The following is a 57,155-nucleotide window of genomic DNA, read 5'->3' on the forward strand; positions in this document are numbered from 1 at the left end:
GCGCGCCGGCGCGACGACCTCCGGCGATCCTACGAGGCGGAGCTGGCCCTGCTGCCCGAGGCGCTCGACCTCTCCCCGGAGGAGCGCCTGATCCTGGGGCAGGCCCTCCAAGCGATCGACGCCATGCTCGCCCGGCTCTCGCCCAAGGCCCGCCGGGCCTTCCTGATGAGCCAGATCGACGGCATGGCCTACGCCGACATCGCGGCCACCCTGAAGGTCTCGGTGAGCATGGTGCGCAAGTACGTGGCGCAGGGCCTGCGCGCCGCCTGCGAGGCGCGGCTGCGCCAGGAATGACCAGGCGGAGACCTGCGGCGGCCTCGCCTGCGCGCGACGACCTGCCGGTCGATGCGGCGATCGGCTGGATGGTGGAACTGTCCTCCGGGGCGGTGACGGACCAGCAGCGGCGCGCCTTCGAGCGCTGGATCGGGGCGGATCCGCGCCACGAGGCGGCGTGGCTGCAGCTGCAGGAGGGCCTGATGCCCTTGGGCGTGGCGGCCCGGCAGGACCTGCCGCGCGGGGCGCTGACGGCGCACCTGGCCGGGCGGCGCATGGACCGCCGATCCGTCGTCGCGGGCCTGGCGGCGGCGCTGGGGCTGGGCCCGGCGGGGGCGCTGGTGGCGGACCGGTTCGTGCCGCTGGGCCATCTGCTGGCGGACCACGTGACGCGCACCGGCGAGCAGGAGAGCGTGCGGTTCGCGGACGGAAGCGAGGCGGTGCTGGGTCCGCGGACGGCGCTGGACGTGGACTACGCCGCCGGCCGGCGCGCCCTCCGGCTGATCGAGGGCGAGGTCCTCCTGCGCGTGGCGGCCGGCTCCGCCCCGCTCCGCCTCGACGCGGGTCCGCTGAGCCTCGCGGCCGAGAGCGGCCGCTTCATGGTCGAGCGGCGCACCGACATCCTGGCGGCGACGGGGCTCGACGGGGTGGCCCAGATCGCCTTCGACGCCGCCGGCCCGATGCCGCTCGGCCGCGGGGAGCGGGTCGAACGGGAGGGCGGCCGGCCGCTGCGCCAGCGGGTCGACCTCGACGGCGCCACCGCGTGGCTCGACGGTCTGCTGGTGGCGAAGAACCGCCCGGTCGCCGCGATCGTGCGCTCGCTGCGCCCCTACTTCCCCGGGATGATCCGCCTCGACCCGGCCGTGGCGGAGATCCGCGCCACGGGCGTGTTCCCGCTGCGCCGCCCGCACGAGGCGCTGGAGGTCCTCGCCGCCTCCCTCAACCTGTCGATGACCAGCGTCGCGCATTACTGGGTGACGATCGGGCCGGGCCGGGCGACCCGGACCGGCTGATCGGTTCAGAACGCGATCCGGGCCTGGGCCAGGACCGTGCGTCCCAGCCCGACCGGGATGAAGTACGGCACCTGTGTCGGTTCGTAATAGTAGCGGTCGAGCAGGTTCTTGACGTTCAGCGACACCGTGACGGCGTCCCGCGTGTAGGAGAGCATCGCGTCGTAGAGGACGTAGCCCGGGATCGTGGAATTGCCGGCTTTCGGCCCGAAGCTGGTGTAGGTGCCGGCGATGGCGCGGGTGCCCGCGCCGACTTGAAACCCCTTCAGCGCACCCTCGGTGAAGGTGTAGACCCCGAAGAGGGTGCCCGTGTAGGTCGGCACGCCCGGGTAGGCGTCGCCGGGCTTGGCATTGGTGTTCCTGTACAAGGTGCGGCCCAGCCCGCCGATCACGCTGATATTGTCGGTAATCTGCCCTTGAAAATCGAGTTCGACCCCGCTGGCTCGATCGCCGGGTCCCAGGTAGTTTCCTCCCGGTCCATAATTATAAATAATGGTGTTGCTGAATTCGTTATCAAAGCGTGCGACCGTGATGCGGAACTTGTCGTTGAAAAGGTTGAATTTGCAACCGTACTCGCTCAGGTTGCTGAAGCGCGGCGGCGCCGGCTGCCCGTCGCCGAGGATGCCCTGGTTCGGGAGGAAGCCGGTCGCCATCGTGCCGTAGATGCTCATCCACTTGGTGACGTCGTAAACCGCGCCGCCGCTGTAAGTGAGTGCCCTCTGATCGGTTCTCGTGATCCTCTTGCTCGTGCTGTAGGTATCAACTTCATTGTAGTAATCTTGTCTCACCGTCCCGAGAATATGCAGCCGGTCGAACAGATCGATCTTATCCTGAAAGGCGAAGCCGAGATCGTCGTCATCCGTGTAGGTCTTGCGGCGAAGGCCGGTGCGGCTCGGCAAAGGCAGGGTGGAAGGCGGCGCCAGCACATCGAACTTCAGGCTCGGATAGGTCAAAGCGCTCAATGTGGATTGAAAATCTGACGTATAATCGACTCCTAATCGCATAGTATTTTCGTAGTCACCTAAATAATGAGAGACAATCAAGTCGGATTGCGTAACAATTTGTCTCTCTGTTTTTGATAAAATACCCCCCGCAGGCGCCACCGTCGTCGGAGAGTCGGATGCTGAAACGGCGATATATCCAATAGATGTGTAGTTGCTGGAGATGTATCCCGTACGATTTCTCGCGGTAAAATCGAAGGATCCGAGATCCCCGGCATCGACACTGCCGAACTTGTGCTCGATGTCGATTTGGGGATTGAACACGCGGAACGAGGCTCCGGCATCGGGCGTCCCGATCGGCGCGTCGCGGGACACGTGAACCGGGCGGAAGTGGAGGGCGGAGTTGCCGATCGTCATCGGCGGCAGGCCCGAGATCTGGTCGAAGTAGCGGGTGCCGGCCGTCACCGTGGTCGCGCCGTCGCTCCAGCGGACCTTGGGTGAGATCAGACCCTCGTGGGGCGAGCGGTCGCCGCCCGGCGCCGTGTCGGCCGTGTTGCCCGAGAGGTTGACCCGGTAGAGCAGGCCCTCGGTGCCCTCGACCGGCCCGCCGAGATCGAAGGCGAGGGTGCGGTAGAAGCGGCTGCCGAGCAACACCTCCGCCTGCCGGATGGGGTCCGGGCCGGGCACCTTGGGGATGACGTTGATGCCGCCTCCGGCGAAGCTGACGCCGGTGAGATCCGAGGTCGGTCCCTTGATCACGTCGACGCGCTCGACGTCCTGGATCGGGATGTTGACCCCGCGCGGCGCCAACCGCCCGCCGACCATCACGTTCTGCACGTTGAAGCCGCGGATGGTGTAGCTCGGGATGCCCTGGCCCTGGGCCGCGCCGTTATTGACCGTGACGTTGCTGGCGTTGCGGGCCGCGTCGAGGATCGAGGTCTGGGCCTGCGCCTGGATCACCTCCCGGGTGACGCCGACGACGGAGCGCGGATCCTCCTTGAGGGGGATGTTGAGGCGGTCCGAGGTGCTGGTGGTCCCGGCCGCGAAGCCGCGGTCGCCGGTGCCGCCCACGAGGTCGGCCACGTCGATGACGGCGAGCGCGATCTCGTCGGGCTGCGGGAGCGCGTCCGCGTCCCGCGCCTGCCCGGCGGCCTGCGCCCGCCGGATGGTGAGGGCCCCGTGCGCGCCCGGCACGGCCGCGAGGCCCGTCCCGGCCAGCGCCCGGGCGACCGCCTCCTCGACGCTCATGCGCCCGGCGATCGGCCCCGCGACGCGCCCGCGGGTCAGTTCGGCCGGGAACGCGATCACGCGCCCGCCGGCCAGACCGATCTGGGCCAGCACGTCCCCGAGGTCTCCCGCCGGGATGGCGAAGGCGGGCGGGCTCTGAGCGCGTGCCGGGGGGGCGGCCGCGACCACCGCCCCCGCGCAGGCGAGCAGCGCGGCGGCCAGCGGCCCGCACCCGGCTCGCCGGAGCGACCGGATCCGCCACCTGACCTCGCTGATTCTCGCTGCCCTCACCATCTTTGTCGCGCCGATATCAGTGGCGCCTTCTCACTTTCATCTAATCTGTCAATCAAACGGAGACAGGGCAGCCCAAGGGTGGGCTGATTTTCGACGATAGATTACTGTTTGCAGAACCACAATAGAAGGGAAGGGCCTGTCGGTCCGATACAACTTTGCGCTACTGGGCGAATCGGGACGGCACGCCTCTACGCAGGACGACGGATCGCCGCACGCCCCCGGCACAACTGTCCCGCCTTGCTCAGTCATCTCAGGATTGCAGAGGGCCGCGGCGAGGGCGTCACAGACGGAGCCGCGCGCGCCGACGCGCGGCAGGCCTCGCCAAGCGAGATGACCCAAGGATGACGAAACAATGGTCTCTTATCTGGGCCTTCAGGGCACGATTCCTGCTAGTCACTGCCGAAAGGTTAGGATTGCCAAGCGCTGCCCCCCTTCATAAACTCTCGGCGTAGAGGGTTCTGACGCTGCGGCAGAGCACACAAGGGGACCGGGAGTTGGGCACGATCTTTGGCGCCGCAGCATCAGTGTCGGTTCGGAATGCACCTGTGCTCGACGGCCTGTTCCGCGAGCACAGCTCGTGGCTGACGCGCTGGTTGGGCCGGCAGCGCTGGACCGTGACCGCGTCCGAGGACCTCGCCTCCGACGTCTTCCTCGCCCTGCTGCAGGTGCCCGACCTCGCCGCGGTCCGCCAGCCGCGCGCGATGATGACCACCATCGCCCGCCGCCTGATCTACGATGCGCGCCGGCGCGACGACCTCCGGCGATCCTACGAGGCGGAGCTGGCCCTGCTGCCCGAGGCGCTCGACCTCTCCCCGGAGGAGCGCCTGATCCTGGGGCAGGCCCTCCAAGCGATCGACGCCATGCTCGCCCGGCTCTCGCCCAAGGCCCGCCGGGCCTTCCTGATGAGCCAGATCGACGGCATGGCCTACGCCGACATCGCGGCCACCCTGAAGGTCTCGGTGAGCATGGTGCGCAAGTACGTGGCGCAGGGCCTGCGCGCCGCCTGCGAGGCGCGGCTGCGCCAGGAATGACCAGGCGGAGACCTGCGGCGGCCTCGCCTGCGCGCGACGACCTGCCGGTCGAGGCGGCGATCGGCTGGATGGTGGAGCTGTCCTCCGGGGCGGTGACGGACCAGCAGCGGCGCGCCTTCGAGGGCTGGATCGGGGCGGATCCGCGCCACGAGGCGGCGTGGCTGCAGCTGCAGGAGGGCCTGATGCCCTTGGGCGTGGCGGCCCGGCAGGACCTGCCGCGCGGGGCGCTGACGGCGCACCTGGCCGGCCGTCGGCGGCCCGACCGGCGGTCGGTGCTGGCGGGCCTGGCGGCGGCGCTGGGGCTGGGCACGGCGGGGGCGCTGGTGGCGGACCGGTTCGTGCCGCTGGGCCATCTGCTGGCGGACCACGTGACGCGCACCGGCGAGCAGGAGAGCGTGCGGCTGGCGGATGGGAGCGAGGCGGTGCTGGGTCCGCGGACGGCGCTGGACGTGGACTACGCCGCCGGCCGGCGCGCCCTCCGGCTGATCGAGGGCGAGGTTCTCCTGCGCGTGGCGGCGCGGTCCGCCCCGTTCCGGCTCGACGCCGGGCCTCTGAGCCTTGAGGCGGGGTCGGGGCGCTTCCTGGTGGAGCGGCGTGCCGACCTCCTGGCGGCGACGGGGCTCGATGGGGTGGCCGAGATCGCCCTCGACGCCGGCGGCCGGGTGCCGCTCGGGCGGGGTGAGCGCGTCGCGCTGGAGCGCGGAGGATTCCGCCGCCAAGCCGTCGACCCCGACGACGCCACGGCCTGGCTCGACGGCCTCCTGGTGGCGAAGAACCGCTCGGTCGCCTCGATCGTGCGGGCGCTGCGGCCCTACTTCCCCGGGATGATCCGACTCGATCCCGCCGTGGCGGAGATCCGCGTCACCGGCGTATTGCCGCTGCGGCGCCCGCACGAGGCGCTGGAGATCCTCGCGGCCTCGCAGAACCTGTCGATGACCAGCGTCGCGCATTACTGGGTCGCGATCGGACCGGGCGAGGGCGCGGACGCGCCGCCGGCCTGATCGCGCGGCGACCTGCCCCGGGTTCGCCCGGCACAGGTCGCCGCGGTGGCGCGGCCTCAAATCTGCGCCGGCTCCGACACGTAGCAGAGCATCGTCCTGTTCAGCTTCAGTTCCTCCGGCGTCGTCCAGAATTCGTAGCCGGGCCCGGAGCCCCAGGGATTCTTCAGTTCGACCCTGTGGGACTCGTCGTCGTAACCGACCACCGAGAACATGTGGTCGGAAACGTAGTTTTCCGTCAGTTCCTTCTCCGGCGCAGCCAGCACTTCTTCCCCTGTCCGCAACGCCGCGAGCAGATCGGAGTTCTCTGGGTCGTATGAGTAGCTCATGTGTTTGTCTGTGATGTAGTGTATCAGCTCAGTTGATCCGCCATTGATCGCGATGTACGAATTCTCTTGATGACGATCGATGCCGTCGGCGGCATGAGGGCCGAATTCCCTCTTGGTTTGCTCGATGATGTCCCTGTCGAACTCCGTTCCGGACTCATTCAGCTGGGCGAAGGCCTTCTCGACGAGGGGAGCCCATTTCGAGTGATCGGCGGTGCCGTCCTCGGGGCCAGCGAAGGTCAGCCAGGGGGAGGGGCCGGCCAGTTCGGGCGGGGCGTACGGCAGCTGACTGTCGACCGTGACGTAGACCGGCGTGTCGTTCCAGTCGTAGAAGCGCACGCCGTAGGTCCCGTCGTGGTTGTCGGTGAACATCGACGCGATCGCCTCGGGCTCGCGCAGCGCGATCTCCTCCAGGCTTGAGACGAGCCAGCAATCCCCGACGTTGCCCTGGCGGACGTCCCGCCAGCCGGCCTCGCCGCTCGCGCCGAAGAGCGGGTCTGCGTCGAGGGCGTAATGCGATGTGGCGCCGAGGCTGTCCTTCAGGCCGGGATGGTCGGTGCCCAGGAACCACTTGCCGATCAGTCGATCCGCCTGCAGCTCGGTGGAGCCCGCCGCGAGATCACCGAGTGGCACCGGCGCGTCGGCGGATCCGCCGGTCCAGTGGGCGTTGGCCGCGTTGCCCGCGATTAGCGCGTGGGTGATGTAGGCGTCGTATTCGCTGGTGTGGAAGCCGCCGGGCTTGCTGACCAGCCCGTCGAGCGTCTTGAGGGTGCGGAACTCCGCCGCGGTGACGCCCCCGGCCGCCGCGTCCTGGAGGAGGTGGATCAGCGCGACGTGGTCGAGGTGGAACGGGTCGCGGGAGGCGTCGAGGGCCTTGGCGACGTCGGCGCGGATCCCGGCATCCTCCAACTGGCGGAGCAGGAAGTCGGCCGGCCGGGCAATGGCCGCGTCGGGAATCCTCGGCGCGTGGAATGTCGCGGCATCCGCGCCCAGCCCGTGGGCTCCGCCGCTCTCGTAGCGATGCGGTGCCAGAAAGGAGAATGGCGCGGCCCAGGGCTGCGCATCGGCCCCCGTCCGGGTGTCGGCGGCGTCGGGCGCGGTCCCGTCCTCCTCGTCCTTCCGGTTGCGCGATGCCCCGGGCCCGAACGGATCGGAGATCCAGGACCGGGCAACGGACAACGTGGACGTCATGGTTCTACCCTCGCGGCATGAGAGGGCGCGCTCCGACGAGGCGACCCCGGGATCATCGTAGAAAGTGCTGAAACATCAGAAGGCGGGTGCTCGGGCGCGCGGTCGGTGCGCTCCCGAGGTCATCGGCCTCAGGCCTCGGCGGCGAAGTGTGTCGCTCCGGATGCGTAGAAGATCTCCGGCTTTTGCGCCGTGATCTTCTCGGGTGTCGCCCAGAACACGCAATAATCGTTGCTTCCCCACGGATTTCTCAGCTCAAAGGCATGCGTATCCTCGCGATAGTCGAGAACTTGATACATATGCTGACTGAGGAAGCGGTCGGAATCTTCACCGTTGAACGAGAGAATCACTTCCTGATTGCCGCGTAGCGCGTTGAGAATGTTAGGATCCTCTATATTTTCAGTTTCTGTGACATGCTTTCCAGTCACATAATGGATAAGTTCACTATATCCCGCTTGGATATCAATATAGTGATTCCCTCTTTCTTCGCCGAGATAGGGTATGGCATTGGGGCCGTATTTCTTCGCGTATTGAGCGAGAACGTCATGATCGTATTCGGTTCCGCTGTCGTTCAGCTGCACGTAGGCCTTCTCGATCAGCGCGCCCCATTTCGCGCGATCGGTGGCGCCGATCTCGGGCCCGCCGAACGGCGTGACCCGCTCCCCGGTGACCGGATCGGGCGTCTTGAAGTACGGGATCTGACTGTCGACGGTGACGTAGACCGGCTTGTCGTTCCAGTCGTAGAACCGCACCCCGTAGGTCCCGTCGTGATTGTCGGTGAACATCGAGGTGATCGCCCCCGGCTCCCGCAGCGCGATCTGGCCCACCGCCGCCACGAGGTAGCAGTCCCCGAGGCCGGCCTGGTGGAAGTCCTGCCAGCGCGGCGTCCCGCTCGAGCCGTAGAGCGGGTCCGGATCGAGCGCGTACTCCGCCGTGGCGCCGGAGCTGTCCTTCAGGCCGGGATGGTCGGTGCCGAGGAACCACTTGCCGATCAGTCGGTCCGCCTGCAGCTCGGACGAGCCCGCCGCGAGATTGCCGAGCGGCACCGAGTTGCCGGCACTTCCGCCGGTCCAGTCGACATTCGCCGGGTCCCCGGCGATCAGCGCGTGGGTGATGTAGGCGTCGTAGGCGCTGGTGCGGAAGCCGCCGGGCTTGCTGACCAGCCCGTCGAGCGTCTTGAGGGTGCGGAATTCCGCCGCGGTGACGCCCCCGGCCGCCGCGTCCTGGAGGACGTGGATCAGCGCGGCGTGGTCGAGGCGGAACGGGTCGCGGGAGGCGTCGAGGGCCTTGGCGACGTCGGCGCGGATCCCGGCATCCTCCAGCTGACGAAGCAGGAAGTCGGCCGCCCACGGGGCTTCGGGATGCGCGAACCCGCTCGGCCAGGACGGCCGGGCCGGCGCGTGCCAGCCGGGACCGGTGTGATCGGTCAGGGCCGGCGGGCGAAGCGCCGGGAAGGACGCGGTCCCGGAGTCGAACCCGGCCGCGTGCCCATCGCCCACACCGAGAGGATCGCCGAAGGACAGCAGGCGTATGGCGGGCAGGTCGGACCAGGGCCACGCATCGGTGCCGTCGAACGCGTCGGCGGTGGCGCTCTCGCCCCCCGCAGCGCGGTTTCCCCGATCCCGTTGCGATGCACGCGAGTCAGGCACGCCCGACCCAGGGATCGCGGCACCGTACGCTGGATACGTCATCTGTGATGATCTCCACGGTTGATTGACCTAAGGTAAACACTTTCTCACGACGCGCCCTGACACACAACAGTATATAGTAAGATTAATTTTCTCAAATTCGACGGTTTGAAGCAGAAAATTCTCCTCGATAGATCATCAATACGGTGCTGTAACGTGAAAGTACGACATTCGAAGAACGCTCCCGGTCATCGAGTCGGTCGTTCTCTTTCGTGAACATCGTCCCACCGAGCGCCACCGGGTGCCGGCGCGGTCCGATCGACTCCGGGAGGCCCACTCCCTCTGTCGAACGAGCGGACCAAAGCGACAGCGCCGAGGGCGACGATCCCGGACGCCGACGGTCATGGTGAGGCCGCTTCCGCCGCGAGCGCGGCGACCCTTCCGGACGGATGCGGGCCGAGACGGTGGGCGCGCTCCGCCTCCGCCGCGGGAGACGCGTCCAGGGCGAGGCGCCCGTCGTCGTCGATCCCGGCGCGGAGCCGCCGGGTGTGGAAGGCCGCGAGGCTCTCGCGGTGCCCGATCGAGATGATCGTCGTCTCCGGCAGCATCCGGATGAGCGCCCCGTAGACCTGGGCTTCCGCCGCGGCGTCGAGGGCCGAGGTGGCCTCGTCGACAAGCAGCCAGTCCGGGCGGGCGAGGAGGGCGCGGGCGGCGGCCAACCGCTGCTGCTCGCCCCCGGAGAGGCGCTGCGCCCAGCCCTCGTCGGCATCGAGGCTCGGGATCAGGTGCGCGAGGCCGACCGCCGCCAGGGCCTCCGCGGCCGTCTCCCGCGGCCCGGGCTCGGGATGCGGATAGGCGAGCGCCGCGCGCAGGGTCCCGACCGGCAGGTAGGGCTTCTGCGGGAGGGTGAGCAGGCGGGCACCCGCCGGCACCGCGACCCGGCCCGTCCAGAAGGGCCAGATCCCGGCGAGCACGCGCAGCAGCGTCGTCTTGCCCGATCCGGACGGGCCGGTGACGAGCACGCTCTCCCCGGGCCGGAAGCGCAGGGTCAGGGGAGCGGACAGGGCGCGGCCGTCCGGGAGCCGGATCGTCAGGTCGTCGAGCGCGATCCCGCTGCCCGCCGGCCCCTCCGCCCGCTCGCCGCGCGCCGGCGCGTCCGCGCGCGCGAGGGCGTCGTCGAAGGAGATGAGCCGGTCGAGCACCGAGCGGAGTTCCGCCAGCGCCGGGAAGGACCGCGAGGCGAAGGTCAGGCACTCGGCGACGCTCGCGAAGGCGGCGCCCATCTGGACCATGTCGCCGAGCGTCACCTCGTGCCGGAAGTAGAAGGCCCCGAGGATGAAGTAGTGGCTGCGGTCGCTCAGCACCGTCGTCGTCTTCGAGATCATGCCGAGCAGGCCGTGGATGGCCGCGATCCGATAGGCGTTGTGCCGGATGGGGCGAAACAGGCGGCCGAGGATCGCCACCTCGGCCGGCCCGCCGCCCATCAGGGCGACCTGCTCGCCGTGCTCGCGCAGCCGCGCCAGCGCGTAGCGGTAATCCGCCTCCAGGTGCTGGCGCGCGAAGGACAGCGGGACGAGCCTCCGGCCGATCGCCGCCGTCACGGCCGTGAAGAGACCCGAATAGGCGATCGCCAGCCAGAGCAGGAGGCCCGGGATCGCGAAGGGCAGGCCGAAATCGACCCGGGCCGACAGGGTCCAGAGCACGACCGCGTAGGTGAGGAACGAGTTTAGCTGCGAGACGAGCGCCACCATGAACGTGTAGACGCCGTACCGGTCGCCCTCGCCGCCGATGAAGGCGGCCAAGTCCTCCTGGATGCGCTGGTCCGGATTGTCGGTGTCCGACCGGGTCAGGACCATCCGGTAATGGGCCGGGGTGCCGATCCAGCGACGGGCATAGTGGGCCGAGAGGTCGCTGCGCCAGCGGATCCCGAGCAGGCGCATCAGGACGTCCTGCAGGGCGCTGGCGGCGAAGTACGGCCCGATCGACAGAGGCAGGCCGATCACGGCCGGCCAGTAGCGCTCCGCGTCGTAGGCCTGCAGCGCGTCGGAGAGGTCGCTGAAGACGAGGACGAAGCGCAGCTCGAAGACCACGACCAGCTGGCCGAGCAGGATCACGCCGCCCGCGAGGAGCCGGGCGAGTGCGGCTTCGCGCATCCGCAGGATCGGGCGCCCGCCCGGCAGCGTCGCGGTCAGGCGCCGCGTCCCGTCGAGGTAGATGTCCGCGATCGCCATCGCCCGGGCGATAGCCGGGACCAGGGCGGCCGCCCGGAACAGAACGACGAAGCCCGCCAAGGTCACCACGATCGGGACCGGGACCTCGGGCGCGGGCAGCCCGGCGGGCCAGAGCCCGCATGGGACGAGGCTGCGCGCGAGGCCCGCGAGCACGGCCTCCCAGCCGAACAGGCCGATCGGCACGCGCAGGAAGGTGGAGACCCGCCGCGACAGTGCGGCGCCGACGGCGGCGAGCGCCAGGGCGCCCGCGACCAGGGCGAGGTCGGGATCCGCCTGCCGGACGGCGACCGTCGCGGCCAGGGCGACGACGGCCGACAGTGCGGCGCTGAGCCAGGACATGTCTCGTGCTCTCGGATCGGTGAGGCGCCTGGGCCGCGCCGCGCGCCGCGTCAGAACTTGTAGGTCATCTGCAGCAGCGCATTCCGCCCGCGCAGCAGGGGAATGTAGTAGGCGTATCGGCTCGGCAGGTAGGCGTACTCATTCAGGATGTTGTTGAGCTTGAAGTCGACCCGAACGTCACCCTTCTCGAAGCCGATCATCGCGTCGGCCGTGACGTAGCCGGGCAGCCGGTACAGGTTGGTGGAATCGAACGAGCCGACGCGCGAGCTGCCGACGTACTGGAAGCCCGCCCCGACCGTCAGGCCCGAGAGCGCCGGGTCCTGGAAGCTGTAGGTCGCCCACAGGCTCGCCATCTGCTTGGGGATGCCGTTGAGAGCCGCCGCCGTGGTGGTGCGCGCGCGCTCGTCGAGGAGCTGGGGCGTCAGCGCCGTGAAGGCGGCGATCAGGTTCAGGCCGGTCACGATCTCGCCCTGCGCCTCGACCTCGACGCCGCGGGTGCGCAGGCCGTTGACCGTGAAGGTCCGGCGTTGATCGATCGGATCCGCGATCGTGACGTTGTTCCGCACCAGGTCGTAGAGCGACGTCGTGAGGGTCAGGCGCTTGTCGAACAGGTAGGTGCGGGCGCCGATCTCGGCGAGGTCGCGCTCCTCCGGCTTGTAGATGGCGCCCGTGACGGTGTTGAAGGTCGGGTCCGCCGCGACGCCGTCGCTCCGGTTGCCGTAGACGGTCAGCCACGGGGCGACGTCGAACGCCCCGCCGGCCACCCAGGAAATGCCCGCGCCGCTTCCCTTGTTGAGCCCCGCCGACGACACGACATCCTGCGGCGCGGCCACGAGCGAGGACGCCTCGTAGCTGTCGCGCCGCACGCTGCCGAGGATGTGCAGCCGGTTGTCGAGCATGTCGATCTTGTCGATCACGTAGATCCCGTGGGCCTCGGTCCAGTCGCGCTCGCTGATGTCCAGGAACGGCTTGACGCGCGGCAGCCGCGCTCCGTCCTCGGTCAGGCCGGTGAGCAGATCCAGGTTCCCGGGGAATGCCAGCGCGAAATTCAAGCTCGCCCTGTCGTATTTCTTAACGTAATCATAACCCAACTTCATTGTGTTATTAAAGATATCGCTTCTGTAATTCGCCGTGATGTCGAACCTGTCGGTGATGTTTCTTGAATACACACTGTAGGACTGTAGTCCTAGAGGTTGGATGAATCCCGGTATCGTGAGGGTGTCTTCGTAGATCGCCGCCAGGGCGCTGCCGCGGCTCTTGGCATATTGCAGGCTGTTGTTGAGGGTCACGTCCATGTCGAGGACGCGGCCGACCTCGTAGGATTGCTTGGTCCAGGCGGTGAGATCCTGCGACAGGGTGCCGTAGCCGGGATTGCCCCGCGGGACGCCGCGCGGCACCCTCAGGATCTCGCCCGGCACGCCGGCCCCCAGATAGGGAATCAGGGTGGCGGACGGCCGGCCGAAGCGCTGGTTCGAGTAGCTCACGCCGCCCGAGACGGACAGGCCGTCCCCCTGCCAGCGGAGCGAGGGGGCGAAGAGCAGTTCGTGCGGGTCGCGGTAGCCGCCCTCGTTCTGGGCGGCGTGGTTGGCCGAGCCGACGAACCGGAAAGTCGTCCCCTCCAGGCCCTCGACGACCCCTCCGAGATCCGTGGCGATGGTCTTGTAGGCGTAGCTGCCGTAGCGGACCGTGAGGTCGCGGATCCGCTCCGCCGTGGGCTCCTTCAGGGCGAAATTGACGAGGCCGCCGCCGGTCGCGACCGCCCCGGACAGGATCGAGGTCGGCCCCTTCAGCACCTCGACGCGCTCGACGTTGTCGATCGGCACGCCCCCGTAGCCGCCGCGGGACTGGCCGTTCACCGTGAGGGTGCCGACCGCGTCGCCGATGCCGCGGATCGTGAAGGCCGGCTGCCCGCCCCATTGCGGGCTGGAATCGATGGTGACGCCCGCGACGTTGCGGGTCGCGTCGCTCGGATCCGTCACGCCCTGCGAGCGGATCACCTTGTTGGTCACGGCGGTGACCGCGATCGGGATCTCGCGCAAGGGCGCGCCCGCGAGGCGCACGGTCTCGCCGGCGTTGCCGGCCTGGAAGCCGTCGTCACCGAAGCGCCCGCCGCCGCTGTCGACCACGTCGATCGCCGCAAGGTCGGCCCCGCCCGGCACGGTCGCCGTCGCCGACGCGTCGGCGGCCCGGATGCTCAGGCTGCCACCGGGGCCCGGCACCGCGCGCAGGCCCGTCCCGGCGAGCGCGCGCGACAGCGCTCCGTCGGGGCTCTCGCGTCCCCGGATCGGCCCGGCGACCCGGCCCGCCGCGAGCCCCGCCGGGAAGGCGATCGGCCGGCCCGAGGTCCGGGCGATCTGCGTCACGACCGTGGCCAGATCGCCCCGCGGGATGTCGTAGTCGAAGACCTGCTGCGCCAGCGCGGGCCGCGCCTGCGCGAGCACAGCGAACCCCATCGCGGCCGCGGACCCTGCGGCAACGCGCCGTGACAACCACCGATGCATTCCAGTCTTCATCGTTCAAGCCCCGTTGTTGTTGGGCTTGTCCATCGAGCCGTGCGAAGCGTCAGCGTCCGGCGCAAATTTTTTTTCAGCGCGGCGTGTCCCGGTTGATCGCGTCGCGAGGCGGGTCCGGGTGTCGCACGGGCGTGCGGCGCGGAGGTTCGCCGCGCGGGCCCCGAGAGAGACCCGAGACGCGATGGGTCCCGCTCCGACCGGACCGCTCCCGCAGCGGGCCCCCCTGACGTCCCGCCACGTCCTCCACCAGAGACCGCCGCCGTCCGGGGCGCCGGTGCGAGACTTTTTTCGGGGCCGGCGCTGTCGCTTCGCGCGCCTCGATCGACAGAGGAGGCAGAACCCCTGTCCGGACGACGTGTGATGGAGATCGTGGCGTCATGGTCGTGAAATCTTGCGGTGGCGTCCGTCGCCGCCACTTTGGTCTCGGGCACGGTCTGGCCGCCGCCGGGCTGCTCGTCATCCTCGCCGCGGGCGGCCCGACGGGCGCCGTCCTCGCCCAGGAGGAAGCCCCGCGGGCCGAGGCTGTGGGGCAGCCCGCCCAAGCGGCGGAACCGGCGGCGGCGCCCGTCGCCACGGAAGCCCGGCTGCCCGCGCCGGCCAAGTCCGAGAAGCCGCACGCGCCGCTCTCGCCGCTCGGCATGTTCCTGGGCGCCGACCCGGTCGTGCAGGGCGTGATGGTCCTGCTCGCGCTGGCGTCAGTGGCGACCTGGACGGTGCTGCTCGTGCGCGCCCTCGCCCTGTTCCTCGCCAAGGCCCGCATGCGTCGGGCGATCACGCGGATCCGCGCCGCGGAGAGCCTGGCGGCGGCCGCGGAGGCGATCAGCGGGGGCGTCCCGGCCCGTCTCCTGGAGGCGGCGGAGGAGGAGGTCGACCGCTCGCCCGGCCTGCCGAGCGAGGGCATCAAGGAGCGCGCCCAGGCCGTCCTCGGCCGGATCGAGGCCGCCGCGGCCAAGCGCGCGGCCTCGGGTACCGGCCTCCTCGCGACGATCGGCTCGACCGGCCCCTTCGTGGGGCTGTTCGGCACGGTCTGGGGCATCATGCACAGCTTCATCGGCATCGCCGAATCCCACACCACCAACCTTGCCGTGGTGGCGCCAGGCATCGCCGAGGCGCTGCTCGCCACCGGGATCGGCCTCGTCGCGGCGATCCCGGCGGTGGTGATCTACAACGCGCTCACCCGGTCCGTGGCGGCCTATCGGGCGCTGATGAGCGACGCCGTGGCGCTGATCCTGTGCCACCTCTCGCGCGACCTCGACCGGCGCGCCTTCGGGCGCGGCCTACGCCAGCCCCACCTGAGCGTCGCGGCGGAGTGAGGCCATGGCGATCCGCATCGGGACCGACGCCGCCGACGACCTGGCCGAGACTGCCGACATCAACATCACGCCGTTCATCGACGTGATCCTGGTGCTGCTCATCATCTTCATGGTGGCCGCACCGCTCTCCACAGTGGACGTCCCGGTCGAACTGCCGACCTCGGCGGCGCCGGTGCAGCCGCGGCCCGACAACCCGGTCTTCGTGAGCGTGAAGGCCGACCTCGCGATCGTGGTCGGGGAAGAGACCGTGGCGCGGGAGGGCCTGGGGACCGCCCTCGACCAGGCCGCGAAGGGCAACAAGGACGAGCGGATCTTCCTGCGCGCCGACAGGGGCGTGTCCTACGGCGACCTCATGCAGGTGATGAACCTGCTGCGCGGGGCCGGCTACCTGAAGGTCGGTCTGGTGGGACTTGAGGAGACCGGGGCGGCGCAGCCATGATCCACCCGCCCCCCGACGCCTTCGTCGCGGCGATCCCGGCACGCCGGCCGCCGGTGCGGGACGAGCGGTCGCCCGCTCTCCGCGCCCTGACCTGGGCGCTCGCCACCGCGCTCACCGCGGGGCTCCATGTCGGCCTCTACCGCGCCCTGACCCGCGACGAGCCGGCCGCCGCGCCGCGCCCGGCGGAGGCCCCGGCCGCAATCATGGTGAACCTCGCGCCGATCCCGGTGACCGCGCGCTCCGAGGTCGACAACCAGGCGGATGGACCGGCCTCCGCGGCGAACGAGGCCGCGGCCGAGACGCCCGAGCCACCGCCGCCGCCGGCCGAGGAGGCGGTCGTCGCGGCCCCGCCCCCGCCGCCGGAGGTGAAGCCCCAGGCCGTGCTGCCCGCGCCGGCCCCCAAGCCGAAGCCGCGGGCGGAGACGCCGCCCGAGAAGCCCGCCGAGAAGCCGAAGCCGCGCAAGGAGTCTGAGACGCCGCGGAAGCCCAAGCCGCGGGAGCAGGCGAAGACGGCCTCTCGGGCCGGCGGCGGCTCCCGCTCCGACCGGCAGACGGCGGCGCGCACCGCGGCTCCCGTGGCCGGCGAGGCGGTGAGCGAGGCCTCCCGCGCGAGCTGGCAGAACGAGGTGCGCAGCCGCATCGTGCGCGCCAAGCGCTTCCCCTCCGAGGCCCACGGCGCCACTGGGGTTGCGGTGGTGAGCGTCACCTTCACGGCGAGCGGTGGGGCGGGCGGCGCCCGGCTGGTCGCGTCGTCCGGCAACGCCGCCCTCGACGCCGAGGCGGTGGCCGTGATGTCCCGGGCCGCGCCCTATCCGCCGCCGCCGAGCGGCCGCGCCACGGTTCTGACCGTCCCGCTGAACTTCCGGCGTTGACGCCTCGGGCGGTGCTGCGCGCCCGCGCCGCCGCACCCCGCGGCGACCTCGACGGGCGCCGCGGGTGGTCGACGGCGCCCGGGGCCGCCTGCCCGCCGCGCGGGGCGAAGCCCGGGATGGGGCCCGGCCCGGCATCCGCCCGCCGCACCGCCCCGTCCGCCACGCCCCATCATACAATGTCCGGCTGATGGCTCGGCGATGCTGCGCATCTGGCGATGCTGCGCATCTGGCGATGCTGTGCATCGCGCGCCCATGCGAACATCGGCTTCGCTCGGGTGCGCAGAGCCAAGCTCCCGGGCGGAGCGAAGCTCCCGGGCGGAGCGAAGCTCTCGGGCGGAGCGAAGCTCTCGGGCGGAGCGAAGCTCTCGGGCGGAGCGAAGCTCCGCCGCATGGGCTTGGTGAGAGCCGCGTGAGCCGGGATCGCGCCAAGCACCGGCGCTGATGCGCCCGGCAGGACCGGCCGGACCGCTCCATTCCCCCGGCCTGGACTGCTATAGATCCGCCGACCTCCACCTATCGCCAGATATGTTGCGCAGGGTGTTCTGTTAATCTCGTATTAGCGACCTCAAAGCAACGTTGGATTGCTCGCCTCTCGGCGCGCCATTTTGCTCCGAGCTAAAGAAGATTGGATACAATGGATCGCAGGTGCTTCATCCTGGGGGCGATCTCAGGGCTATCCTTCGGAGCTGCGGCCCGGAGCCGGGCCGAGGCGAGCCCGCGGGCGCGGGTCTTCCGGCTCGCGGTGACCAACGCGACCCCGTCGGCGACCGGGCAGTTCGCGACCGCCTTCGCGTCCGAGATCGCCGCGAGCACCGGCGGGCGGCTGCGGATCGAGACTTATCCGTCGGGGACGCTGGGTGGGGAGTTCGAGACGACGCAGGACGCCGCCAAGGGGGCGATGGACCTCGTGATCACGTCGAGCGCCGGCTACGCCAACCTCGTGCCGAAGCTCGGCGTCTTCGACATCCCGTTCCTGTTCCGCGACGTCGGCCATGCCCGCGCCGTCCTCGACGGGCCGATCGGCCAGAAGGCGCTGGGCGAGGTCGAGCCCGCCGGCCTCGTCGGCCTCGCCTGGGGCGAGAACGGCCTGCGCCACCTCACCACCACCGACGTGCCGGTGCGTAGCCCCCGGGACCTTGCCGGGCTGAAGATCCGCGTGCCGCAATCGGAGGTGATGATCGCCGGCTTCAAGGCCTTCGGCGCCGATCCCCGGCCGCTGGCCTTCCCGGACCTCTACGGGGCGCTGAGCGCCGGCGAGTTCCAGGGCCAGGAGAACCCGCTCGCCAACATCGCGAGCGCCAATTTCGACCGGGTGCAGAAGTACCTGTCGCTGACCGGCCACATCTACTCGCCCGCCATGCTGCTGATGGCGCGGGGCCTCCACGAGACCCTGTCGGAGGAGGAGCGGGCGCTGTTCCGAAGGGCCGGGCGCAAGGCCGCGCAGGTCTGCCGCCGGTTCAGCGACGAGAGCGAGACGAAGCTGCTGGCTGACCTGAAGGGGCGGGGCATGACGGTGATCCCCGACATCGACCGGGCCGCCTTCGCGGCCGCGGCGGCGAGCGCCGCCGGCCCGTTCGAGGCGCAGTTCGGCAAGGCGGTGCTCGACGCCATCCGGGCCTAGAGCATTTTCCGACGAACTGGATACCGGCTCGTCGCAGAAAATACTGAATAATCAAAGACCCAGAGCGGCTCCCGACCGCAGCGCGATCGGGCGCCGCCGCGCGGGCGCGCGCCGAAGCGCGCGCCGAGACGACCGACCGCCCTCCCCTGCTCCAGAGCCTCCTGCCATGACCTCCCTCCTCGCCCGCCTCACCGACCGGTCGATCGGCGCCCGCATCACCCTCGGTTTCGGCCTCATCCTGCTGCTGCTCTTCGGCATCGCCGCCTTCGGGAGCCTCAGCCTGCACCGGGTCGGGGGCACCGTCGCGGCGATCGAGGCCGCCGCCCTGCGCTCGGACCAATTGTCGGACTTCGCCAACGGCGTCACCGACGCGGACCTTCAGGTTACCCGCTACCTGCGCGCGCCCGGCGGGGGCGAACTCGTCGCCGCGCAGGCCGCGCAGAAGGGCGTGCGCGCCCGCCTGACCCGGATCGAGGCCCTGATCGGACCCGACGCGGCCCCTCTCTGGACCGACCTCGACGCGTTGGACGCCGCCGTCGCGCGCATCGTCGCCGACACCAAGGCGCGCGACGGGGCGCTGGGCACGATCGTGGCGCTCACCGCGCGGGTCACGAATTACGGCGGCACCCTGACGGCGCGCCTCGCCGCCGAGGCCGATCCGGCCGCGGAGACCGCCCTGCGCCTCGGCCAGGCCGTGCTGGCGCTGCGGGATTCCGCCCGCCGCACGGTGGCGCGGCCGACCTCGAGCGAGACCGAGATCCTCACCACCGAGCAGGAGCGCGTCCGGCGCGAACTCGCCGACCTCAAGGCCAATCCGCCCATCGCCGAGGAGGCCCGCGCCCTCGCGGCGGGCGTCGCCGCCCCGGCCGAGAAGCTCGCCGCCACCGTGGAGCCCCTTGTCGCCGCCAGCATCGCCTTCGAGAAGGACGTCGCCGGCTGGAAGGCCGTCTCCGGCCGGCTCGCCGCGGCCGCCGCGGCGCTGCGCGAGCGCCTGCTCGCCGCCCGCAACGCCAGCATCGCGGAGGCCGGCGGCACGGCGAGCGCCATGATGGCGACCGCGCTCGCGGTCTCGCTCGCCGCGCTCCTCGTGGGCATCGCCTCGGCGGTCGCGCTCGGCCGCTCGATCAGCCGCCCGCTCCTGCGCCTCGACCGCTCCGTCCAGGCCATCGCGGCCGGCGACCTCACCGTCGCGGTCGCCGGCGCCGAGCGCCGCGACGAGGTCGGCGCCCTCGCCCGGGCCGTGACGGGGTTCAAGGCCGACGCGATCGCCCGCCGGGAGCTGGAGGCCCGCCAGGTCGAGGAGCAGTCGGCGCGCCAGCGCCGCGCCGACCGGGTCGACCAGCTGGTGCGCGGCTTCCAGCGCAGCATCGCGGGCGCTCTCGACGTCGTGACGTCGGCGGCGAGCGAGCTCGACGGCACCTCGCGGGCCATGACCGGGATCGCCGACGCCACCAACCGGCAGGCAGTGGCGTCGAGCGCGGCGGCCGAGGAGACGGCGGTGAACGTCCAGACCGTCGCGGCCGCCGCCGAGGAGATGGTGGCCTCCCTGCAGGAGATCGAGCGCCAGGTGCTGCGCTCGCGCGAGGTGGCGACCCACGCCGCGGGCGAGGCGGAGGCGACGAACGCCGCCATGACCGGGCTCGGCTCGGCCGCCGAGCGGATCGGCGCGGCGGTGACGATCATCTCGACCATCGCCAGCCAGACGAACCTGCTGGCGCTGAACGCCACGATCGAGGCGGCGCGGGCCGGCGAGGCGGGGCGCGGCTTCGCGGTGGTGGCCGCGGAGGTTAAGGACCTCGCCGGCCAGACCGCCCGGGCCACCGAGGAGATCGGCGGCCAGATCGCGGCGATCCAGGCGGAGGCGCAGCGCGCCGCCGCGGCGATGCGCCAGATCGGCCAGACCGTCGCCTCGGTCAACGCCATCACGGCGGCCATCGCCGAGACGGTGGTGCAGCAGAACGCGGCGACGAGCGAGATCGCCCGCAACGCCGCGGAGGCCGCGAGCGGCACCCAGGACGTCTCGGCCACCATCGCCCGGGTGCTCGCGGCCTCGGGCGAGACCGGGGGCGCCGCCGGACGGGTGCTCGCGGCGGCGGCCGACCTCGCTTCGCAGTCGCTGGCGGTCAAGCAGGAGGTGGACCGCTTCCTCGGCGAGATCCAGGCGGCGTGAGCGACGCGGCCGGCGGCCCCGCCGCCGGCCTCACAGCGCGTCCTCGTCGCGCGCCGCGAGGGCGGCTTCGACGAAGAGCTCCGGATCGGCGCAGAAGTCGCGGTAGATTCGGAAATGCGCCGTGTCCTCCAGCCGCACCGGCGCGAGGCCCGCCGGAGTGATCTGGAGGAGCGCGGCGCCCGGCGAGGCCATCAGGAGCGGCGCGTGGGTGACGATGATCGCCTGCGCGTTGCCGGCCCGCTCCATCGCCCGCAGGAGCGCCAGGAACGCGACCTGCCGCCGGGGCGAGAGCGCCGCCTCGGGCTCGTCGAACAGGAAGATCCCCTGGCGCAGGCAGCGCTCGCGGAAGACCCGCAGGAAGCCCTCGCCGTGCGAGTGCGAGAGGTAGTCGGGCGGCGCGGCGCCGACATCGAGCGCCGCCGCATCGACGTAGCGGGCCACCGCGAACAGGCTCTCGGCGCGGAAGAACCAGCCGTCCGTCACCCGCGGGAGCCAGCTCGCGCGCAGCGCGGCGGCCAGCCGGTCCCCCTCCTCGGCGAGCGCGCCCTCGCGGTCGAGCCGGTGATCCCGGCTGCCGCCCGCCCCATCGAAGCCGCACAGGGCGGCGATCCCTTCGAGCAGCGTCGACTTGCCCGACCCGTTCTCGCCCACGATCACGGTGACCGGCCGCTCGAAGGCGACCTCGAAATCCGGGCCGCGGAAGACCGGCAGGCAGAACGGGTAGGCGTCGGGCGTCGCGATCCGGTCCTGGTCGAGCCAGATCCGCCTGAGGAAGGGCGGGGGCAGGCGTGTCTTGAGCGTGCGTCGTGCCATGCGCCCCCCGCCAATCTCCCTGCGTCAGGGCGATCCTGGCCGAAACGCGGGCGCGCGTCTGCCCCAACAACGCTCCCGGCTTCGCGCGGCGGGCGACCTGCGCTACATGCGGGCATCCGGCGCCGCCGCCGGACGTCCCGGGAGACCCGCGCCATGGCCGCTCGCCGCTTCGTGACCCTCGACGTCTTCACCGAGCGGCCGCTCGCCGGCAACCCGCTCGCCGTGGTGCTCGACGCGGAGGGCCTGGACGGGGCCGCCATGCAGGCCATCGCCCGCGAGTTCAACCTGTCCGAGACGGTCTTCGTGCTGCCGCCGGACGAGCCCCGCCACCGGGCGCGGCTGCGCATCTTCACCCCCACCCAGGAACTGCCCTTCGCGGGGCACCCGACCGTCGGCACGGCGGTGCTGCTCGGCCTGCAGGACCGCCGCGCCGAGGCCGCCGATGCCCTCGCCTTCGGGCTGGAGGAGGCGGTCGGGATCGTGCCCTGCGTGGTCGAACCCGGGGACGGGCGGGGCCGGGCGCGCTTCCGGCTGCCGCGGCTGCCGGAGATCTGGGGGGATGCGGAGGGGCTGGGGCCCGACGCCGCCACCGTCGCGGCCGGGCTCGGCCTCGCCGCGCAGGACATCGGCTACGCCCGCCACCGGCCGAGCCGGCACAGCGCCGGCACGCCCTTCGAACTGGTGCCCCTGCGCTCCCTCGACGCCCTCGGCCGCGCGCGGCCGAACGCGGAGGCGCTGGAGCGGGCCTTCGGCGGCCACCCGAAGGTGCTGCTCTATACCGGCGAGACCCAGGATCCCGCCCACACCTTCCGGGCGCGGATGTTCGCCCCGAGCCTCGGCATCGCGGAGGATCCGGCGACGGGGTCGGCCGCCGCGGCCTTCGCCGGGGCGCTGATGCAGTTCGAGCCGCTGGGCGAGGGCACGCACGACGTGGTGATCGCCCAGGGCTACGAGATGGGCCGGCCGAGCGAGATCGCCTTGCAACTGGTGATCGAGGCGGGCGTCCTGCGCGCGGCCGAGATCGGCGGCAGCGCCGTCGTGGTGAGCGAGGGCACCCTGCGCGCATGACCGGCGACGTGACGCTGGCGCGGGCCGCCCGCCTGGCCGCCGCGATGGCGCCCTACGATTGGGCCTGGCCGCGGGAGAACCGGGCGGAGATCGCCGCCCATTGGGAGCGGCGCCGCGCCGAGCAGCCGGCGCTGTTCAACGGCCGCGTGCTGCTCGCGAGCGCCGTGACGCTGCGCGACGGGGTGCTGGAGGCGCGGCTGTTCGAGACCGACTTCGCCAGCTTCACGACCTTTCGGGATCGCGGCTACCCCGACCCGGCGGTGACCAACATCTTCGCCGCGGTGGCGCCCCGCAGCCGCGACGGCGCCTACCTGCTCGGGCGCATGAACAGGCACACCGCCAATGCGGGCCAGGTCTACTTCGCCTGCGGCACGCCGGACCCCACCGATATCGGCCCCGACGGCCGCGTCGACCTCGGGGCGAGCGCCCTGCGCGAATTGAAGGAGGAGACCGGCCTCGTCCCGCCGCCCGACGCGGCGGAGGAGTGGTTCCTGATCCGCCGAGGCGGCCACCTCGCCTGCCTGCGGGTCGTGGTGATGGACGAGGACGCCGCGCCGCTGGTGGCACGGGCCGAGGCGCATCTCGCCGCCGAGGCGGAGCCGGAGCTCTCCGGGATCGTCACGGTGCGCCGGCCGGAGGAGATCGATCCGGCCGCGATGCCGGCCTTCGTTCAGGTCTTCCTGCGCGAGGTGTTCCGGGCCGGCTGAGCCCGCGCTCGGATCTCGTCCATCGGCCTCGCCTCGGCGCGGCGGGACGCGAGGCCGGCCGACCCCTGCCTCCGCCCGTGGGCGGCGAAGCGTCCGGTCATGCGCGCGTGGAGCCGCTTGACGATGCCGCTCGCCGTCGGCGTGAACAGGAACGGCACACCGCGTGCACGAAGGTGGCCGCCGCCGCGCCGGCGAGCGGCACGGCGTCGCTCAGCGAGGCCCGCATGTGCTGCAGGTCGCTCTCGCAGAGGGCGGCGGGATGGCCGTGAAGGGATCGGTCAGGCGCATGGCGATGGTCAGGCGGGCGGGCGCCCGACGTATCGGGCGCCCGGGCGACCCGACCGGACCCAAGAGCCGCGCCAACCGCGGGCATCACCCGGCGATGAGCACCAAGCGGACCGCCTCTCGATCGGGCTTGGGTCGAATCGCAACGTGAAGCCGGCTCCAGGTCTCTGATTTGACCGCATCTTCTGCGACGAACCGGCCTCCACGTCGTCGGACAATGCTCTAGCGGGTCCACTGCTCGCCGCCGAGCGTCCGGCCGCCCGCGTAGGTCCAGACCACGTTGACGCGGTCGCCGTCCTCGGTCACGAGCAGGCAGATGCCGGTGTCGCTGCCGCCCGCCTTGTAGGCCACGGCGATGAACCCGTCCTTGCCGATCCCGGTGCCCACGTACTTCGTGCCGCCGATGGACCAGGTGACGCGGTAGGTCTCGCCGGTCTTCGTGACCTCCGCGGTTCCCGTATAGCTGGAATTGTCGGGCGTGGCGCCCTTGACCTGGTAGCGGCCGGAAATGTCGAGGGCCGCCGCGGGGCTGGCTGCGACGAGCAGGGCGATGACGAGGGCCGCGAGACCGCGCATGAGGGATTCTCCGAGTTGTTCAGCGACCGCTCGGTAAGCGATCGTCCGAGTTCCCGATACCCGGTCGTTCTGCCTAAACCTTGGGGAATGCGGCGCCGCGCGACCGCCGAGGACGGGGATGTCTCGACGGTAGCAGGCGAGGCCGCCCCGCCCTACGGGTAGCCGTAGCGGGCGCGGGCGGCGGCGTGGAGGCGCAGGGCCTCGGCCTCGTGGCCGGCGGCGCAGGCCTGGGCGGCGTGGGCCAGATCGGCCGAGAAGCGCTTGCCGACGGGCTCGTTGAGGTTGCCGGTGGCGACGTCGCTGTCGACGATGGCCTGGGTGCGGGCGATGGCCGGGCCGCAGCCGGGGCCGCCGGCCGGGATGGGCGCGGCGACGGGCGCGAGGGCGGCGGCCGGCGGCGGCGCGGTCGGCTTGCAGGCCGCGAGGCCGAGGGCGGCGGCGAGGGCGGCGGCGAGTCCGGAACGGGGCGACATGGGCGCTCTCCTGGCGACGGGACGGGCGCGGCGGCGATCCCGCACGGCGCGGCCCCGCCGATGGCGACGATGCGGCCGAGCTTGTCGCAAGGCGGGCCCCGGGGGTCAATCCGGGCTGCCGGCGCGGCGTCGTCGGGCCGCCGGGGCGGCCTCTTGGGGGCCACCGGGGCCGGCATCGTGGGGCCGCGCCGGCTTGCCAGCCCCGCCCGCGCCCGGTAGAGAGGCCCGGTCAGGCGTTCCGCCTCGAGGAGACCCGAGCCGTGGCCCATGCCGGCTCCCTGCCGCTGCCGATGACGACCGCCCTCCCGGCGGCGACGGCGCGCGCGCTCCTCCTCACCGGCCTCCTCCTTAGCCGCCCCTGAGGGCCGTCCGGGCGCGCGCCTGGGCCTTCAGGGGAGCGCGACGAACCCGAGACCTTCCTCATCGCGACCGCGCCGCCGTGAGCGCCGCGCCGGGCGATCCCTCCCAAGGACGGATTCCATGACCCAGACCGCCTCCTCCTCCGAGCGCGTCCTGATCTTCGACACCACGCTGCGCGACGGCGAGCAATGCCCCGGCGCCACCATGACCTTCGAGGAGAAGCTCGCGGTGGCCGAGATGCTCGACGGCATGGGTGTCGACATCATCGAGGCCGGCTTCCCGATCGCCTCGAACGGCGATTTCGAGGCAGTGGCCGAGATCGCCCGGCGCACCAAGCGCGCGGTGGTGGCGGGCCTCGCCCGCGCCATCCCGGCGGACATCGCGCGGGCCGGCGAGGCGGTGCGCCACGCCCAGCGCGGGCGCATCCACACCTTCGTGTCGACCTCGCCGATCCACCTCGCGCACCAGATGCGCAAGAGCGAGGAGGAGGTGCTGGAGATCATCCAGAAGACCGTGGCCCAGGCCCGCGACCTCGTCGAGGACGTGGAGTGGTCGGCCATGGACGCGACCCGCACGCCGATCGATTATCTCTGCCGCTGCGTCGAGATGGCGATCCGGATGGGCGCCACGACGATCAACCTGCCCGACACGGTGGGCTACGCGACGCCCGACGAGTACCGGGCGATGTTCCGCGCCGTGCGCGAGCGGGTGCCGGGCGCCGATAAGGCGGTGTTCTCGGTGCATTGCCACAACGATCTGGGGCTCGCCATCGCCAACTCGCTCGCCGGCCTCGAGGGCGGCGCCCGCCAAGTCGAGTGCACGATCAACGGCATCGGCGAGCGGGCCGGCAACGCGGCGCTGGAGGAGGTGGTGATGGCGATCCGCACCCGCGGCGACGTCCTGCCCTACGCGACCGGCATCGACACGACGCAGATCATGCGCGCCTCGAAGCTGGTGGCGGCGGCCACCCATTTCCCGGTGCAGTACAACAAGGCGATCGTCGGCCGGAACGCCTTCGCGCACGAGAGCGGCATCCACCAGGACGGGATGCTCAAGAACCAGTCCACCTACGAGATCATGACGCCGGGATCGGTCGGCGTTCAGAAGACCTCGCTGGTGATGGGCAAGCACTCGGGGCGCGCCGCCTTCCGGGCGAAGCTGGAGGACATGGGCTACCGCCTGTCCGACAACCAGTTCCAGGACGCGTTCGAGCGGTTCAAGGCGCTCGCGGACCGCAAGAAGAACGTCTACGATGAGGACATCGAGGCGCTGGTCGACGAGAACCTGGCGACGGCGCACGACCGCATCCGGCTCGTCTCGCTGACCGTGATCGCGGGCACGCGCGGCCCGCAGCGGGCGACGATGCGCCTCGACATCGACGGGCGCGCGGCGACCGAGGAGGCGGACGGCAACGGCCCGGTGGACGCGGTCTTCAACGCCATCCACGCGCTCGTGCCCCACGAGGCCAAGCTCGAACTCTACGACGTGCACGCGGTGACCGAGGGCACCGACGCGCAGGCCGAGGTGTCGGTGCGGCTGCGCCAGGGCGAGCGCAGCGTGACGGCCCGCGGCGCCGACCCGGACACGCTGGTGGCTTCGGCCAAGGCCTACCTGGCGGCGCTCAACAAGCTGCTCGCCGGCGCGAACCGCCTGCATGCCCAGCATGCGGCGGCCGAATAGCCGTCGAAAAATCGCCCGGCGGGGCGGTTTCGGGGCTGGACTCTCCGGATCCGACCCGCTAAATCCCCGCTCGCAGTCGGGACGGTTGGTGGCCGCCCCGACCCCGCTCCTACGGAGCGATGGGTGCATAGCTCAGTTGGTAGAGCAGCTGACTCTTAATCAGCGGGTCCTAGGTTCGAGCCCTAGTGCACCCACCAAATTTTCCAGGCCCTGTGACTCAACGCTCGGCTGCTGAAGACGGCAGTGGCGGCCGGGACTGGACACATGGTGCCCGTCGATCGGCGGCCACGCGCGCGTTCACCGGTCCCGGCGAGTCACACCAAGTTTGAGAGCGGCGACCTGCCTCCTGATGAGCAGGCGTGTTTCGTGCACCCGGCGCCTGAGCTCGGCAGCCTCCCGAATGGCGGCGTCAGCACGATCGAGCAGCTGGTCGGGATGCGGCTTGCGCACGGCCGTGGACGTTGGGGTCGGAACGCCGATCCGAGCTTCTGTCACATGGTGGATCAGGGCGATCGCCGATCTCGCGTCGTCTACGATCGCCCAATTCAACGGCTGCCAGTAGCGGACCTCCCAGGGACGACCCTCAGGTTGGATGTCGTACCGCTGTAGCCGCATGACATCCGGCTGCTGGCTCCGAAGGACGGTCTCGAACGAGGCCCGGAGATTGCGGACGCCGTCTGCGGCGAGATCATGAGGGCTGTCGGGAAACGCGTCGAACATGTCCAGGCCCGCGAGTGCGTCGCGCCGCCGACCCGTCGCGCTCAGATAGGCGTCATTGGCGTTCACGATCCGCAGGTCGGGCGTCACGGCGAGCAGCGGCAGCGGAGCGTGCTCGAACAGACCGCGGTACAGGCCCTCGGCCTGCCGCATCTGCGCCGCCGCAGATCGAAAGTTCGGCGATTGGGATGCGTCGGCCACACTCCTTCTCCCGACAGTTCATTTCGAACTGAACGCCTTGCTCGGGCACGGGTTCGGTCGTCGTCAGGCGCCCCGGCGTCCGAGACCGCTCGCCTTGGCGAGTTCAGAGCGCTGGGCTGCATAGTTCGCCGCCACCATCGGGTAGTCGGGCGGGAGGCCCCATTTTGCTCGGTACGCCTCGGGCGTGAGCCCGCGTGTGCTCAAGTGTCGCTTCAGCGACCTGTAGGGCCTTCCGTCCTCCAAGCTGACGATATGGTCCGGGGTGACCGTCTTCTTGATCGGAACCGGTGGAATCGGCTTCTCCACCACGGGTTCCGGCGGAACAAGAAGGCCACTCAGCGTACTGTGCACACCCTGGATGAGACCGGGGAGATCGTTGCGCGGCACGGAGTTGTGCGAGACATATGCGATCACGAGTTCGACGGTGAGATCGACAAAATCTTGGGCGTCGGACGGCTCCTTGATCATATAGAACTCCGTTGAAGAAGGACTGCTTCGAGCAGTCATCGGGTGAAATCGACGCAATTTGGTTGTAATTATGGAGCAATCGCAATCATAGGATCTCGTATCCTCGCCGATCATGCGTGAATTGAGCGGTCAGGACGCACAGCGCCGCTACAGCTGGTCTGATGGGGAGCGGGGGCGCGGAGCCGAACACGGCCTGGGTCGCCGTTCCAGACCCTCCCAGAACGGCACATCCAGCAAAAGGCGGTCCTGCGTGTCCCGAATCTCGACCGTGTCGCGCAAGAGCGGACCCGCACCCTCCCGTTGAAACGCGTCGGCGACGTTGGGTACCGCTTGGATGGCCTCCAGATGAGCGGCCTCGATGCCGATCAAGTCCAGGCCGATTTCGTCGCGCTCGCAGCCCGCCGGGGTTCGAAGGTGGAAGGAGAAGTGACGCATCGCGTGTGCCCCTATCCAGATCAGCGCAGGCGAAAAATCACATACGTAAACGAAGCGCGGCCGCGGCGCTGGATCGCCGTTCCGTCGAAGAACGCGACGACGTCGCGGGCTGTTCACCTTGGGCCGGCCCGCGACCTGAAAAGCAGGCCTGCCGTCTCATGTTTCACCGATCTGGCACTCCGTTTGCCCGCTTCATCCAACGGCAGCGTCGCAGCGATCTGATCGGGGGTGATCGCCCGCTGACGGCGGCTCTCGTGTGGACGTCCGCCACGGATCGAAGGCAGCCGATCGCCTGGTCAAAGTGATCGAGTTTTGACTTCAAGGGCATGCTCGACGAATTCATCGGCTCGCGCTGCGTAACGGCGCGCCCGGCACCGACGCGATGAACGCGGCCGATTGCTGAGCGGCGTCAGGTCGCCCCCCCCCGCGTTGGCGGAGCGCCCCGCACACCGACCTGATGAATCGCTCCCCGGGGTCATCTCCGGCGCGGCTTGCCCGCCCGGCATCTCACTTAGGATGGATCCGGGTACCGCGCCGGCCCGCGGACGCCATCTGAACTCGCCTCGGAGTCGCGCGGAGGCGACGCAGGAGGGCGGATCTGGTCGGCCGAGCACGACGGACGACACAGGCGTGCCTCGGCGCCGGGCTGCGGAGCCTGCGGGAGGCGACCGGCGGGGGATGTCGGCGATGCTGTCGGAGATCGCGCGTGAGATCCTGGCGTATCTGCGCAGCACGCACCGGCTGCCCGGAGCACGTCTGCGCATCGCGACGCTGGACGAACGGTTCGGGACCGACCCTGCGGTTGCGGTGGCGATCTCCGAACTCGCACGCGCCGGATATGTCGTTACGCCGGACGCCGGCACGATCGAACTGACCCCGAGGGGGTATGCGACGATGACGGCGAGACAGACCTGATCTCATCCCTCAAGCGATTGTTCATGCAGATGGAGAGCGGAACATGTCGAGGAACGCAGGTGATGGAGAGGAAGGACGTCCTCTGCTCGATCTGATCACCGAAGGCATGGTGGTCGTCGATCGCGATGGAACTCGGATCGGATCCGTCGACAAGGTCGAAGGTGGTCACCTCAAGATCTCCCGTGCCGACCAGGAGCCTCGAAATCAGCACCAGTATGTCGCCCCGGATTGGATCGCTGTCGTCGATGATCGTGTCACACTGAACCGGACATTCGACGAGGCAAGGCGCCTGTGGGCGCGCGAGCCCTACGCGCGACGACATCATCTCCAGCGCGCGATCTGAAGCCGCGGTTGGGCGATGTCGTCCGTGCCTCGCGAGCCCGCCACGTTGTGAGAGGGGCGCGACGGTCACGCGTGAGCCAGATCACGCCCGTTCTGCCAGCGCTGTTCGGCGACGCGGATCGGGCTGCAGCGAGGTCTCTCAAGCTTCGGCCGAACGCTCAGGGAGCGCCGCATGACCGGCGGAACCGGCCAGGGCCCGCTGGGACGGTGGGCCGCAGACGGTGGTGCTGGAGCCCCGACCTGGGGTGGCCGAGGGTCTGTCCGATCCCACCGGCGAGCGCTCACGCCGTCAGCGCGGCGGGACCGAAGCGGCGAGGAACCCGAATCCTGCCGAAACACCTGCTGCGGCGGAGGAGCAGCCGACTCCGCGCAGCGTCCCGCAACAGTGCCGTCCCCGGATGATCATCCGCACCGGACGACATGATCCTGGAGAGCGCCATGAGCTTCGACATCTTGTTCCGCCCGTTCGAGCACAAGTCGCTCCGGCTGCAGAACCGGATCGTCATGGCGCCGATGACGCGCTCGTTCTCCCCCGGCGGCGTTCCCACACCTGAAGTCGCCGCCTATTACCGCCGTCGCGCTCCCGAGGTGGGGCTCATCATCTCGGAAGGCACCGTGGTCGACCGGCCGGCGTCGTCGAACGATCCGGCGATCCCTCATTTCCATGGCGACCGCGCGCTCGCCGGCTGGAAGCAGGTCATCGACGAGGTTCACGCCGCCGGTGGCGCGATGGCGCCGCAGATCTGGCACATGGGGATCGTGGCGCCGCATGCGTCCGGGTGGAAGCCGCCCGCCCCCATGGAAGGCCCGTCCGGGCTCGCTGTCCCGGGCGAGGCCGGCGGGGCCGCGATGTCCGAGACCGACATCGCCGAGACGGTCGCGGCGTTCGGCCGTGCCGCCGCGGAGAGCAAGCGGCTCGGCTTCGACGCGGTCGAGATTCACGGCGCACACGGCTACCTGATCGATCAGTTCTTCTGGGCCGGAGTGAACAAGCGCCAGGACCGCTACGGCGGCGCGACCTTGCCCGAGCGCAGCCGGTTCGCCGTCGAGGTGGTGCGCGCGGTTCGCTCTGCGGTCGGCGAGGACTTCGCCGTGATCCTGCGCCTCTCGCAGTGGAAGCAGCAGGACTTCGCGGTGAAACTCGCGCGGACACCCGACGAGATGGCGGCGTGGCTCAACCCTCTCGCCGAAGCGGGAGTCGACATCTTCCACTGCTCGCAGCGGCGTTTCTGGCAGCCGGAATTCGAAGGCTCGGACCTGAACTTCGCGGGTTGGGCGAAGAAGCTGACGGGCAAGCCGACGATCACGGTCGGTTCGGTCGGCCTCTCGGGGGAGTTCATCGCCGCCTTCCAGGGCGAGAGCTCGCGTCCTGATCCGCTCGACGAACTCATTCGCCGTCTCACACGCGGCGACTTCGACCTCGTGGCCGTCGGCCGGGCCGTTCTGTCCGATCCGCACTGGGTCAGCAAGATCCGCGAGGGGCGGCACGAGCAGTTGAAGGACTTCACCCGCGAGGCACTCGCCTCCCTCTTCTAAGGCCGGTGCCCGCACCGGAGCGGAACGCCGGGATGGGCGCCCTCCGTTCGGCCGGAAGCCTGACGAAGGGCCTCAGCTTTCGCGCCGGCCGGTTCATCACGGTCCGCTGACGGTTGCGGAGGATCCGCCACCGGCACCGACGTCTCGGCCGGGCGCCTGCGCGCCGCCTCTCAGCGGTTGGGGCGCGCCGCCTCGCCCTGCCCCCCGGCAGCACCCTGGAGATGAGTGACGATGATCTCTTCAGAGAACATCGTCGGTGCCCTCGGTGCTCGGTTCCCGCATACATGCGTGGTCCGGGGCGACGGTCGAGCGGATTTGGCGCTGGAGCCGTGGATTGCAACGGTCGTGTCCGCGCTCAGCATCCATCCTCCGCGACTGGAATTCGCTGATCGGCCCATGGGGCCGGAGCCGCTCAGATTGAGAGGTGGTGGATGAGGAGGCCTCCGCGTTGCTTCAACGAGGATGATGGCCGGGGCGATGCCCCGCGGTCTGCGGCACGCGCTCCAACGGGCTTATTCGGCGGCACTCCCAAGGGGCCATCCTCAACCAGATTGTGCGGCCACGCTGGTAGGTATCAACGTGCAGCCGGATGGAATAAGGTCTCAGTTTGGGAGATCTTTCTGAGAAATATTACCTAATATTCTATAAGCGGCCAGCGATGCGCGTGTTTCCGACATCCAGCGGCTGCGGTTTGAACCGCCGCTCGCGATCCTTCTTGGACATTTGGAAAGGCTGCCTGCTGGCTTACTGACCGGCGTCGCGCGTCTGGATCCGCCCGGACGCTGCCTGGCCGCTGCGGGTCGCAGGCGGGGAGCGCGCGGCCGTTCGCGCGGCACGGGCTGAACGGCAGCGAGCGACCCGAGGCAGCCCCGCAGCGGTGTGCCGATGAGGACCGGCTGGCGGTATGCGAGCAGACGGTATGGCGACCGGGCTTTGTCGTTGCAGCACGGAAGCAGATTAACATGTGTTATTACGAAGCGTCCGGCTTTCAGAAAGACTGTTGTTGCTGGAATCTTTCCCGTCTTTCATGCCAGCTGTGACCTTGATCGCCCCTCTGTACGATTGGCGTGATCGTTTCTCCTGCGATGGAGTTGTGATGATGCAAGCCCATATATCGGCGCAGCTTCGGGAGTTCTGGGGTGCGATCGCCAAGCACGTAAATGCTAAAGTTCAGCCTGTGCTGCGGGGGGAACAGCGCGAACGTGAGCCGGTGATCGCCTGTTTGCGCAATCCGGAGGTTCTGACCCGGACCGAAAACGAAGGTTGAGAAACAATCCAAATGGTCGCGTCGGGACGTCACGTTTTGGGAGTGCGATAGAACATCGGCTATGGCCTGTAAGCTACATTTTATTTTTGGATGATTCCCAAACTTACATAGAATTCTGCCTTAGAATAAATAATTATCATTTAACGATTTTGCGAAAACTGCCCGGGCCCTGTTATGCGAAGTGTAGTCATGGTATTTGACACCTATGGTGCGGTGGAAGGAGCCATGATTTCTGATACGTCGGCTTTAACCACAGATGTTCCCCTCGCTTTCCTGAGCGGCGGCGGCGAGCTCGGTGAGTTGATGCGCTCGAAGGACTGGTCGGCCACGCCACTCGGGCCGGCAGAATTTTGGTCGCGGAACGTCAAGACGGCCGTCAGCATCTGCCTGAATTCTCATTTTCCAATTCTTCTGTGGATCGGTGATGAATTAAGGATTATCTATAACGATGCCTACATTTCCTTTCTAGGAGAGGCCAAGCACCCGGCAATGCTCGGCCAACCCGGTTTGACAGCCTGGAGCGAGATCTGGCCGGCAATCGCTCCGATGCACGACGAGGTGCAGGCCAGGCGGGCAACTTGGGTCGAACACTACCAGATGTTCTTCGCCCGAAGGGTGCCGCATGAGGAGGTCTACGTCACATTCGGGTATAGCCCGATTCTCGATGAGAGTGGCCGCAGCATCGAGGGTGTCTTTTGCGCCTGCTACGAGACGACCGAGGAAGTCATTCGAGAAAGGCGGCTTTCAACCTTGCACCATCTTGGAGCGAGAAGCGCCGAACATCCGACCGTCGAAGCCGCTTGCCGCGATGCCGCCGAGGTTCTGAACGGCAATCCTTTAGATATCTCCTTTGCTGCGTTTTATCTCGTGGACGAAGAGGGTTCAACAGCGCAGCGGGTCGCCGGCACACGACTGGCCGGCGATCGTACCGCATTTCCGACGGTTCACGCGATCAGCCGTGCCGGAGCGGGGGACGGTCCCTGGCCACTCGGCCTGGTTGCCGAGACCGCTCAGGCTGCGCAGGTGTCGGATCTTCCGAGCCGGGGCTGCCAATTCACAACGCCCCTCTGGTCGGACCCGGTGGAAATGGCGTTCGTCCTGCCGCTCAAGAGCGCCAACCACCAGAAACCGGCGGGCTTCCTCATCGTCGGAGTCAGTCCGCGGCGGGTCCTCGACGTGGACTACCGCAGCTTTCTCGACCTGGTGGCCGGGCAGATTGCGACGACCATTGCGGAGGCACGCGCCCTCGAGGATGAACGCCGGCGGGCCACGGCGCTGGCGGAACTCGATCGGGCCAAGACGGCGTTTTTCTCGAACATCAGCCATGAGTTCCGCACCCCTCTCGCGCTGATGCTCGGTCCGCTCGAGGAACTCCTGGCCAAGCCCGACGGTGCGCTCGCCCCCGATGCCCGCGCTCTGGCGACGGTCGCGCACCGCAACAGCCTCCGCCTGCTCAAGCTCGTCAACACCCTGCTCGACTTCTCGCGCATCGAGGCGGGTCGGGCCCAAGCCTGCTACGAGCCCTGTGACCTCGCACGGCACACGGCAGAGCTGGCCTCGAGCTTCAGCTCGGCTTGCGACCGCGCCGGCCTGCGGCTCGACATCGCCTGCGATCCGCTCCCCGAGCCGGTCTGCGTGGATCACGACATGTGGGAGAAGATTGTCCTCAATCTTCTCTCGAACGCCTTCAAGTTCACCTTCGACGGCTGCATCGCCGTTCGCTTGGCCGCCAGTCCAGGCGGCGCCGAGTTGCGGGTCAGCGACACCGGGGTCGGGATCCCGGCTGCGGACCTGCCGCACGTGTTCGAGCGCTTCCATCGTGCCGACAGCCCGAAAAGCCGATCCCACGAGGGAAGCGGCATCGGCCTCGCCCTGGTGCAGGAACTGGTTCGCCTGCACGGCGGCACCATCACGGTTGAGAGCAGAGAGGGTCACGGCACGACCTTCACGGTCCTGGTGCCGTTCGGGACAGACCATCTCCCCGCTGAGCGGATCGGCGGAATGCGCCGCCTGCCCTCGACGGCGAGCCAAGCCCCCATTTTCGTCGAGGAAGTGCTGCGCTGGCTTCCAGGGTTAGCCGAGGAGCGGGGAGAGGAGAGGTCGCGCGTGTTGGAGGAGGCGGAGCCCGCCGCCCCGCCGACCGACGCGCCGGACGCACGCATTCTGCTGGCCGATGACAATGCCGACATGCGGAGCTACCTCGTCCGCTTGCTGACGGGGCGGGGTTGGGTGGTTGAGGCGGTGGCCGACGGCGAGGCGGTGCTGGCGGCGGCAAGGCGGCAACGGCCCGATCTCGTCCTGTCCGACGTCATGATGCCCGGGCTGAACGGGCTTGAGCTCGCGGCCGCGCTGCGGCGGGATCCGGACTTCACCGACGTGCCGATCATCCTGCTGTCCGCACGGGCGGCCGAGGATGCGCGCGTCGAGGGCCTCGGGACGGGAGTCGACGACTACCTCGTCAAACCCTTCTCCGCGCGCGAGCTTCTGGCACGGGTGAACACCCATCTCGTCCTGGCGCGGTTGCGCCGCGCAGCCGCCGCGGGGCTGCGTCGGAGCGAGGCGCGCCTGCAGGCTGCCGTCGATCTCGTTGGTCTCTCGCCCTACAGCTGGGTTCCGGCGACGGGCGCCCTGGAATGGGATGCGCGGCTCAAGGCCGTGTGGGGCCTGTCGCCGGACAAACATGTCGATTACGACCTGTGGCTGTCCGCCATCCATCCCGACGACCGGTCGCCGGTCGAGGAAGCCGTTGCCCGATGCACCGACCCTGCCGGGGACGGCGTCTACCACGTTGAGTATCGCGTGATCGGGATCGAGGACTCGGTCGAGCGCTGGGTCTCCACCTACGGACGAACCACGTTCGAGAACGGCCGTCCCGTCGGTTTCACCGGCGCTGCGCTGGAGGTCACCGAGCGCAAGCGCGCCGAGGCGGCCCTGCGCGAAAGCGAGGAGCGCTTCCGGCGCTTCGCCGAGCATACGGCCAACGTTCTCTGGCTCGCCGACCTGCAGAGCGGACAGCTGGATTACCTCAGCCCGGCCTTCGCGCAGGTCTGGGGCATGCTTCCCGAGGACATGCCGGATATCGCGAGCTGGCTCGTCAGCGTCCACCCGGACGACCGCGTTGCCGCCGCGCGGGCGCTGGAATGCGTCGGCGGCGGCGAGACCCTCGTGTTGGAGTACCGGATCCAGCGCGCCTCCGACCGCGCCGTGCGCCGCATCCGGGACACGTTCTTCCCGATTCCAGCGGCCGACGGGCACGTCCGACTGGTGGGTGGGATCGCGCAGGACGTCACCACCGACAGCGGCCTGCGCGCCTACGTGGTCTCAGTCAGAGATGACGTGCGGCGTGGCCTCGTCGAGGCCCTGCAAGCCGGCGGGTACGAGGTCAAGGCCTTTGCGAGCGGCCGGGCCCTTCTCGCGATCGCCGGCTCGCTGATGCCGGGCTGTGTCGTGCTCGATCTGGCGGAGACCGGCGGCTTGGTCGTGGCAAGTGAGCTGAAGGCGGCGCGCGCGCACCTTCCCGTCGTGGCGCTCGCCGCGAGTGCGGGCGACGTTGGGTTCGGGGTCCGCGCCATGAAGGCGGGAGTGGTTGATTTTCTCGATGAGCCCTGGACCCCGGAGGGGCTGCTGTTCGCGGTCAGAACAGCGCTGGCTGAGATCCGCGACGCGGTGGAGCGCTCGCGCACGCGCGACGATCTCCATCACCGGATCGGAGCCCTGTCGGCACGCGAGCGCGCGGTGCTGGAGGGCTTGCTCGCGGGCGGCACCAACAAGACCATCGCCCGCGCGCTGGGCCTGAGCCCGCGCACCGTGGAGATCCACCGCGCCCGGGTCATGGAGACGCTCGGTGCCCACAACTTGCCGGAGGCGGTTCTGATCGCGACCGCGGCCGGTGTGCGCCCGGCCGAGCAGCGCGGTGATTAGAGCATTGTCCGACGAAATGGATACCGGTTCGTCGCAGAAAATGCGTAAAAATCGAAGACCGAGAGCAGTGTCCGATTGCGCCATGATCGGACACTGCTCTCGGTCGCGCAACCCGGCGTCTTGGCCATGAGCTGGACGCCAGAGCCTCGGTGGTCCCCATGGGGGCGCCGATCACACGGCGGGCGGCCGCGCGCGATGCGGGGCCGGGGCGCGCCCGGGCCGGCGCGGTCGCCCTCGGCGCAAACCGGATGGACGAAGAATTGACCATCCGAATGTTGGCGAGCGAGGTGCTTGCCGGTCTGGGCTGCTTGCCGGTCTGGGCCGCTTGGCGATCGAAGCAGAAGGCGGGCCACCACCCGACATGCCGCCGCGGGTGCGCGTTACCCGCGTATGGTCGTCACTGACGACGAGACTGTCACGGTTGCTTACCTGGCCGACTTTTCCGCGACAATGCTCAGCTTATGAATTTCTGGTGTCTTGGCGAACATGTCGCCTGCCGCGATCTTCTCCATCAACGCGGCTGCGACCTTTCCATTCAGATGCGCGTCGCGTCCAGCCTCGTCGTCGAAGGTGTCGAATATCGCGAAAGATGAAGGTCCTTCCTGAATCGCATACCATGAGATCGTTCCGGGCTCGGCGTTCACCGCATCGAGCGCCGACCGCAAGAAGTCCGCGACTTCGTTCTCCTTGCCGGGCTTTGCTTCAAGCGGAACGTACAACGCGAACTTTGTCATGCTTCTCTCCTGTTCTAATCTCCGTGAATGTTTGTCAGTTTTCACTTGGCTTGGTGTCGTGCAGCGCCCCGGCTGCTGTTGTCATCCTCCTCATCTTGAAACGCTCACCGCGGCGCCCCACCGGCTGTCGCCACGAAGGGCCTCAGCGGTTCTCCGCTTTGCCGGACGGCGTCCTTGGCGCAGTGTTGAAGAGGTCGGCTGGCGGCGGGCCATGAAGGGGATTTTGTCGCCGGCATGGAGTCGATATTGCCGGGAGGTGAGCCGTCGGTTTGACGCTCGGTCGACCGGAGCCGCAGGCCGCGTCCATCTCCTCCTTGCCGTTCCAATCGAACTCAATGACTGCGTGTTCCCCTTCATCGACGATGCGGGCGGGGCTGGCGCCGTGCGCGCCCTCATCGACGCGCTGGCTGGAGCCGTCCCTGAGTGTCTCTCACAAAACTCCCGATCACCGTCGTGGCTCGCTGTGTCACCTCCAGCGCGGCGGGAGTTTTGTGAGGTGCACCACGCTGTGGGAGCCGGGGTGCAGGCGGCTCGTATCGCCCGCTCGATGACGCGCCCTGTCCAGGAGAGCCGTGCACCCCTGCTCTGTGGGCGTCCCAGTGTATCTGGAGACCTCGGCGGGGCCGGATCGAAGGGCGCCACGCGAGGAACTGGCGCGCGCTGGCAGTGAGGCCGCCGCGACGGGGTCGCCCTCCGTGATCAGAACTGACGCCCGTCAGGGCACGGGTTCCGCGCCGGGCGCATTGTCACGTCTGCTCCAGAGGGCGGGGCGAGGCCGCGCAGGTCGCGACACCGCCAACGCCTCCGGGTCCAGAGAGAGGCGTGCGCCATGAACGATGCGTCGGTTCGGCAAGTCGCGGCCCCACAGCCCTACGCGGACCTCGACCGGCTGCCGATCGGCGGCGCGTGGCGCAACGGGAGGGCCACCCGTGTCCTCGCGGACCGCGATCCCTACACTGGCCAGGTCATCCTCGACATCCCGCAGGCCGACCGCAGCGACCTCGACGAGGCCTACGCGACCGCGGCCAAGGCGCAGGCCGCATGGGCGGCCGAGCTTCCGGCGACACGCGCAACCGTGTTTCGGCGGGCGACGGAGATCCTGGACGCACGGCGCGAGGAGGTGATCTCCTGGTTGATCCGTGAGTCCGGGAGCACCCGGCTCAAAGCCACGCTCGAATGGGCCTCGACGCGCGCCATCATGCTGTGGGCGACGTCGGCGCCCTACCGGACCGAGGGCCAGGTTCTGCCAACCGACATTCCGGCCAAGGAAGGCCGTGTCTACCGGAAGCCGGTCGGTGTCGTTGGGGTGATCAGCCCGTGGAACTGGCCGCTGCATCTCACCAACCGGTCGCTCGCGCCGTCGCTGGCGGTCGGCAACGCCGCTGTCGTGAAGCCGGCCAGCGACACGCCGGTGACCGGCGGATTGCTGCTGGCGAAGATCTTCGAGGAAGCCGGGCTGCCTCCGGGCGTGCTCAACGTCGTGGTCGGTTCCGGGAGCGAGATCGGCGACGCCTTCGTCGCGCACGCTGTCCCGCGGGCGATCTCGTTCACCGGGTCGACCCCGGTGGGCCGGCACATTGCCGAACTGGCCGCCACAGCGTCGATCCTGAAGCGGGTCGAACTGGAGCTTGGCGGCAACGGACCGTTCGTCGTACTCGACGACGCGGATGTGGATCAAGCGGTCGAGGCTGCGATCTTCGGCAAATTCCTGCACCAGGGCCAGATCTGCATCTGTGTCAACCGGATCATCGTCGACGAACACCTCTACGATACGTTCCTGGAGCGTTTCGTCGATCGGGCCAAGGTACTCAAGGTCGGCAATCCGGATGAACCCGACACGATGATCGGCCCGATCATCAACGAACAGCAGTTGAAGGGTCTGCTCCAGCGCATCGATGAGGCGCGCGTGTCGGGGGCACGACAGCTCGCGGGCGGAGAGCCGCGGGGCCTCGTTCTACCGCCGCATGTGTTCGCCGATGTCACCAACGACATGCCGCTGGCGCGCAACGAGATCTTCGGCCCCGTCGCACCGGTCATTCGCGCCCGCGGGGAAGACGACGCGCTCAGGATTGCCAACGACACGGAACATGGGCTGTCCGGCAGTGTCTTCACCCGCGATCTCGAACGCGGCGAGCGGTTTGCCCGGCGCCTTCAGATCGGCATGGTGCATGTCAACGACCAGCCGGTCATCGATCTTCCGAACAGCCCGTTCGGTGGCGAGAAGAATTCCGGAATCGGCCGGTTCAACGGCACGTGGGTGGTCGAGGCATTCACGACGGATCAGTGGCTGACCGTGCAGCACGCGCGGCGCCACCCGCCCCTGGACGCGCGTTCCGTCAAGAGCGCCTGGGCGTAACCGGCACGAGACGATGGTTTCGCACTTGCGCTGAGGCTCGACCATGTCGGTCATCGATAACCGCCGCGACCAGATGTTCCCGAAACTGAGCCCCGCAGAGATCGAACGTCTCCGCCGGTTCGGTCGAGAGCAGCACTACGCTGCAGGCGATGCCCTGTTCGTCACCGGTGACATCTCGCCCGGCATGTTCATCCTCGTGTCCGGCTCCGTGGAAATCAGGCGCCACGACCCCCTGGGGCATCTTGCGCCGATCACGACGCAGGGCGCCGGCGAGTTCGTGGCCGAGGTAGGGCAGTTGTCGGGCCGTGCGGCGCTCGTCGACGCCGTGGCCGTGAGCGACCTCGATACTGTGCTGATCCCGTCCGAGAATCTCCGGGCGCTCCTCATCGCCGAAGTGGAACTCGGCGACAGGATCATGCGAGCCCTGATCCTGCGCCGGGTCGCACTGGTCGAGACCGGCGCCGGCGGCCCGGTGTTGATCGGGCCTGCGTTGAGCGGGGACATGATCCGGCTGGAGAACTTTCTCTCCCGCAACGCCTATCCGCACCAAGTGCTCGACCCCGCCCAAGACCGCGATGCCGCCACGCTGGTCGAGCGATATGGTGCGAAGCCGGCGGACCTCCCCCTATCGGTCTGTCCGAACGGCTCCGTTCTCAAGAATCCCAGCGAGGCCGAGCTGGCACGCAGCCTCGGCATGACCCGGATCGATCAGCCGGACCGGACCTTTGATGTTGCCGTTATCGGCGCCGGCCCGAGTGGCCTCTCGACGGCTGTGTATGCCGCATCCGAAGGCCTGTCCGTGATCGTTCTCGAAGCCCTCGCCTTCGGCGGCCAGGCCGGCGCAAGCGCCCGCATCGAGAACTACCTGGGTTTTCCCACGGGCGTCCCGGGCCAAGTCCTGACTGGCCGCGCCTTCGTTCAGGCCCAGAAATTCGGAGTGAATTTCGTCATTTCGAGCGAGGTCGTGAAGCTCGACGTCACCCGCGATCCTCTCGGGCTCGAGTTATCCGACGGGCGCCGCGTCCAAGCGCGAGCCGCCGTCGTTGCCAGCGGCGCCCGTTACCGGCGGCCCGATATCCCGCATCTTCGGAAGTTCGAGGGTCATGGCGTCTGGTACTGGGCGTCTCCCATCGAAGCGCGCCTGTGCCAGCGGCAGGAGGTCATCGTGGTGGGGGGTGGCAATTCCGCGGGTCAGGCCGCCGTCTACCTGCGCGATCTTGCGGCCAAGGTCTGGATGCTGGTGCGCGGACCCAGCTTGGCGGACAGCATGTCCCGCTACCTCATCGACCGGATCGAAGCGGCCGAGACCATCGAGGTTCTGACCGAGACGGAGATCGTGTCGGTCTCCGGATCGGCGGAACGGCAATTGGAGCGGGTGCGCTGGCGGCACAAACCGACCGGCAAGGAGACGGAGAAGCCGATCCGTCACGTCTTCCTGATGATCGGTGCCGATCCCGCGACGGATTGGCTGCAGGGCTCCGGTGTCGCCCTGGATCAGAAGCGCTTCGTCAGAACGGGCACGCGTGACCAGGCGCGAGAGAGCGGCGCCGGCGGCCCATCAGGCCGTCCGCTTCCACTCGAGTCGAGCATCCCCGGCGTATTCGCCGTGGGCGATGTCCGCTCAGGCTCGGTCAAGCGCGTCGGCGGCGCCATCGGAGAGGGCGCTGCCGTCGTGGCGCAACTGCACACCGTTCTCTCGGATGCGCCCGTCGAGACGCGGGGCCGCTGAACGGGGTCGCGCCGTGGCCTCGGCTCGTTCGGCCAACCGACGCGCCTCATGGCCCGCGCGAGCAAGCATCACCTCGTGGCCGACGGCCGTGAGATTACGACACGACATCCATATCCGGTACAGAAACCAATGCTCGCCGAGGCGCCGGCATCTCCGGTCGATTGAGTTCTCTCTAGAGCAGCATCCGATCACGTTGCAATCGGATACTGCTCTAGGTCTTTGATTTTTAGGCATTTTCTGCGACGAACCGGTATCCACTTCGTCGGAAAATGCTCTGGAGAATGTCCGGTATTCTGAACGGAACGATGCCTGCGCCGGGTCTCTCGCAATCGCCTCCGCGAAGCCGATGGTGTCGCCCGCCCCGACGGAAGCGCCGGGCGAGGTCCCCGCCCTCCGCCCGCAAGCTCGTAGAGCAGATACTTCGCGGGCTCACCTCAGCCTTGTCCGCCCGAATGCCGGCGTCGGACCATGGGCCTCGCTTGCGTCCGAAGCCTCCTTCGGGGCGGCTCGCCGTGCCCCCCGGCGCGTGGTCCAGCGCACCACCGCCGGGCCGGGCAACCCATAATAGAGCAGCAGAACAATGTAGATCGCAATACTGAAGCGGGGATCAACCAAGGCAAGCAAGAAGGCGATCCCGTAAAGCAGCGGCACGAGCATCCAATGGAAGCGCAGCGCCTGCAGCCGGTGCGGATCGGCGCGCGGGGAGACCAGGCCGGCGCGCAGCGCATGCTGCCACATCGCGCTGAAGAAGAGCCCCGCGGCGCAAAGCGCCGCGCTGTAGACCATGGCAGCGAGTTGTCGCTCCGCATGCCCGGCGCGGGCATATTCTGCCAGCATCGCGGTTGTGAAGGGAAGAACGGCCGCGCTGAGCAAAAGCAGCAGATTGAGGACCAGCAGCACGTGGTCGCTGCGGCGAATGTAGTGGAACATCGTGTGGTGGTTGCACCAGACCACGCCCACCTGCAGGAAGCTGAGGATGTAGGACACGTAGAGCGGCCATTGCCGCATCAGCGCAGCACCGAGGGACTGACTGTCCAGTGCAGCCTCTCGCGGGACGCGCAGATCGAGCACCAGCAAGGTGATGATGATGGCGAAGACACCATCGCTGAATGCCTCGATGCGAGCGGGCGACGGTTCCTCCTCGGGCCGCGGGATGGTCTCGGCAATCGTCTCGACGGCATCTGTCATGGCAGGCTCCTCGCTCTCATTCGAGCCGACATGCGACCACGCGACGGAGAGCAGGATCCCGCCCCGCTCAGACGGTGCCCGTCGGACCGCGCCCGCAGACAAGGCGGCATGGTCTCGCCCGGCTGCAGGAAACCCATCGGCCTGAAAGCGATCCCGAGCACGCCCCGGATACGGGTGCTCAGTCGCCGTTCACCAAGCTGCCGCTCATGCGCCGGAGGGCGCCTGGATCGAGGAGGGTCACGTAGCGCCCGTGCGTGGCGATCAGCCCGACACGGCGCAGGGTGGTGAATGTGCGGCTCACAGTCTCGCTCGAGAGACCGAGAAAGTCCCCGATGTCCGTCCGCGACATCGGCAGCTCGATCCTTCGGACGGCCGACACTCTGCACGCCAGGTCGGTCAGAAAATACGCGAGCTTCTGAGCGGCGCTGGCGCGGCCGAGCACGGAGAGATCCTCGGCGCGCTCGGTCATCTGCAGCAGCCACGACCAGAGCTCGCTCGCGACCTGCGCATCCGACGCCGCGAGCGCGTCGAACCGTAAGCGGGAGCAGCGGACGACCCGCGTGTCGCTGATGGCTTCGGCGGAAGAGGCATGCAGCCGGGCCCGCTCCATCCCGAAAAGCTCCCCGGATAGATAGAACCCGCGCACCACCCGTTTGCCATCAAGCCCGACGCTGACGGTGCGAACCACCCCGGACACCACCCCGTACACGAACTCGCTGGTATCGCCCTCGGCGTAGAGGGGCGCACCGGCGGAGACGTGGTCGACCCGTCCGACAGGGGTGATGCGACCGAGGGTGAGCTCGCAGCGGGCGGTGGCCGAGGCGGCCGGCCATCTGCCGTGCAGGCCGGAAGCGGGCGCGACGCGACCATACTGGAGCATGACACTCTCCTCCCTCGCGGCTCGTCGATGGTCCCTCCAGGCTCGTAGATGTCGCACCGCCGCGATTCGCACCATTCGGAGGGGACCTAGGGATTGTCCCTAGGTCGTGTCCCCGGACCGGGCCGCGGATGCATCAGCGTCACCCTGCTCGGCGCGCCGGCCGGTCCGGGCCAGAGGCACACGAAACGGCGAAAGGCTGACCCTCGTCAGGGCGGCGGGCGCAGACCGGAGCGAAACTGCCCCTCTGCTTCGCCCTCCCTGGCGAGGCCATCCCAGCGATCGACACGTGGAGGTCAAGATGCGCGTCGCCAGAGCCGTGGCATTCCGGTTGCCGCTCAACGCCATGTTGAGGCGCGCCGACACTCTTGCCGTCGCAACCCTGCTCGGGGCAACCGTGCTCGCCACGACCCATTCGCCGCCGGCTCGCGCGCAAGCGGTCGCGCTCATCCGCGTCGACGTGCAGACGGTCGCGAAGGGCTATCGTGCCAGCAAGCTCCACGGCACATCCGTGCAGAACGACAAGGACGAGAAGATCGGCACCATCGACGATCTCATCGTCGGCAAGGACCAAGTCCTGTTCGCCGTCCTGCAGGTCGGCGGCTTCCTCGGTCTCGGCGGGCACCTCGTCGCGGTGCCGTATAACACCCTCGTGTTCGACGACACGGGGGCGAAGGTCACGCTCCCGGGTGCGAGCAAGGACGAGCTGAAGAAGCTGCCCGAGTTCCGCTACCTGGGCTGATCCTGGTGCCGAACAGGCGTGCCGGTTGCGGGCCTCAGGCGACGGACGCCGCCGGACCGGATGCGCCGGTCGGGGCCGCCATGGCCCACCCCGTCGTCCGATGCGGAACGACCGTTCCGTGGCCTCTTGGGGAGATGAAGGATGGGACAGGTCTTAGCGCCCGGGGTGCGGGCGCCGCATTTCACGCTCCACGTCACACCCGACCAGACCCTCTCGCTGGCCGACCTGAAGGGCCGGCCGGCCATTCTGGCGTTCTATCCCGCAGATTGGAGCCCCGTTTGCGGAGACCAGATGGCGGTTTACAATCAGGTGCTGCCGGAATTCAAAAAATACGACGCCGAATTGGTCGGGATTTCAGTCGATAGTGCCTGGTGCCATCAGGCCTTTGCCGAGGCCCGTCATCTCCATTTTCCACTGCTCGCGGACTTCGAGCCGAAGGGCGCAATCGCCAGGCACTATGGCGCCTATCGCGACGGTGAAGGCGTCTGCGAGCGGGCGCTCTTCGTCGTGGATCGCGGTGGGACGATCTTCTGGAGCTACCGCTCCCCGATCGCCATCAACCCCGGCGCGGACGGCATCCTCGACGCGCTGGATCGGCTTGAGAACCAGGAGAAGAGCAATGGCTGAACTCAGAGTGCCGGTTTCGGCAGCGGATCACATCCGGGGTGGTGCCCATGGCCAGGTGGTGCTCGTCGAGTACGGTGACTACGAATGTCCTTACTGCCGCCTCGCGCATGTCCACGTCCTGCAGCTCTGTGAGCACTTCGGCAACGACCTCACCTACGTGTTCCGCCATTTCCCGCTCACCGAAATCCACCCGAATGCGGAGCCGGCCGCGGAGGCTGCCGAGTTCGCGGGCGCGCAGGGCCAGTTCTGGGGAATGCACGACGCCATCTACGCGCATCAGGATCAGCTGAGTCTGCCCTTCCTCGTGCACGCGGCCCGCGCGCTCGGCCTGTCGGAGCATCGTCTTGAGATCGCTCTCGGCGCCGGCACGTATGTACCGAAGGTGAAGAACGATTTTCTCGGCGGCGTCAGAAGTGGCGTCAACGGAACGCCGACCTTCTTCATCGACGGACATCGGTATGAAGGTCCGTTCGACTATCAGCATCTTGCCGCCGCCATCCGGTCAATGGGTTCCAGGCCGAAGCTCGTGCTGTAGGCGGTGACGGATCCGCGCTCGCCACACGATGCCGGCCGAGACATCGAGAGTGGAGTGGGATGCTGCGGGGTCGGCCGCGCCCCGCGCCGGGCCGGATCGGCACCGATGGTGCTGGCTGCTGCGATGCTCCTGTCCTGCTGCGCGTCCTCCGTCGCGCGGCTCAGTGCTCCGCCAGACGCCCCTCGCGTCGGTTCTCCCGCGACGAAGCCTCGCCTGTCGGGCGCCGGCACGGTGTGGCTCGGCGCTGCGGCGCGTGCGGACCGGCTCGCCGCGGCCGAGCCGGCCTCCGACGCCGACGTTCCGCAGGTCGCACCCCGGAATGCCGGCCAGGCACCCCAGGCGGCCGATTTCCTGCTGGGCTACCGCCGTGTCCTGAACCGGTTCGGCCAAGGGCTGAGTGCGACCGTCGCGGCTGGCGCCGAGATTTCGGCCGTGCCCGGCGCGCTGTCGAGATGGCTCCGATCCAACGACAGCGCCGGTGGCATCCACGGATGGGTGGGGCTGGCCTGCATCCTCGCCGGCGGCTTCCTCGTCGAACTCGTCGTCCGGTCGTCGCTTCTCCAGCCGCAAGCGCCCGGGCCTCCGGCGCGGGAGGACGCGGGTCCGTCTCCGCACGACCGGCTCTCGAAGGTTGGCCGAAGGGCAGTCCGCGGGATCGCTCGCATCGTTGCCTTTCAATGCGGCGCCTTGGGCACGTATGTCGCGCTCGCCCGGGCCGGGCCGGAACTGCAGGTCCTCGCGCTCGGCACGATCACCGCGCTCACCGTCACCCGCCTCCTCTGCTTGGCGTCCCGGATCGCGCTCTCGCCGGCGAGCGCCGCCGACCGGTTGGTCGCCCTGAGCGACGTCTCCGCCCGTCGCATGCACATCCTGATCGTGACCTTCGGTGCACTGGGCGCGTTCGGGCAGCTGCTCGTCAGCCTGCTCAGCTTCGCGGGCGTGTCCCCGGATCTTCTCTCGCTCGTGGTCTTCGTCTTGTGGACCGGCGTCAGTCTCGCCCTCGCCGCCGCCGCCAGCGTCGCGCGGCTGCCGGGCCGCGATCCCGCCTGTGATGATGGAGAGACCTCTCGGGCCGACCGATCGCCTCGCTGGCGGTCTCTCGCCCTCGTCGGTATCGCGCTCCTCTACCTCGTCACCGCGGCCCTCGGCCTGTCGGGGCGAGCGGATGCGTGGGTGGCGGGCCTGCTCACGCTGTCGCTGGTGCTGATCCTGCCGTTCATCGACGCGGTCCTCGGTGCGGGTCTCCCGGCGCGTTGCGATCGGGAGGCCGGTCCGTGGGCCCGCGAGGAGGACACCGCTCACCGGCTCCTCGCCTCCTTGCGGCGTTGGCTGCCCCTGCTCCTGACCGCCATCGGGTTCATGGCCGCGGCGGCGATCTGGAACATCCCGCTGTTCCCCTCAGCCTCGAGCGAATCGTGGACGGCGCGACTCGCGCGGGCGACCGTGGACATCACGATCACTTTCCTTCTCGCCTCCCTCGCCTGGGGACTGACGAAGGCGCTGATCGACCGACGGATCAGGCCCGACGCGGGCGCCGGTGCGACCGCGGGCCCTCAGGAGAGCAACGGGGAGGAGATCGTCCCGGCCTCCCGCACCGCCACCCTGCTCGCGCTCTTCAGGGTGTTCGCGCTCACCGGCATCGTCTGCGCCGGCTTGCTCGTCTCGCTGACGGCTCTTGGTGTCAATGTCATGCCGCTCCTGGCAGGGGCGGGGATCGTCGGCGTCGCGATCGGCTTCGGCTCGCAGACGCTCATCAAGGACATCGTCTCCGGCCTCTTCTTCCTCCTCGACGACGCCGTGCGATTAGGCGAGTATATCCAGGTCGGAAACCTGGAAGGCGCCGTCGAGAAGATCTCGATCCGCAGCCTGCGCCTTCGGCACCCGAGAGGACGGCTGCACACGATCCCGTACGGCGAGATCAGACATCTCACGAATTACAGTCGGGATTGGGCGATCATGAAGCTCGAACTGCGGGTGCCGTTCGATGCGGACCTCGAGCTGATCCGCAAAGTGATCAAGGGCGTCGGCGAGACATTGTTGCAAGATCCCGAGCACGGGCCCAAATTCCTGCAGCCCGCCAAGTCGCAAGGCGTGAGGCGCATGGAGGAGACGGCGATGATCATCGGCGTCAAATACATGACGTATCCGATGGAGCAATTCACCATGAGACGCGTCGTCTTCCAGTCGATCCAGCAGGCCTTCGCCGAGAAAGGCATCGCGTTTGCCCGACCGAGGATCATCCTCGAGCAGGACGACCATCCCGCCGCCGAGAACCGCACGCCCGAACAGCCATCGCCCCCATCGCGCCCATGAAAGCCGACCTGAAGGTGCGCCGCAGGCAGGCCGGGTTCGTACAGAGTAGCCTTCACATGAGGAGATCGAGCAGCCGCTCCGCTCGGTCCCAGTGCTCCGTCTGCGGATTCTTCAGGCGAGGGTCGGTGATCTTGAAGGTCCGAGAGAGCGTGAGGCAAAGGCCGCCAGCGATCTCGGGGAGCCACGCCTCGGTGTCGTCGCTGCAGGCCGCCATCGAGGCCGGCCCGCTCGTGAGGGGGGCGAGGCTCTCCTTGACGGCCGCGGCATTGCTCACGGCGCGGAACGCGTGGATCCGTTCTTGGAAGCCCTTGGTGATCGGAAGATCGTGAGGCTCCACGATCTCGCGGCCGTTCGCCTTGGCGATGGCTCCCGCGCGCAGAACCAGGTCTCGGAGCTTGCGGTCGATGACGCTGCCGAGGCGCTTCAGATCGCTCTTGTCGATGACGAGCTCATCTGTTTCCCGGAAGAAGTGTTCGAACCGAGCGATGCCGGCGACAGGAAGCGCAGTCATGGAACCACCCTTGAGCTTAAGTGTCTCTCATAAAACGCCCGATCACCGTCATCGCTCGCCGCGGTGCCGCCACGCCGCACTGATGCCCGTCAGTTCGGCCCCGCCTCCCACTTCTCGCCCGGGCGGGCCGTCACGGGATCTTGTGCTGCCGGAGCCAAGCTCGGAGAGTCCCGGTGTCGACCGCACCGGCACGCCGGGCGATCGCTTCGCCCTTCCAGAATAGCGTGACTGTCGGAATGCTGCGGATACCGTACCGCGCCACCAAACTCTGCTCCGCTTCGGTATCGACCTTCAGGAACCGAAAATCCGGCTCAAGTTCGGCGGCAATTTTCTCGAAGACGGGGGCCATTGCCTTGCAGGGACCGCACCATTCGGCCCAGAAATCAACAACGACCGGAATGTCGTTCTTTTGAATATGCAGGTCGAAACGGGCAGCGTCGACCGGAACCGGATGTCCGATGAACAGCGCCTGCTTGCACCGCCCGCACCGCGCCGCCTTGGCCGGCTTGGATAAGGGAACCCTGTTGATGCTCGCGCAGTGCGGGCAGACGATGAGACGTCCCTCTTCGCTCATGGGTCGACCTCCCTGGCTCAACCGTGTGCCCGACCGCGGGTCGCCCGTCAGTCCGAGCGGCGTACCGAAACGCCGGCACGAAAATCGCCCGAAACCGCGCGCCGCTTCTCTGGAACGATGGCGATCCAAGCAGAGAGTTCGTGGTGTGGGCGACCATTCGGTCCGAACCATTGAGGTTGTTGCGGCGCGGCTCGCGACGTCACGCCGAGGGTGATCGCGTTCGGTTCAGCTGGAGCATATTCCGCTGAAGTGGATGCCGGTCCGGGGGGACAGACGGCAAAATCGAGAACCGAGAGCGCTGGCCGATTGCAACGCGATCGGGCAGCGCTCTAGGCCGGCTGCGCCATTGCGGGAGTCGGCCGATCGTTGCGGTGTTCGCGCAGCCTGAAGGCGAGCACCAGCATGGCGGCACCGAACACAAGGGCATAGATCCCGATCCACCACGTCAGCACCACGGCACCGACGAGCGGCGCCATGACGAGCAGGATCCCGAAAGCGATCGATGCCAGTCCGCCCAGCGCGAGCCACCACCGTCCATGGTCGCGCTTGAGGCGGAAAGCCGCGACCAGCATGGCGCCCCCCGAGATGATGGACCAGGCCGCCGTCATCACCACGAAGGCCAGGGCGGTGATGCCGGGCCACACGGCGGCAAGCACCCCCGTGATGATGTTGACGATGCCTCCGATGAAGAGAGCGCCCCAGCGCCTGCTATGCCGCGCCGCCCGCAGCGATGCGGCGATGGCGAAGATCCCGTCCACCAGCATGTAGGCGGCGAAAACCAGGATCAGCGAGATCAAGGTCGAGACCGGCATCGCGAGCGCCAGGATGCCGAACACGAGGGCGAGCACGCCCCGGACGGCGATCAGCCACCAGTTCCGGGCCAGCGAATGGTTCATCACGTCGGTGTCGACCGAGGTCCAACCGACAGGTGAGGGTCGAGCGGTTCCACCAGGCATAGCCATCCTCGCCGTTCGGGGTGTTTCAGAAGGACCGGCCCGTGATCCGGTCCGGTCAGCGCGGCCCGGTCTACGCAGGCGCCTTGTCCGGGTGGCGCGTCTCGGCGCCGTTCTGACTGGGCGAGGCCGCCGTTGCGGAGGCTTGGTCGGCGCCACGAACCTGGACCCGCCGCGTCCGCTGCTGCGCCTCGGACTTGGGGAGCGTGATCGTGAGCACCCCGTTCTCGACCCGAGCCTCGACCTGGTCGGGATCGACACGGAACGGCAGCGCGAGAGCACGCTGGAAGGTGCCGAAGACGCGCTCACTCACGTGAAAGTTCTGCCGATCGTCCCGGCGCTCGATCTCCTTGACGGCGCGAATCAGCAAGGTGTCGTCATCGATCATCACCTCGACATCCGCCTCACGCGCACCGGGCACCTCGGCGGTGATGCGCACCTCATGCTCCGTCTCCGTGACGTTGATGTCCGGGACGAGGAGCGCGGCACCCGAGGCTCGGGCGCCCTCCCCTGCCGCGTCCTCGAGCAGGCGGTTCATATCGTGGTAGAGGGCGAGAAGCGGCGTAAACAGCGGGCCCGGCATGCCGCGCCTGGTCGAACTGCCCGACCGCTGGAAGGCGACTGGTCCTCGAGACATGGTGTGGGCCCTCCCTGGGGACGTGGCGAAATCCCGCCCGATGCGCTCGGTCTGCCGGGGCGGCGCGATGTCGTATGATGAGCGGATCGCGCGCCTTGCAGCCCTGACACGGGTCAGTTTGGCGTCATGTTCGGCCATGTGCCGCCGATTTCGTCCGCGATCTGCCGACGGATCGCGTCGGGCTGCGCCTGCAGAGCCTGCAGGATCCCGCGGAGCACCTGCCGCAAGCCGCCGACCTGATCGACGAGGTCGAGCACGACCGTGATGCCATCGTCGTTGATCCCGAGGTCGTGCTGCAGATCGCGAATCAGTTGGGCCCTGGCGAGATCGATCTCCAGGTAATGCCAGACGCCCCCCCGGAGCGTCGGCACGAGCCAGCCGGTCTCGATCCAGATCTGAAGGGCGTGGGGGCGGAGGTTCGCCCGCGTCAGAAATTCGCGCTCGTCCATATCCCGCCCTCTCCTCATCTGCGCCGATGCCACTCGGCCACCCATCGTTCGAGTTCGGGGTCAGGCTTGTCCGGCAGCTTGACCAGCAGCTTGACGTAGGCGTCGCCTGCCGTCCCGTCCGACCTCGGAACGCCTTTGCCCTTGAGGCGAAGCACCTTGCCGGAATTGCTCCACTTCGGGAGCGTCATCGTCACAGGCCCCGCAGGGGTCCGCACCTCGATCCGACCACCGAGCACCGCCTCGTGCAGCGGAACGCCCTGCTCGAAATGGATGTCGTCGCCCTCCCGCCGGAAGACCGGGTGCGGGCGGACGCTGATCTCGATCAGGGCATCGCCGGGCGGCGCGCCGCCCTGACCGGGTTCCCCCTTGCCGCGCAGGCGAAGCGTCTGTCCGTCGCGTGTGCCCGGTGGGATGCGGACATCGAGCGTCGCGCCGTCCGGCAGGGTCACCGAGCGGGTGGCGCCGTTGACCGCATCGAGAAAATCCAGGGTGAGACGGTAGCGGACATCCGCGCCATGGCGCCGGAGATTGGAGCGCGCACGGTGGCCGAAGATCCCGGAGAGGATGTCGTCGGCGTCGAAATCCGCGAAGCCCGCCTCGCTCGTATAGGCGTGGCCGCCCGATTGCTCGGCAAAGTCGCGATAGTAGCGCTGTCGCGGCCGCTCGACGCCGGAGATGTCGATCTCGCCGCGGTCGAAGCGCGCGCGCTTCTCGGGGTCGCTCAACAGATCGTAGGCGCGAGACACGTCCTTGAACTGCTCTTCCGCCTCCGCATTGCCCGGGTTCAGATCCGGATGGAGTTTCCGTGCGAGCTTGCGATAGGTTTTCTGGATCTCCTCCGGGGAGGCATCGCTCTTCACGCCGAGAATCGCATAGGGATCGTCGCTCAACGCTTCCTCCCTGCGCCGTCTTGCGGCGAAGCGCGTCACCCGTCGGGGAAGACGCCCTACCGATGCGGCTCGGACGGGGTGTGCTCACGGTGATCGTCCCGGGACGGTCCGCGGCGGGTGACGGTGACGCGGGCAGGCCGCAGCAACCGGTCGTGAATGAGGTAGCCCTCCTCCATGACGTCGGCCACGGCCCCGGGCACGACCGAGGGGTCATCGACCTCCATCATGGCCTCGTGCCGCGACGGGTCGAACGGCGCGCCGAGGGCATCGACCTGCTTTACGCCGACGCGTTGCAGGACCCCCATCAGCAGACGCTCCGTGGCCCGCACGCCGTCGATGAGCGACGCGCCCTGAGATGACGCCTGCTCCGACGCGGCGATGGCCCGGCGCAGATTGTCGAGGACCGGCAAGAGCTCGCGGGCGAGGCCCGTCACCGCGAAGCGCCGTTCTTCCTCCAAGTCGCGCTTCGCCCGGCGCCGCGTATTCTCCGCTTCGGCCAAGGCCCGCAAGGCGCGGTCCTGAAGCGCAGCGTTCTCGGCCTGCAGGGCTGCGGTCGCGTCCGTGCCCGACCCAGGTGCCGCGCTCGCCCCGGGAGCATCCGGCGGAGGGGAGTGAGCGGCGGATGCGGGCGGAGAACTCTCGGGCTCCAAGGGCTTGTCAGCCATACCATGCCTCCTTGCTGGCCCGGCCGGCGTCAGGCGGCCTGTGCCAAGCTGGCGCCGTTGACGGTGAGTTGGCCGTTGACGACCACAACCGGAACCGTGTCGCCGTCCTTGATCGCACCCGTCAGGAGCATCTTGGCCAGGGGGTTCTGCAGGTGGCGCTGGATCACGCGCTTGAGGGGACGCGCACCGTAGACCGGATCGTAGCCGGCGTTGGCGAGCCAATCCTTGGCCGCATCGTCGATGTGCAACGCGATCTTCCGCTCGGCCAGCCGTCCGTCGAGGCCTTGGAGCTGAATGTCGACGATCCGGCGCATGTCGCTGCGGCCCAGTCGGTTGAACAGGATGATCTCGTCGAGCCGGTTGAGAAATTCCGGCCGGAATGCGCGGCGCACGACCTCCATGACCTGCTCCCGGGCGGCCTCGGCCGGCTGGCCCTCCATCAGGGCGGCCAGGAACTCGGCACCGAGGTTCGAGGTCAGGACGATGATCGTGTTGCGGAAGTCGACCGTGTTTCCCTGCCCGTCCGTCAGCCGCCCGTCGTCGAGCACCTGCAGCAGGATGTTGAAGACATCCGGGTGAGCCTTCTCGACTTCGTCGAAGAGGATCACCTGATAGGGCCGCCGCCGGACCGCCTCCGTCAGGACGCCGCCCTCCTCGTAGCCGACATAGCCGGGCGGTGCGCCGACGAGCCGCGAGACCGCGTGCTTCTCCATGAATTCGGACATGTCGACGCGCAGCATCGCCCGCTCGTCGTCGAACAGGAACTCGGCCAACGCCTTGCACAATTCGGTCTTGCCGACGCCGGTCGGGCCGAGGAACAGGAAGGAGCCGATCGGGCGGTTCGGGTCCTGGAGACCCGCGCGGGCCCGCCGGACCGCGTCGGACACGGCCACGACCGCCGGTTCCTGGCCGACGACGCGCTGGCGCAGCTTGTCTTCCATCGCCATCAGCTTGTCGCGTTCGCCTTCCAGCATCCGCGTGACGGGAATGCCCGTCCAGCGCGAGACCACGGCGGCGATGTCCTCGGCCGTGACCTCCTGCTTGATCAGCCGGCCCTGGCTCGCCTGCATCGCCTCCGCGAGGCGTTTTTCCAGTTGCGGGATCACCGCGTAGAGGAGTTCGCCGGCGCGGGTCAGGTCGCCGCGCCGCTCCACCTGCTCGAGTTCGATCCTGGCCTGTTCGGCCTGCTCCTTCAGCTTCTTGGTCTCTCCGAGCTTCGCCTTCTCGGATTCCCATTGCGCCGTCAGCTCGGCCTGCCGCGTCTCCAGGGCCGCGAGCTCTTCCTCGACTCTCTTCAGGCGCTCCTGAGCGCCCGGATCCGTCTCCTTCTTCAGGGCCTCCCGCTCGATCTTGAGCTGGATCACGCGCCGGTCGATCTCGTCGAGGTCCCGGGGCTTGGACTCCGCTGCGATCCGGAGCCGGCTCGCGGCTTCGTCGACGAGGTCGATCGCCTTGTCGGGGAGGAACCGGTCCGCGATGTAGCGGTGGGACAGCGTCGCGGCCGCGACGATCGCGCTGTCGGTGATGCGCACGCCGTGATGGAGCTCGTACTTCTCCTTGAGACCGCGCAGGATGGAGATCGTCTCCTCGACGGAGGGTTCGCCGACGAACACGGGCTGGAACCGGCGGGCGAGCGCGGCATCCTTCTCGATGTTCTTGCGATACTCGTCCAGGGTGGTCGCGCCGATGCAGTGCAGCTCGCCGCGGGCCAGGGCGGGCTTGAGCATGTTGGAGGCATCCATCGCCCCTTCGGCCTTTCCGGCCCCGACGAGGGTGTGCAGCTCGTCGATGAACAGGATCACGTCGCCCGACGCCGAGACCTCCTGAAGAACGGCCTTCAACCGCTCCTCGAACTCGCCCCGATACTTCGCGCCGGCCAGCAGAGCGCCGAGATCGAGAGACAGGAGACGCCGGTCCTTCAAGGTGTCGGGTACGTCGCCGTTGACCATGCGCTGGGCGAGCCCTTCGACGATCGCGGTCTTGCCGACGCCCGGCTCGCCGATCAGCACGGGATTGTTCTTCGTCCGGCGTGAGAGAACCTCGATGGTTCGCCGAATCTCCTCGTCGCGTCCGATGACCGGATCGAGTTTGCCCTCGCGGGCATCCTCGGTGAAATCGCGCGTGTACTTCCTCAGCGCATCGTAGCCTTCCTCGGCCGACGCGCTGTCGGCCCGGCGCCCTTTGCGGAGCTCGGCGACGGCGGCGAGGAGGGCCGCCGGCGTCACGCCAGCGTCTCTGAGGAGCTCGCCCGGCCGATCCGGGGCCTCCGCGAGGGCGAGCAGCAGGGTTTCGACCGTGACGAAGCTGTCCCCGGCTGCGCGAGCCCGCTCCTCGGCCCGGTCGAACAGGCGCGCGGTTTCGGGCGCCATGAAGATCTGACCGGCACCGCCGCCCTCGACGCTCGGAAGCTTTGCCAAGTCACGGTCGAGCGCCGTCGCGAGCGCATCGGGACGGCCGCCTGCGGACTGAATCAGCCGCTTGGCCAAGCCGTCCTCGTCATCGAGCAGCGCCTTCAGGAGGTGGAGCGGCGTGAGCCGCTGGTGGCCCTTTCGTTGAGCCAGGCTCTGCGCCGCCTGGATCAAGCCCTTGAGATGATCGGTGTACGTGTCGATCTGCATCGCTCACCCCTGATGATTGCCCGTGACGGTGAGGCGAAGCCTCCAAACCTGCTCGGGCGCAGAGACCTCGCGCCGCCACGCCTCGCCCGAGGGTGGGCTAATGCGCGCCCTGGTCCTGGCGGCCGTGCTCCTCGAATTCCGCGTCGACCACCTCCGGCTGGGGATTGCTTGCGCCGCCGCTCGCCCCGGCACCGGCTCCCTCGGGAGGAGCGCTCACGGCCTGCGCCAGACGCTGTGCCACCTGGGACAACCGCTCCGTCGCCTGCCTGATGCGGTCGACGACCTCGCCGCCGATCGCCTCACGCACCGCGGCGATGGCCTGCTGCAGCTCGGTCCTGAGGCCGCCAGGGACACGCTCGCCAGCCTCTTCCTGGCTGCGCTCTGCCGTGTAGATCGCCGCATCGGCTTGGTTGCGGGCATCCGCCAACTCACGGCGCCGCTTGTCTTCCTCGGCGTGGGCTTCCGCCTCCCGCACTATGCGCTGGATCTCGCTCTGGTCCAGCCCGCCCGAGGCCTGGATGCGGATCTGTTGTTCCTTGCCGCTGGCTTTGTCCCTGGCCGTGACGTTGACGATGCCGTTGGCGTCGATGTCGAAGGTCACCTCGATCTGCGGGAGACCGCGCGGGGCCGGCGGGATGCCGACGAGGTCGAACTGGCCGAGCAGCTTGTTGTCGGCCGCCATCTCACGCTCGCCCTGGAAGACCCGGATGGTGACGGCGTTCTGGTTGTCCTCCGCCGTCGAGAAGGTCTGGCTGCGCTTCGTCGGAATCGTGGTGTTGCGCTCGATCAGCTTGGTCATCACGCCGCCCAGCGTCTCGAGGCCGAGGGAGAGCGGGGTCACGTCGAGGAGCAGCACGTCCTTCACGTCACCCTGGAGAACGCCGGCCTGGATCGCGGCACCGATCGCGACGACCTCATCCGGATTGACGCCGCGATGGGGCTCGCGCCCGAAGAGGCTCTGGACCGCCTCCTGCACCTTCGGCATCCGCGTCTGTCCGCCGACGAGGACGACCTCGGCAATGTCGGACGGCTGCAGCCCGGCATCCTTGAGCGCCGCCTGGCACGGCCCGATCGTGCGCTTGATCAAGTCGTCGACGAGCGCTTCGAGCTTGGCCCGCGAGAGCTTGATGTTGAGGTGTTTCGGGCCGCTCTGATCGGCCGTGATGAAGGGCAGGTTGACCTCGGTCTGGGTCGCGGAGGACAGCTCGATCTTGGCCTTCTCGGCGGCATCCTTGAGACGCTGAAGGGCGAGCTTGTCCCTGGTCAGGTCGATGCCCTGCTCACGCTTGAACTCGGCCGCCAGGTATTCGATCACCCGGTTGTCGAAGTCCTCGCCGCCGAGGAACGTGTCGCCATTCGTCGACTTCACCTCGAACACGCCGTCGCCGATCTCGAGGATGGAAATATCGAAAGTACCGCCACCCAGGTCATAGACCGCGACTTTGCCGCTGCCTTTCTTGTCGAGGCCGTAAGCGAGCGCCGCGGCCGTTGGCTCGTTGATGATGCGCATCACGTCGAGGCCGGCGATCTTACCGGCATCCTTGGTGGCTTGGCGCTGAGCATCGTTGAAGTAGGCCGGGACCGTGATGACGGCCTGCGTGACGGCTCGGCCGAGCTTCAGTTCCGCGGTCTCACGCATGCGCTGCAGAATGTAAGCGGAGATTTGGCTTGGACTGTAGGCCTTGCCCTTGATTTCGACCCATGCGTCGCCATTCGGCCCGGGCACGATCTTGTAGGGCACCATCCCCATGTCTTTCTTGGTGATCGGGTCGTCGAAGCGCCGCCCGATCAGCCGCTTGATGGCGAAGACGGTGTTTTCCGGATTCGTGATCATCTGGCGCTTGGCCGGCTGCCCGACCAGAACCTCGCCGGACTCCGTGAAGGCCACCACCGACGGGGTCGTGCGGCCACCCTCAGCGTTCTCGATGACGTTTGCTCTGCTCCCATCCATCTCGGCGACGCATGAATTCGTCGTGCCAAGATCGATGCCGATCGCCTTCGCCATAGGGACACTCCTTCAGGTTCACGCGAGACAGGCCGGCCGGAACGGGGGCCGAATGGGACGTGCGATGTTCACCGCGGAGGATCGCGTGCCGCGTCGCGCCGATGCTGCATTCCGCTTCGCCGATGACCATGACGCGGATCAGTTTCGCTGCGGTTTTGTCTGACTTGTGAGGCTTGGCTTTGAGAGACCTGGCCGCGTGTTGAGACGGGGCACCGGCGCACAGCCGCTCGGGAGCCTCACATCGAGAGGAGCGCCGAAGGTCCGCCGGCCGTCAGCGGGGGCGAGTGAGGCTATCCCTGATGCGAATAGAGCGCTCGGTGTGATATGCGTTTTTCCAAAAAATAATAGTCATGGCATTGCAGAGAGCGTCGAGCGGAGGATATTCAGAAGTTGTCCGGTGCGATCCTCGCAGATGGGGATGCATGCGGGTGCGTCCGGGATCCCGCCCGGCGAGAACAATCGGGTCGTCGCGGCCACGAGCGCCGATCCCAAGCCATTCCCATGGGTGAAACAGGCCGACGCCATTCTGGCCAGCATCAAGCGCGGCTGATTACCAGCAGTATACAAAGAAATA

Annotated in this window: 47 protein-coding genes and 1 tRNA gene; 25 read left to right on the forward strand and 23 right to left on the reverse strand. The window is 68.7% G+C overall.

Translation table 11 applies throughout. The features are described from left to right. Positions 1–294: sigma factor-like helix-turn-helix DNA-binding protein (locus tag ACW9J6_RS07200; protein ID WP_457115771.1), on the forward strand; the 294-nt coding region annotated here is incomplete at its 5' end. Continuing rightward, the gene (locus ACW9J6_RS07205; RefSeq protein ID WP_457115772.1) at positions 291–1,286 is read left to right on the forward strand and encodes a FecR family protein; all 996 of its coding nucleotides are present in this window, start codon (positions 291–293) and stop codon (positions 1,284–1,286) included. The genes ACW9J6_RS07200 and ACW9J6_RS07205, both read left to right, overlap by 4 nt. 5 nt (positions 1,287–1,291) lie before the next feature. On the opposite strand, the gene ACW9J6_RS07210 is transcribed toward ACW9J6_RS07205, so the two are convergent. After that, entirely contained in the window at positions 1,292–3,565 is a 2,274-nt protein-coding gene (locus ACW9J6_RS07210; RefSeq protein ID WP_457115773.1) for a TonB-dependent siderophore receptor, read from the reverse strand. 725 nt (positions 3,566–4,290) lie between these two features. On the opposite strand from ACW9J6_RS07210, the gene ACW9J6_RS07215 reads away from it, so the two are divergent. Further along, positions 4,291–4,776, forward strand: coding sequence for a sigma-70 family RNA polymerase sigma factor (locus tag ACW9J6_RS07215; RefSeq protein ID WP_457115774.1), 486 nt, complete (start codon positions 4,291–4,293; stop codon positions 4,774–4,776). Further along, positions 4,773–5,777 (forward strand): FecR family protein, encoded by a 1,005-nt coding sequence (locus ACW9J6_RS07220; protein ID WP_457115775.1) that lies wholly within the window; start codon positions 4,773–4,775, stop codon positions 5,775–5,777. Before ACW9J6_RS07215 ends, ACW9J6_RS07220 begins: the two co-directional genes overlap by 4 nt. A gap of 56 nt (positions 5,778–5,833) precedes the next feature. Here ACW9J6_RS07220 and ACW9J6_RS07225 read toward each other — a convergent pair whose 3' ends face one another. From ACW9J6_RS07225 to ACW9J6_RS07240, 4 genes are all read right to left on the reverse strand, one after another. Beyond that, positions 5,834–7,291, reverse strand: coding sequence for a C2 family cysteine protease (locus ACW9J6_RS07225; protein WP_457115776.1), 1,458 nt, complete (start codon positions 7,289–7,291; stop codon positions 5,834–5,836). A 128-nt stretch (positions 7,292–7,419) separates the two neighbouring features. Continuing rightward, positions 7,420–8,979, reverse strand: a complete 1,560-nt coding sequence (locus ACW9J6_RS07230) for a C2 family cysteine protease (protein WP_457115777.1) — start codon at positions 8,977–8,979, stop codon at positions 7,420–7,422. Between the two features lie 338 nt (positions 8,980–9,317). Further along, positions 9,318–11,486 carry an ABC transporter ATP-binding protein/permease gene (locus tag ACW9J6_RS07235; protein WP_457115778.1) on the reverse strand — a complete coding sequence of 723 codons (2,169 nt, stop codon included), beginning with the start codon at positions 11,484–11,486 and terminating at the stop codon, positions 9,318–9,320. A 50-nt stretch (positions 11,487–11,536) separates the two neighbouring features. Then, positions 11,537–13,939, reverse strand: a complete 2,403-nt coding sequence (locus tag ACW9J6_RS07240) for a TonB-dependent siderophore receptor (protein ID WP_457115779.1) — start codon at positions 13,937–13,939, stop codon at positions 11,537–11,539. 437 nt (positions 13,940–14,376) lie between these two features. On the opposite strand from ACW9J6_RS07240, the gene exbB reads away from it, so the two are divergent. The 5 genes from exbB (at position 14,377) to ACW9J6_RS07265 (ending at position 20,414) form a co-directional block, all read left to right on the forward strand. After that, a complete protein-coding gene (gene exbB, locus ACW9J6_RS07245; protein WP_457115780.1) occupies positions 14,377–15,312 on the forward strand; it encodes a tonB-system energizer ExbB in 936 nt (311 codons plus the stop codon). Positions 15,313–15,316: 4 nt separating this feature from the next. After that, positions 15,317–15,751 (forward strand): TonB system transport protein ExbD, encoded by a 435-nt coding sequence (gene exbD, locus ACW9J6_RS07250; RefSeq protein ID WP_457115781.1) that lies wholly within the window; start codon positions 15,317–15,319, stop codon positions 15,749–15,751. Further along, complete coding sequence (locus tag ACW9J6_RS07255) at positions 15,748–16,623, forward strand: TonB family protein (protein WP_457115782.1); 876 nt, start codon at positions 15,748–15,750, stop codon at positions 16,621–16,623. The genes exbD and ACW9J6_RS07255 overlap by 4 nt, the downstream gene beginning before the upstream one ends. 634 nt (positions 16,624–17,257) lie before the next feature. Next, complete coding sequence (locus ACW9J6_RS07260) at positions 17,258–18,244, forward strand: DctP family TRAP transporter solute-binding subunit (protein WP_457115783.1); 987 nt, start codon at positions 17,258–17,260, stop codon at positions 18,242–18,244. Positions 18,245–18,410: 166 nt separating this feature from the next. Next, positions 18,411–20,414, forward strand: a complete 2,004-nt coding sequence (locus ACW9J6_RS07265; protein WP_457115784.1) for a methyl-accepting chemotaxis protein — start codon at positions 18,411–18,413, stop codon at positions 20,412–20,414. A 30-nt stretch (positions 20,415–20,444) separates the two neighbouring features. On the opposite strand, the gene ACW9J6_RS07270 is transcribed toward ACW9J6_RS07265, so the two are convergent. After that, entirely contained in the window at positions 20,445–21,227 is a 783-nt protein-coding gene (locus ACW9J6_RS07270) for an AAA family ATPase (RefSeq protein ID WP_457115785.1), read from the reverse strand. 153 nt (positions 21,228–21,380) lie between these two features. Between ACW9J6_RS07270 and ACW9J6_RS07275 the strand changes: the two genes are divergently transcribed. Both ACW9J6_RS07275 and ACW9J6_RS07280 read left to right on the forward strand, forming a co-directional pair. After that, the gene (locus ACW9J6_RS07275) at positions 21,381–22,295 is read left to right on the forward strand and encodes a PhzF family phenazine biosynthesis protein (protein ID WP_457115786.1); all 915 of its coding nucleotides are present in this window, start codon (positions 21,381–21,383) and stop codon (positions 22,293–22,295) included. Continuing rightward, entirely contained in the window at positions 22,292–23,002 is a 711-nt protein-coding gene (locus ACW9J6_RS07280) for an NUDIX hydrolase (protein ID WP_457115787.1), read from the forward strand. Before ACW9J6_RS07275 ends, ACW9J6_RS07280 begins: the two co-directional genes overlap by 4 nt. A 507-nt stretch (positions 23,003–23,509) precedes the next feature. Here the strand turns inward: ACW9J6_RS07280 and ACW9J6_RS07285 are convergent. Both ACW9J6_RS07285 and ACW9J6_RS07290 read right to left on the reverse strand, forming a co-directional pair. Then, complete coding sequence (locus ACW9J6_RS07285) at positions 23,510–23,863, reverse strand: hypothetical protein (RefSeq protein ID WP_457115788.1); 354 nt, start codon at positions 23,861–23,863, stop codon at positions 23,510–23,512. A gap of 152 nt (positions 23,864–24,015) precedes the next feature. Next, complete coding sequence (locus tag ACW9J6_RS07290; RefSeq protein ID WP_457115789.1) at positions 24,016–24,336, reverse strand: hypothetical protein; 321 nt, start codon at positions 24,334–24,336, stop codon at positions 24,016–24,018. A 480-nt stretch (positions 24,337–24,816) separates the two neighbouring features. On the opposite strand from ACW9J6_RS07290, the gene ACW9J6_RS07295 reads away from it, so the two are divergent. Further along, on the forward strand, positions 24,817–26,376 hold the full coding sequence (locus ACW9J6_RS07295; protein WP_457115790.1) for a 2-isopropylmalate synthase: 1,560 nt from the start codon (positions 24,817–24,819) through the stop codon (positions 26,374–26,376). A gap of 121 nt (positions 26,377–26,497) precedes the next feature. Then, positions 26,498–26,573 (forward strand) — tRNA-Lys (locus ACW9J6_RS07300). A gap of 100 nt (positions 26,574–26,673) precedes the next feature. Here ACW9J6_RS07300 and ACW9J6_RS07305 read toward each other — a convergent pair. The 3 genes from ACW9J6_RS07305 to ACW9J6_RS07315 form a co-directional block, all read right to left on the reverse strand. Next, positions 26,674–27,294, reverse strand: coding sequence for a PAS domain-containing protein (locus tag ACW9J6_RS07305; RefSeq protein ID WP_457115791.1), 621 nt, complete (start codon positions 27,292–27,294; stop codon positions 26,674–26,676). 63 nt (positions 27,295–27,357) lie between these two features. Further along, entirely contained in the window at positions 27,358–27,762 is a 405-nt protein-coding gene (locus ACW9J6_RS07310; protein WP_457115792.1) for a MucR family transcriptional regulator, read from the reverse strand. 147 nt (positions 27,763–27,909) lie between these two features. Further along, positions 27,910–28,197 carry a DUF6894 family protein gene (locus tag ACW9J6_RS07315; protein WP_457115793.1) on the reverse strand — a complete coding sequence of 96 codons (288 nt, stop codon included), beginning with the start codon at positions 28,195–28,197 and terminating at the stop codon, positions 27,910–27,912. On the opposite strand from ACW9J6_RS07315, the gene ACW9J6_RS07320 reads away from it, so the two are divergent. The 6 genes from ACW9J6_RS07320 (at position 28,108) to ACW9J6_RS07345 (ending at position 36,178) form a co-directional block, all read left to right on the forward strand. After that, positions 28,108–28,419 (forward strand): hypothetical protein, encoded by a 312-nt coding sequence (locus ACW9J6_RS07320; protein ID WP_457115868.1) that lies wholly within the window; start codon positions 28,108–28,110, stop codon positions 28,417–28,419. The two genes, ACW9J6_RS07315 and ACW9J6_RS07320, sit on opposite strands and share 90 nt — an antisense overlap. Before the next feature lie 465 nt (positions 28,420–28,884). Continuing rightward, positions 28,885–29,112, forward strand: coding sequence for a hypothetical protein (locus ACW9J6_RS07325; RefSeq protein WP_457115794.1), 228 nt, complete (start codon positions 28,885–28,887; stop codon positions 29,110–29,112). Between the two features lie 43 nt (positions 29,113–29,155). Beyond that, the gene (locus ACW9J6_RS07330) at positions 29,156–29,455 is read left to right on the forward strand and encodes a DUF2171 domain-containing protein (RefSeq protein WP_457115795.1); all 300 of its coding nucleotides are present in this window, start codon (positions 29,156–29,158) and stop codon (positions 29,453–29,455) included. A gap of 437 nt (positions 29,456–29,892) precedes the next feature. Next, complete coding sequence (locus ACW9J6_RS07335; protein WP_457115796.1) at positions 29,893–30,990, forward strand: NADH:flavin oxidoreductase; 1,098 nt, start codon at positions 29,893–29,895, stop codon at positions 30,988–30,990. A gap of 1,000 nt (positions 30,991–31,990) precedes the next feature. Continuing rightward, entirely contained in the window at positions 31,991–32,257 is a 267-nt protein-coding gene (locus ACW9J6_RS07340; protein WP_457115797.1) for a hypothetical protein, read from the forward strand. A gap of 189 nt (positions 32,258–32,446) precedes the next feature. Continuing rightward, on the forward strand, positions 32,447–36,178 hold the full coding sequence (locus tag ACW9J6_RS07345; protein ID WP_457115798.1) for a response regulator: 3,732 nt from the start codon (positions 32,447–32,449) through the stop codon (positions 36,176–36,178). Between the two features lie 425 nt (positions 36,179–36,603). Here ACW9J6_RS07345 and ACW9J6_RS07350 read toward each other — a convergent pair whose 3' ends face one another. Continuing rightward, the gene (locus ACW9J6_RS07350) at positions 36,604–36,912 is read right to left on the reverse strand and encodes a putative quinol monooxygenase (RefSeq protein ID WP_457115799.1); all 309 of its coding nucleotides are present in this window, start codon (positions 36,910–36,912) and stop codon (positions 36,604–36,606) included. 829 nt (positions 36,913–37,741) lie between these two features. On the opposite strand from ACW9J6_RS07350, the gene ACW9J6_RS07355 reads away from it, so the two are divergent. Both ACW9J6_RS07355 and ACW9J6_RS07360 read left to right on the forward strand, forming a co-directional pair. After that, a complete protein-coding gene (locus ACW9J6_RS07355) occupies positions 37,742–39,268 on the forward strand; it encodes an aldehyde dehydrogenase family protein (RefSeq protein WP_457115800.1) in 1,527 nt (508 codons plus the stop codon). A 43-nt stretch (positions 39,269–39,311) separates the two neighbouring features. Further along, complete coding sequence (locus ACW9J6_RS07360; RefSeq protein WP_457115801.1) at positions 39,312–40,997, forward strand: FAD-dependent oxidoreductase; 1,686 nt, start codon at positions 39,312–39,314, stop codon at positions 40,995–40,997. 429 nt (positions 40,998–41,426) lie between these two features. Here the strand turns inward: ACW9J6_RS07360 and ACW9J6_RS07365 are convergent, their stop codons facing one another. Together ACW9J6_RS07365 and ACW9J6_RS07370 are read right to left on the reverse strand one after the other, a co-directional pair. Further along, on the reverse strand, positions 41,427–42,185 hold the full coding sequence (locus tag ACW9J6_RS07365) for a TMEM175 family protein (RefSeq protein ID WP_457115802.1): 759 nt from the start codon (positions 42,183–42,185) through the stop codon (positions 41,427–41,429). A gap of 178 nt (positions 42,186–42,363) precedes the next feature. After that, positions 42,364–43,065 (reverse strand): helix-turn-helix domain-containing protein, encoded by a 702-nt coding sequence (locus ACW9J6_RS07370; protein WP_457115803.1) that lies wholly within the window; start codon positions 43,063–43,065, stop codon positions 42,364–42,366. A 286-nt stretch (positions 43,066–43,351) separates the two neighbouring features. Here ACW9J6_RS07370 and ACW9J6_RS07375 point away from each other — a divergent pair, with 286 nt between their 5' ends. From ACW9J6_RS07375 to ACW9J6_RS07390, 4 genes are all read left to right on the forward strand, one after another. Continuing rightward, a complete protein-coding gene (locus ACW9J6_RS07375) occupies positions 43,352–43,804 on the forward strand; it encodes a PRC-barrel domain-containing protein (RefSeq protein ID WP_457115804.1) in 453 nt (150 codons plus the stop codon). Positions 43,805–43,945: 141 nt separating this feature from the next. Beyond that, positions 43,946–44,431: a redoxin domain-containing protein gene (locus ACW9J6_RS07380; protein ID WP_457115805.1), complete on the forward strand. Its 486-nt coding sequence runs from the start codon at positions 43,946–43,948 to the stop codon at positions 44,429–44,431. Further along, a complete protein-coding gene (locus ACW9J6_RS07385) occupies positions 44,424–44,966 on the forward strand; it encodes a DsbA family protein (protein ID WP_457115806.1) in 543 nt (180 codons plus the stop codon). The genes ACW9J6_RS07380 and ACW9J6_RS07385 overlap by 8 nt, the downstream gene beginning before the upstream one ends. A 105-nt stretch (positions 44,967–45,071) precedes the next feature. Then, a complete protein-coding gene (locus tag ACW9J6_RS07390; RefSeq protein WP_457115807.1) occupies positions 45,072–47,279 on the forward strand; it encodes a mechanosensitive ion channel family protein in 2,208 nt (735 codons plus the stop codon). A gap of 52 nt (positions 47,280–47,331) precedes the next feature. On the opposite strand, the gene ACW9J6_RS07395 is transcribed toward ACW9J6_RS07390, so the two are convergent. The 9 genes from ACW9J6_RS07395 to dnaK form a co-directional block, all read right to left on the reverse strand. Further along, entirely contained in the window at positions 47,332–47,790 is a 459-nt protein-coding gene (locus tag ACW9J6_RS07395) for a DUF1931 family protein (RefSeq protein WP_457115808.1), read from the reverse strand. Between the two features lie 130 nt (positions 47,791–47,920). Then, positions 47,921–48,364, reverse strand: a complete 444-nt coding sequence (trxC, locus tag ACW9J6_RS07400; protein ID WP_457115809.1) for a thioredoxin TrxC — start codon at positions 48,362–48,364, stop codon at positions 47,921–47,923. A 329-nt stretch (positions 48,365–48,693) separates the two neighbouring features. Further along, a complete protein-coding gene (locus ACW9J6_RS07405) occupies positions 48,694–49,260 on the reverse strand; it encodes an HdeD family acid-resistance protein (protein ID WP_457115810.1) in 567 nt (188 codons plus the stop codon). A gap of 130 nt (positions 49,261–49,390) precedes the next feature. After that, positions 49,391–50,092, reverse strand: a complete 702-nt coding sequence (locus ACW9J6_RS07410) for an Hsp20/alpha crystallin family protein (protein ID WP_457115811.1) — start codon at positions 50,090–50,092, stop codon at positions 49,391–49,393. Then, positions 50,068–50,403 carry a chaperone modulator CbpM gene (locus ACW9J6_RS07415; RefSeq protein WP_457115812.1) on the reverse strand — a complete coding sequence of 112 codons (336 nt, stop codon included), beginning with the start codon at positions 50,401–50,403 and terminating at the stop codon, positions 50,068–50,070. The genes ACW9J6_RS07410 and ACW9J6_RS07415 overlap by 25 nt, the downstream gene beginning before the upstream one ends. Positions 50,404–50,417: 14 nt before the next feature. Then, positions 50,418–51,293: a DnaJ C-terminal domain-containing protein gene (locus ACW9J6_RS07420; protein WP_457115813.1), complete on the reverse strand. Its 876-nt coding sequence runs from the start codon at positions 51,291–51,293 to the stop codon at positions 50,418–50,420. 56 nt (positions 51,294–51,349) lie between these two features. Beyond that, entirely contained in the window at positions 51,350–51,958 is a 609-nt protein-coding gene (locus ACW9J6_RS07425; protein WP_457115814.1) for a nucleotide exchange factor GrpE, read from the reverse strand. Between the two features lie 29 nt (positions 51,959–51,987). Further along, positions 51,988–54,576: an ATP-dependent chaperone ClpB gene (gene clpB / locus ACW9J6_RS07430; RefSeq protein WP_457115815.1), complete on the reverse strand. Its 2,589-nt coding sequence runs from the start codon at positions 54,574–54,576 to the stop codon at positions 51,988–51,990. A gap of 97 nt (positions 54,577–54,673) precedes the next feature. Beyond that, the gene (gene dnaK / locus ACW9J6_RS07435) at positions 54,674–56,581 is read right to left on the reverse strand and encodes a molecular chaperone DnaK (protein ID WP_457115816.1); all 1,908 of its coding nucleotides are present in this window, start codon (positions 56,579–56,581) and stop codon (positions 54,674–54,676) included. Positions 56,582–57,155: the final 574 nt, after the last annotated feature.

It is taken from the genome of Methylobacterium sp. JK268, from assembly GCF_054052225.1.

What these genes read in the sequence shown, in the direction of transcription:
- ACW9J6_RS07205 (WP_457115772.1), top strand. Translation starts at nt 291, where the DNA reads ATGACCAGGCGGAGACCTGCGGCGGCCTCGCCTGCGCGCGACGACCTG.
- ACW9J6_RS07220 (WP_457115775.1), top strand. Translation starts at nt 4,773, where the DNA reads ATGACCAGGCGGAGACCTGCGGCGGCCTCGCCTGCGCGCGACGACCTG.
- ACW9J6_RS07225 (WP_457115776.1), bottom strand. Translation starts at nt 7,291, where the DNA reads ATGACGTCCACGTTGTCCGTTGCCCGGTCCTGGATCTCCGATCCGTTC.
- ACW9J6_RS07230 (WP_457115777.1), bottom strand. Translation starts at nt 8,979, where the DNA reads ATGACGTATCCAGCGTACGGTGCCGCGATCCCTGGGTCGGGCGTGCCT.
- ACW9J6_RS07235 (WP_457115778.1), bottom strand. Translation starts at nt 11,486, where the DNA reads ATGTCCTGGCTCAGCGCCGCACTGTCGGCCGTCGTCGCCCTGGCCGCG.
- ACW9J6_RS07240 (WP_457115779.1), bottom strand. Translation starts at nt 13,939, where the DNA reads ATGGGGTTCGCTGTGCTCGCGCAGGCGCGGCCCGCGCTGGCGCAGCAG.
- exbB (WP_457115780.1), top strand. Translation starts at nt 14,377, where the DNA reads ATGGTCGTGAAATCTTGCGGTGGCGTCCGTCGCCGCCACTTTGGTCTC.
- exbD (WP_457115781.1), top strand. Translation starts at nt 15,317, where the DNA reads ATGGCGATCCGCATCGGGACCGACGCCGCCGACGACCTGGCCGAGACT.
- ACW9J6_RS07255 (WP_457115782.1), top strand. Translation starts at nt 15,748, where the DNA reads ATGATCCACCCGCCCCCCGACGCCTTCGTCGCGGCGATCCCGGCACGC.
- ACW9J6_RS07260 (WP_457115783.1), top strand. Translation starts at nt 17,258, where the DNA reads ATGGATCGCAGGTGCTTCATCCTGGGGGCGATCTCAGGGCTATCCTTC.
- ACW9J6_RS07265 (WP_457115784.1), top strand. Translation starts at nt 18,411, where the DNA reads ATGACCTCCCTCCTCGCCCGCCTCACCGACCGGTCGATCGGCGCCCGC.
- ACW9J6_RS07270 (WP_457115785.1), bottom strand. Translation starts at nt 21,227, where the DNA reads ATGGCACGACGCACGCTCAAGACACGCCTGCCCCCGCCCTTCCTCAGG.
- ACW9J6_RS07275 (WP_457115786.1), top strand. Translation starts at nt 21,381, where the DNA reads ATGGCCGCTCGCCGCTTCGTGACCCTCGACGTCTTCACCGAGCGGCCG.
- ACW9J6_RS07280 (WP_457115787.1), top strand. Translation starts at nt 22,292, where the DNA reads ATGACCGGCGACGTGACGCTGGCGCGGGCCGCCCGCCTGGCCGCCGCG.
- ACW9J6_RS07285 (WP_457115788.1), bottom strand. Translation starts at nt 23,863, where the DNA reads ATGCGCGGTCTCGCGGCCCTCGTCATCGCCCTGCTCGTCGCAGCCAGC.
- ACW9J6_RS07290 (WP_457115789.1), bottom strand. Translation starts at nt 24,336, where the DNA reads ATGTCGCCCCGTTCCGGACTCGCCGCCGCCCTCGCCGCCGCCCTCGGC.
- ACW9J6_RS07295 (WP_457115790.1), top strand. Translation starts at nt 24,817, where the DNA reads ATGACCCAGACCGCCTCCTCCTCCGAGCGCGTCCTGATCTTCGACACC.
- ACW9J6_RS07310 (WP_457115792.1), bottom strand. Translation starts at nt 27,762, where the DNA reads ATGATCAAGGAGCCGTCCGACGCCCAAGATTTTGTCGATCTCACCGTC.
- ACW9J6_RS07320 (WP_457115868.1), top strand. Translation starts at nt 28,108, where the DNA reads ATGAGCGGCCTCGATGCCGATCAAGTCCAGGCCGATTTCGTCGCGCTC.
- ACW9J6_RS07315 (WP_457115793.1), bottom strand. Translation starts at nt 28,197, where the DNA reads ATGCGTCACTTCTCCTTCCACCTTCGAACCCCGGCGGGCTGCGAGCGC.
- ACW9J6_RS07325 (WP_457115794.1), top strand. Translation starts at nt 28,885, where the DNA reads ATGCTGTCGGAGATCGCGCGTGAGATCCTGGCGTATCTGCGCAGCACG.
- ACW9J6_RS07330 (WP_457115795.1), top strand. Translation starts at nt 29,156, where the DNA reads ATGTCGAGGAACGCAGGTGATGGAGAGGAAGGACGTCCTCTGCTCGAT.
- ACW9J6_RS07335 (WP_457115796.1), top strand. Translation starts at nt 29,893, where the DNA reads ATGAGCTTCGACATCTTGTTCCGCCCGTTCGAGCACAAGTCGCTCCGG.
- ACW9J6_RS07345 (WP_457115798.1), top strand. Translation starts at nt 32,447, where the DNA reads ATGGTATTTGACACCTATGGTGCGGTGGAAGGAGCCATGATTTCTGAT.
- ACW9J6_RS07350 (WP_457115799.1), bottom strand. Translation starts at nt 36,912, where the DNA reads ATGACAAAGTTCGCGTTGTACGTTCCGCTTGAAGCAAAGCCCGGCAAG.
- ACW9J6_RS07355 (WP_457115800.1), top strand. Translation starts at nt 37,742, where the DNA reads ATGAACGATGCGTCGGTTCGGCAAGTCGCGGCCCCACAGCCCTACGCG.
- ACW9J6_RS07360 (WP_457115801.1), top strand. Translation starts at nt 39,312, where the DNA reads ATGTCGGTCATCGATAACCGCCGCGACCAGATGTTCCCGAAACTGAGC.
- ACW9J6_RS07365 (WP_457115802.1), bottom strand. Translation starts at nt 42,185, where the DNA reads ATGACAGATGCCGTCGAGACGATTGCCGAGACCATCCCGCGGCCCGAG.
- ACW9J6_RS07370 (WP_457115803.1), bottom strand. Translation starts at nt 43,065, where the DNA reads ATGCTCCAGTATGGTCGCGTCGCGCCCGCTTCCGGCCTGCACGGCAGA.
- ACW9J6_RS07380 (WP_457115805.1), top strand. Translation starts at nt 43,946, where the DNA reads ATGGGACAGGTCTTAGCGCCCGGGGTGCGGGCGCCGCATTTCACGCTC.
- ACW9J6_RS07385 (WP_457115806.1), top strand. Translation starts at nt 44,424, where the DNA reads ATGGCTGAACTCAGAGTGCCGGTTTCGGCAGCGGATCACATCCGGGGT.
- ACW9J6_RS07390 (WP_457115807.1), top strand. Translation starts at nt 45,072, where the DNA reads ATGGTGCTGGCTGCTGCGATGCTCCTGTCCTGCTGCGCGTCCTCCGTC.
- ACW9J6_RS07395 (WP_457115808.1), bottom strand. Translation starts at nt 47,790, where the DNA reads ATGACTGCGCTTCCTGTCGCCGGCATCGCTCGGTTCGAACACTTCTTC.
- trxC (WP_457115809.1), bottom strand. Translation starts at nt 48,364, where the DNA reads ATGAGCGAAGAGGGACGTCTCATCGTCTGCCCGCACTGCGCGAGCATC.
- ACW9J6_RS07405 (WP_457115810.1), bottom strand. Translation starts at nt 49,260, where the DNA reads ATGAACCATTCGCTGGCCCGGAACTGGTGGCTGATCGCCGTCCGGGGC.
- ACW9J6_RS07410 (WP_457115811.1), bottom strand. Translation starts at nt 50,092, where the DNA reads ATGGCCGAACATGACGCCAAACTGACCCGTGTCAGGGCTGCAAGGCGC.
- ACW9J6_RS07415 (WP_457115812.1), bottom strand. Translation starts at nt 50,403, where the DNA reads ATGGACGAGCGCGAATTTCTGACGCGGGCGAACCTCCGCCCCCACGCC.
- ACW9J6_RS07425 (WP_457115814.1), bottom strand. Translation starts at nt 51,958, where the DNA reads ATGGCTGACAAGCCCTTGGAGCCCGAGAGTTCTCCGCCCGCATCCGCC.
- clpB (WP_457115815.1), bottom strand. Translation starts at nt 54,576, where the DNA reads ATGCAGATCGACACGTACACCGATCATCTCAAGGGCTTGATCCAGGCG.
- dnaK (WP_457115816.1), bottom strand. Translation starts at nt 56,581, where the DNA reads ATGGCGAAGGCGATCGGCATCGATCTTGGCACGACGAATTCATGCGTC.